57 protein-coding genes, 1 other RNA gene, 1 riboswitch and 1 other annotated feature (2 of these 60 only partly in view) are annotated in these 56,635 nt (G+C 48.6%); of the genes, 5 read left to right on the plus strand and 53 right to left on the minus strand.

Going from position 1 to position 56,635, the window contains the following annotated elements; translation table 11 throughout:
- The 4 genes from cbiQ to HDCHBGLK_RS00540 form a co-directional block, all read right to left on the minus strand.
- Window positions 1–485, minus strand: the 5' portion of a protein-coding gene (cbiQ, locus tag HDCHBGLK_RS00525) for a cobalt ECF transporter T component CbiQ (protein WP_004608265.1). 418 nt of this gene lie to the left of the window's left edge; only the first 485 of its 903 coding nucleotides appear in the window; the start codon lies at window positions 483–485; its stop codon lies beyond the left edge, outside the window.
- Window positions 486–488: 3 nt separating this feature from the next.
- Window positions 489–815: an energy-coupling factor ABC transporter substrate-binding protein gene (locus HDCHBGLK_RS00530; protein ID WP_004608264.1), complete on the minus strand. Its 327-nt coding sequence runs from the start codon at window positions 813–815 to the stop codon at window positions 489–491.
- Entirely contained in the window at window positions 805–1,575 is a 771-nt protein-coding gene (locus tag HDCHBGLK_RS00535) for an energy-coupling factor ABC transporter permease (protein ID WP_004608263.1), read from the minus strand. Before HDCHBGLK_RS00535 ends, HDCHBGLK_RS00530 begins: the two co-directional genes overlap by 11 nt.
- A gap of 163 nt (window positions 1,576–1,738) precedes the next feature.
- A riboswitch (cobalamin riboswitch) is annotated at window positions 1,739–1,958 on the minus strand.
- 43 nt (window positions 1,959–2,001) lie between these two features.
- Complete coding sequence (locus HDCHBGLK_RS00540) at window positions 2,002–2,241, minus strand: HPr family phosphocarrier protein (RefSeq protein WP_004608262.1); 240 nt, start codon at window positions 2,239–2,241, stop codon at window positions 2,002–2,004.
- Between the two features lie 112 nt (window positions 2,242–2,353).
- Between HDCHBGLK_RS00540 and HDCHBGLK_RS00545 the strand changes: the two genes are divergently transcribed.
- Window positions 2,354–3,277, plus strand: coding sequence for a LysR family transcriptional regulator (locus HDCHBGLK_RS00545; protein ID WP_009249142.1), 924 nt, complete (start codon window positions 2,354–2,356; stop codon window positions 3,275–3,277).
- On the opposite strand, the gene HDCHBGLK_RS00550 is transcribed toward HDCHBGLK_RS00545, so the two are convergent.
- The 20 genes from HDCHBGLK_RS00550 to HDCHBGLK_RS00650 all read right to left on the minus strand — a co-directional run bounded on the left by HDCHBGLK_RS00550 (window position 3,256) and on the right by HDCHBGLK_RS00650 (window position 20,055).
- Entirely contained in the window at window positions 3,256–3,900 is a 645-nt protein-coding gene (locus HDCHBGLK_RS00550; RefSeq protein WP_009249143.1) for a precorrin-8X methylmutase, read from the minus strand. The genes HDCHBGLK_RS00545 and HDCHBGLK_RS00550 overlap by 22 nt on opposite strands.
- A 4-nt stretch (window positions 3,901–3,904) precedes the next feature.
- Window positions 3,905–5,428, minus strand: a complete 1,524-nt coding sequence (locus HDCHBGLK_RS00555; protein WP_009249144.1) for a cobyric acid synthase — start codon at window positions 5,426–5,428, stop codon at window positions 3,905–3,907.
- The gene (locus HDCHBGLK_RS00560) at window positions 5,410–6,462 is read right to left on the minus strand and encodes a pyridoxal phosphate-dependent aminotransferase (RefSeq protein WP_009249145.1); all 1,053 of its coding nucleotides are present in this window, start codon (window positions 6,460–6,462) and stop codon (window positions 5,410–5,412) included. The genes HDCHBGLK_RS00555 and HDCHBGLK_RS00560 overlap by 19 nt, the downstream gene beginning before the upstream one ends.
- A 40-nt stretch (window positions 6,463–6,502) precedes the next feature.
- The gene (cbiB, locus tag HDCHBGLK_RS00565; protein WP_233440753.1) at window positions 6,503–7,444 is read right to left on the minus strand and encodes an adenosylcobinamide-phosphate synthase CbiB; all 942 of its coding nucleotides are present in this window, start codon (window positions 7,442–7,444) and stop codon (window positions 6,503–6,505) included.
- Window positions 7,332–8,009 carry a histidine phosphatase family protein gene (locus HDCHBGLK_RS00570; RefSeq protein ID WP_004608256.1) on the minus strand — a complete coding sequence of 226 codons (678 nt, stop codon included), beginning with the start codon at window positions 8,007–8,009 and terminating at the stop codon, window positions 7,332–7,334. Before HDCHBGLK_RS00570 ends, cbiB begins: the two co-directional genes overlap by 113 nt.
- Window positions 8,006–8,383 (minus strand): bifunctional adenosylcobinamide kinase/adenosylcobinamide-phosphate guanylyltransferase, encoded by a 378-nt coding sequence (locus HDCHBGLK_RS00575; RefSeq protein ID WP_004608255.1) that lies wholly within the window; start codon window positions 8,381–8,383, stop codon window positions 8,006–8,008. The genes HDCHBGLK_RS00570 and HDCHBGLK_RS00575 overlap by 4 nt, the downstream gene beginning before the upstream one ends.
- The gene (locus HDCHBGLK_RS00580) at window positions 8,380–9,162 is read right to left on the minus strand and encodes an adenosylcobinamide-GDP ribazoletransferase (protein WP_004608254.1); all 783 of its coding nucleotides are present in this window, start codon (window positions 9,160–9,162) and stop codon (window positions 8,380–8,382) included. Before HDCHBGLK_RS00580 ends, HDCHBGLK_RS00575 begins: the two co-directional genes overlap by 4 nt.
- Entirely contained in the window at window positions 9,159–9,698 is a 540-nt protein-coding gene (locus tag HDCHBGLK_RS00585; RefSeq protein WP_004608253.1) for a bifunctional adenosylcobinamide kinase/adenosylcobinamide-phosphate guanylyltransferase, read from the minus strand. Before HDCHBGLK_RS00585 ends, HDCHBGLK_RS00580 begins: the two co-directional genes overlap by 4 nt.
- A complete protein-coding gene (gene cobT / locus HDCHBGLK_RS00590; RefSeq protein WP_009249149.1) occupies window positions 9,695–10,753 on the minus strand; it encodes a nicotinate-nucleotide--dimethylbenzimidazole phosphoribosyltransferase in 1,059 nt (352 codons plus the stop codon). The genes HDCHBGLK_RS00585 and cobT overlap by 4 nt, the downstream gene beginning before the upstream one ends.
- Window positions 10,728–12,140 carry a cobyrinate a,c-diamide synthase gene (locus HDCHBGLK_RS00595; protein ID WP_004608251.1) on the minus strand — a complete coding sequence of 471 codons (1,413 nt, stop codon included), beginning with the start codon at window positions 12,138–12,140 and terminating at the stop codon, window positions 10,728–10,730. The genes cobT and HDCHBGLK_RS00595 overlap by 26 nt, the downstream gene beginning before the upstream one ends.
- Entirely contained in the window at window positions 12,137–14,131 is a 1,995-nt protein-coding gene (locus HDCHBGLK_RS00600; RefSeq protein ID WP_004608250.1) for a bifunctional cobalt-precorrin-7 (C(5))-methyltransferase/cobalt-precorrin-6B (C(15))-methyltransferase, read from the minus strand. The genes HDCHBGLK_RS00595 and HDCHBGLK_RS00600 overlap by 4 nt, the downstream gene beginning before the upstream one ends.
- A complete protein-coding gene (gene cobJ, locus HDCHBGLK_RS00605) occupies window positions 14,118–14,855 on the minus strand; it encodes a precorrin-3B C(17)-methyltransferase (RefSeq protein ID WP_004608249.1) in 738 nt (245 codons plus the stop codon). Before cobJ ends, HDCHBGLK_RS00600 begins: the two co-directional genes overlap by 14 nt.
- Complete coding sequence (locus tag HDCHBGLK_RS00610) at window positions 14,848–15,894, minus strand: cobalt-precorrin 5A hydrolase (RefSeq protein WP_004608248.1); 1,047 nt, start codon at window positions 15,892–15,894, stop codon at window positions 14,848–14,850. The genes cobJ and HDCHBGLK_RS00610 overlap by 8 nt, the downstream gene beginning before the upstream one ends.
- 27 nt (window positions 15,895–15,921) lie before the next feature.
- Complete coding sequence (gene cobM, locus HDCHBGLK_RS00615) at window positions 15,922–16,716, minus strand: precorrin-4 C(11)-methyltransferase (RefSeq protein WP_004608247.1); 795 nt, start codon at window positions 16,714–16,716, stop codon at window positions 15,922–15,924.
- Window positions 16,713–17,408: a precorrin-2 C(20)-methyltransferase gene (gene cobI, locus HDCHBGLK_RS00620; protein WP_004608246.1), complete on the minus strand. Its 696-nt coding sequence runs from the start codon at window positions 17,406–17,408 to the stop codon at window positions 16,713–16,715. Before cobI ends, cobM begins: the two co-directional genes overlap by 4 nt.
- A gap of 32 nt (window positions 17,409–17,440) precedes the next feature.
- On the minus strand, window positions 17,441–18,595 hold the full coding sequence (gene cbiD / locus HDCHBGLK_RS00625; RefSeq protein WP_004608245.1) for a cobalt-precorrin-5B (C(1))-methyltransferase CbiD: 1,155 nt from the start codon (window positions 18,593–18,595) through the stop codon (window positions 17,441–17,443).
- A gap of 47 nt (window positions 18,596–18,642) precedes the next feature.
- On the minus strand, window positions 18,643–19,116 hold the full coding sequence (locus HDCHBGLK_RS00630) for a superoxide dismutase family protein (protein ID WP_004608244.1): 474 nt from the start codon (window positions 19,114–19,116) through the stop codon (window positions 18,643–18,645).
- Window positions 19,104–19,337 (minus strand): hypothetical protein, encoded by a 234-nt coding sequence (locus HDCHBGLK_RS00635; RefSeq protein ID WP_154322909.1) that lies wholly within the window; start codon window positions 19,335–19,337, stop codon window positions 19,104–19,106. Before HDCHBGLK_RS00635 ends, HDCHBGLK_RS00630 begins: the two co-directional genes overlap by 13 nt.
- Before the next feature lie 297 nt (window positions 19,338–19,634).
- A complete protein-coding gene (locus tag HDCHBGLK_RS00645; protein WP_004608241.1) occupies window positions 19,635–19,847 on the minus strand; it encodes a hypothetical protein in 213 nt (70 codons plus the stop codon).
- Window positions 19,828–20,055 (minus strand): MerR family transcriptional regulator, encoded by a 228-nt coding sequence (locus tag HDCHBGLK_RS00650; protein WP_004608240.1) that lies wholly within the window; start codon window positions 20,053–20,055, stop codon window positions 19,828–19,830. Before HDCHBGLK_RS00650 ends, HDCHBGLK_RS00645 begins: the two co-directional genes overlap by 20 nt.
- A 163-nt stretch (window positions 20,056–20,218) precedes the next feature.
- Between HDCHBGLK_RS00650 and HDCHBGLK_RS00655 the strand changes: the two genes are divergently transcribed.
- Window positions 20,219–20,884 (plus strand): response regulator transcription factor, encoded by a 666-nt coding sequence (locus HDCHBGLK_RS00655; RefSeq protein WP_334290413.1) that lies wholly within the window; start codon window positions 20,219–20,221, stop codon window positions 20,882–20,884.
- Window positions 20,885–20,889: 5 nt separating this feature from the next.
- A complete protein-coding gene (locus HDCHBGLK_RS00660) occupies window positions 20,890–22,089 on the plus strand; it encodes a sensor histidine kinase (RefSeq protein WP_004608238.1) in 1,200 nt (399 codons plus the stop codon).
- A gap of 5 nt (window positions 22,090–22,094) precedes the next feature.
- On the opposite strand, the gene HDCHBGLK_RS00665 is transcribed toward HDCHBGLK_RS00660, so the two are convergent.
- The 25 genes from HDCHBGLK_RS00665 to HDCHBGLK_RS00785 form a co-directional block, all read right to left on the minus strand.
- On the minus strand, window positions 22,095–24,773 hold the full coding sequence (locus tag HDCHBGLK_RS00665; RefSeq protein ID WP_004608237.1) for an ABC transporter permease: 2,679 nt from the start codon (window positions 24,771–24,773) through the stop codon (window positions 22,095–22,097).
- Window positions 24,773–25,453 (minus strand): ABC transporter ATP-binding protein, encoded by a 681-nt coding sequence (locus HDCHBGLK_RS00670; RefSeq protein WP_004608236.1) that lies wholly within the window; start codon window positions 25,451–25,453, stop codon window positions 24,773–24,775. Before HDCHBGLK_RS00670 ends, HDCHBGLK_RS00665 begins: the two co-directional genes overlap by 1 nt.
- A 259-nt stretch (window positions 25,454–25,712) precedes the next feature.
- A complete protein-coding gene (locus HDCHBGLK_RS19900) occupies window positions 25,713–25,940 on the minus strand; it encodes a DUF6597 domain-containing transcriptional factor (protein ID WP_004608234.1) in 228 nt (75 codons plus the stop codon).
- A gap of 33 nt (window positions 25,941–25,973) precedes the next feature.
- Complete coding sequence (locus tag HDCHBGLK_RS00680) at window positions 25,974–26,735, minus strand: N-acetyltransferase (protein ID WP_004608233.1); 762 nt, start codon at window positions 26,733–26,735, stop codon at window positions 25,974–25,976.
- Between the two features lie 106 nt (window positions 26,736–26,841).
- Window positions 26,842–29,055 carry an ABC transporter permease gene (locus tag HDCHBGLK_RS00685; RefSeq protein WP_004608232.1) on the minus strand — a complete coding sequence of 738 codons (2,214 nt, stop codon included), beginning with the start codon at window positions 29,053–29,055 and terminating at the stop codon, window positions 26,842–26,844.
- Window positions 29,056–29,061: 6 nt separating this feature from the next.
- Window positions 29,062–29,742: an ABC transporter ATP-binding protein gene (locus HDCHBGLK_RS00690; protein ID WP_004608231.1), complete on the minus strand. Its 681-nt coding sequence runs from the start codon at window positions 29,740–29,742 to the stop codon at window positions 29,062–29,064.
- A gap of 69 nt (window positions 29,743–29,811) precedes the next feature.
- Complete coding sequence (locus HDCHBGLK_RS00695) at window positions 29,812–30,999, minus strand: sensor histidine kinase (RefSeq protein WP_004608230.1); 1,188 nt, start codon at window positions 30,997–30,999, stop codon at window positions 29,812–29,814.
- Window positions 30,996–31,667, minus strand: a complete 672-nt coding sequence (locus HDCHBGLK_RS00700; RefSeq protein ID WP_004608229.1) for a response regulator transcription factor — start codon at window positions 31,665–31,667, stop codon at window positions 30,996–30,998. Before HDCHBGLK_RS00700 ends, HDCHBGLK_RS00695 begins: the two co-directional genes overlap by 4 nt.
- Window positions 31,668–31,684: 17 nt before the next feature.
- Entirely contained in the window at window positions 31,685–31,900 is a 216-nt protein-coding gene (locus tag HDCHBGLK_RS00705) for a hypothetical protein (protein ID WP_004608228.1), read from the minus strand.
- 173 nt (window positions 31,901–32,073) lie between these two features.
- Window positions 32,074–33,105 carry a tRNA preQ1(34) S-adenosylmethionine ribosyltransferase-isomerase QueA gene (gene queA, locus HDCHBGLK_RS00710; protein WP_004608227.1) on the minus strand — a complete coding sequence of 344 codons (1,032 nt, stop codon included), beginning with the start codon at window positions 33,103–33,105 and terminating at the stop codon, window positions 32,074–32,076.
- A gap of 20 nt (window positions 33,106–33,125) precedes the next feature.
- Window positions 33,126–33,731 carry an RDD family protein gene (locus HDCHBGLK_RS00715; RefSeq protein WP_004608226.1) on the minus strand — a complete coding sequence of 202 codons (606 nt, stop codon included), beginning with the start codon at window positions 33,729–33,731 and terminating at the stop codon, window positions 33,126–33,128.
- A complete protein-coding gene (gene sppA / locus HDCHBGLK_RS00720) occupies window positions 33,712–34,689 on the minus strand; it encodes a signal peptide peptidase SppA (protein WP_004608225.1) in 978 nt (325 codons plus the stop codon). The genes HDCHBGLK_RS00715 and sppA overlap by 20 nt, the downstream gene beginning before the upstream one ends.
- 17 nt (window positions 34,690–34,706) lie before the next feature.
- Window positions 34,707–37,127 (minus strand): phenylalanine--tRNA ligase subunit beta, encoded by a 2,421-nt coding sequence (pheT, locus tag HDCHBGLK_RS00725; RefSeq protein ID WP_004608224.1) that lies wholly within the window; start codon window positions 37,125–37,127, stop codon window positions 34,707–34,709.
- 17 nt (window positions 37,128–37,144) lie between these two features.
- Window positions 37,145–38,164: a phenylalanine--tRNA ligase subunit alpha gene (pheS, locus tag HDCHBGLK_RS00730; protein WP_039910006.1), complete on the minus strand. Its 1,020-nt coding sequence runs from the start codon at window positions 38,162–38,164 to the stop codon at window positions 37,145–37,147.
- Window positions 38,165–38,264: 100 nt separating this feature from the next.
- Window positions 38,265–38,492 (minus strand) — a binding site (T-box leader).
- 53 nt (window positions 38,493–38,545) lie between these two features.
- Entirely contained in the window at window positions 38,546–39,391 is an 846-nt protein-coding gene (locus HDCHBGLK_RS00735) for a YihY/virulence factor BrkB family protein (protein WP_004608222.1), read from the minus strand.
- An 89-nt stretch (window positions 39,392–39,480) separates the two neighbouring features.
- Window positions 39,481–40,797, minus strand: a complete 1,317-nt coding sequence (locus tag HDCHBGLK_RS00740; protein WP_004608221.1) for a SpoIID/LytB domain-containing protein — start codon at window positions 40,795–40,797, stop codon at window positions 39,481–39,483.
- 293 nt (window positions 40,798–41,090) lie between these two features.
- A non-coding RNA gene (ssrS, locus tag HDCHBGLK_RS00745) (6S RNA) lies at window positions 41,091–41,272 on the minus strand.
- Between the two features lie 70 nt (window positions 41,273–41,342).
- Window positions 41,343–43,040, minus strand: coding sequence for a phosphoenolpyruvate carboxykinase (ATP) (locus tag HDCHBGLK_RS00750; RefSeq protein WP_004608219.1), 1,698 nt, complete (start codon window positions 43,038–43,040; stop codon window positions 41,343–41,345).
- A gap of 191 nt (window positions 43,041–43,231) precedes the next feature.
- Complete coding sequence (locus tag HDCHBGLK_RS00755; protein ID WP_004608218.1) at window positions 43,232–43,576, minus strand: hypothetical protein; 345 nt, start codon at window positions 43,574–43,576, stop codon at window positions 43,232–43,234.
- Between the two features lie 17 nt (window positions 43,577–43,593).
- Window positions 43,594–45,081, minus strand: a complete 1,488-nt coding sequence (gene thrC / locus HDCHBGLK_RS00760; protein ID WP_004608217.1) for a threonine synthase — start codon at window positions 45,079–45,081, stop codon at window positions 43,594–43,596.
- Window positions 45,082–45,105: 24 nt separating this feature from the next.
- A complete protein-coding gene (locus HDCHBGLK_RS00765; RefSeq protein ID WP_004608216.1) occupies window positions 45,106–46,383 on the minus strand; it encodes a Na+/H+ antiporter NhaC family protein in 1,278 nt (425 codons plus the stop codon).
- Window positions 46,384–46,397: 14 nt separating this feature from the next.
- Window positions 46,398–46,892 carry a 3-isopropylmalate dehydratase small subunit gene (locus tag HDCHBGLK_RS00770; RefSeq protein ID WP_004608215.1) on the minus strand — a complete coding sequence of 165 codons (495 nt, stop codon included), beginning with the start codon at window positions 46,890–46,892 and terminating at the stop codon, window positions 46,398–46,400.
- Window positions 46,892–48,166: a 3-isopropylmalate dehydratase large subunit gene (gene leuC / locus HDCHBGLK_RS00775; RefSeq protein WP_004608214.1), complete on the minus strand. Its 1,275-nt coding sequence runs from the start codon at window positions 48,164–48,166 to the stop codon at window positions 46,892–46,894. The genes HDCHBGLK_RS00770 and leuC overlap by 1 nt, the downstream gene beginning before the upstream one ends.
- Before the next feature lie 23 nt (window positions 48,167–48,189).
- Window positions 48,190–49,695: a thioester domain-containing protein gene (locus HDCHBGLK_RS00780; RefSeq protein ID WP_004608213.1), complete on the minus strand. Its 1,506-nt coding sequence runs from the start codon at window positions 49,693–49,695 to the stop codon at window positions 48,190–48,192.
- A 198-nt stretch (window positions 49,696–49,893) separates the two neighbouring features.
- Entirely contained in the window at window positions 49,894–50,772 is an 879-nt protein-coding gene (locus tag HDCHBGLK_RS00785) for a putative ABC transporter permease (protein WP_004608212.1), read from the minus strand.
- A gap of 130 nt (window positions 50,773–50,902) precedes the next feature.
- Between HDCHBGLK_RS00785 and HDCHBGLK_RS00790 the strand changes: the two genes are divergently transcribed.
- Entirely contained in the window at window positions 50,903–51,130 is a 228-nt protein-coding gene (locus HDCHBGLK_RS00790) for a FeoA family protein (RefSeq protein ID WP_004608211.1), read from the plus strand.
- Window positions 51,130–53,172: a ferrous iron transport protein B gene (gene feoB, locus HDCHBGLK_RS00795; RefSeq protein WP_004608210.1), complete on the plus strand. Its 2,043-nt coding sequence runs from the start codon at window positions 51,130–51,132 to the stop codon at window positions 53,170–53,172. The genes HDCHBGLK_RS00790 and feoB overlap by 1 nt, the downstream gene beginning before the upstream one ends.
- 98 nt (window positions 53,173–53,270) lie before the next feature.
- Here feoB and HDCHBGLK_RS00800 read toward each other — a convergent pair whose 3' ends face one another.
- The 4 genes from HDCHBGLK_RS00800 to HDCHBGLK_RS00810 all read right to left on the minus strand — a co-directional run.
- Window positions 53,271–54,089 carry a PHP domain-containing protein gene (locus HDCHBGLK_RS00800; protein ID WP_004608209.1) on the minus strand — a complete coding sequence of 273 codons (819 nt, stop codon included), beginning with the start codon at window positions 54,087–54,089 and terminating at the stop codon, window positions 53,271–53,273.
- 80 nt (window positions 54,090–54,169) lie between these two features.
- The gene (locus HDCHBGLK_RS18860; protein WP_004608208.1) at window positions 54,170–54,343 is read right to left on the minus strand and encodes a hypothetical protein; all 174 of its coding nucleotides are present in this window, start codon (window positions 54,341–54,343) and stop codon (window positions 54,170–54,172) included.
- A gap of 65 nt (window positions 54,344–54,408) precedes the next feature.
- On the minus strand, window positions 54,409–55,179 hold the full coding sequence (locus HDCHBGLK_RS00805) for an ABC-2 transporter permease (RefSeq protein ID WP_004608207.1): 771 nt from the start codon (window positions 55,177–55,179) through the stop codon (window positions 54,409–54,411).
- Window positions 55,180–55,956: 777 nt separating this feature from the next.
- Window positions 55,957–56,635: the 3' portion of a M24 family metallopeptidase gene (locus tag HDCHBGLK_RS00810; protein ID WP_039910110.1), read on the minus strand. 419 nt of this gene lie beyond the right edge of the window; 679 of the gene's 1,098 nt are visible here — the last part of the coding sequence; the start codon falls outside the window, past its right edge — the gene reads right to left on this strand; the stop codon is at window positions 55,957–55,959.

Here is a 56,635-nt window from a genome sequence, read left to right on the forward strand (position 1 = left end):
GCCATTACAAGCATAGTCCTAACTTGCGCCGCCTTTGTCACGCACAGATATCCGATGCCGATAGAAATGCTAAGATTCCCTTTATCTGCGGGATTATATTCCCACAAAAGCGCAAGGCCGCTGATCATCAGAAAGGATAGGGGCACAGCGACCATATGGAGATATGTCTTTACGCGTACCCCTCCCGCTATGATGCTAATCAGCATGAGCAGAATCGCGATCTGTACTCCTATCACCGGTCTCCCGGCACAGATACTGCATGCCATAAGACTAATAGCAAGCAGGAACTTAAGAAGAGGCGGCACCTCGGACAGCCGGGAACTTCCTGCCAGCAGGTCAATCTCGACCCTTTGTTCTTTCACATGCCCTGCCCACAGAAACAATCCTGCGGCGCAGATGCTTAACAGCAGCAATGCCGCGTTTGATATGTAATTGTAAAACAGGCACCAGACTACGCCGGCTGCCAGGATTCCCGTAAAAATCATTCTTTATTCTTCCTGTTTCATATATTTCTTACGCGCTGCCAGATATCCAAAGCAATATGAGATAATGCCGACTCCAATCCCCGTCTGCACGCAGAATATCAGGCTCTCGATCTCCCCTGGAATCTCTCCCCCGATAAAGTTCTCAAGAATCGGGGTGAACCATGGCGTGTATTCCTTGCCCGTCACCTCATTGACCATCTGGCTTCCGGCATCATCGCTTCCGCCAAACTCGGCGCCCTTCAATGCGATAAAGGGAACAACGATCAGTAAAAGGCTCACGATAATTAGAATGGTTACAAGTTTCTTGTTTGATTTCCTGCTATCTGACATCAGCGTTCTCCTTTCCTATAAAACCGATTGCACGGAGTTCCGGCGCAGCAAAACTTTCCATACCCATCACGATCAATACGGTAAGAATTCCTTCCAAGATTGCAAGCGGCAGCTGCGTGGGAGCAAAAACCCCAAGGAATTTGACTGCGCTTAAAGCCACGCCTCCGCTGGCGCTTGGATATGCCACTGCCAGCTGGATGCTCGTCACGCAATAGGTCAGCAGATCTCCCAGACATGCTGCTAAAAATATGGTCGCCTTCCTGTTCCAGTTTAATTTCTTACCAATTGCATAAATGCCAAAACTTAAAAACGGCCCCGCAATTGCCATGCTGAATGTATTGGCGCCCAGAGTAGTCAGTCCGCCGTGCGCCAGCAGGATTGCCTGGAATAACAGCACAATAATGCCAAGCACGCTGACCGCCGTCGGTCCAAACAGAATAGCCCCCAGCCCTGTTCCTGTCATATGGCTGCAGCTTCCCGTTACTGAGGGAATCTTAAGAGATGATATAACAAAGATAAACGCTCCTGACATAGCAAGCAGAATGAGTGCCTTTCTTTGTTTCTGAACGGTATGGCGGATGCTGATCACGCCTGCAGCCAGAAACGGGATGCTGACGGCCCCCCATGCGATGCAGTGTCCCGCCGGCAGATACCCTTCCATAATGTGCATAGCCTGCGAATCAAAGCCACAGACATACAAAGCAGCGGCAAATACGGAAAAGAGCCATAGTCTCTTTTCGACTTTTGTCCATTTTTTCATGTTGTTTCATTCCTCCTAGTTTGTATTTTTATTAGGGATTTCTTTCCTCACGTTGGAATCTATATTTTTACATATGAAAAGGCTATGGCAATTATTTCATTTATCGCCATAGCCGTATTTCTATGCAAATAAAACCAATTGCTCCATCCATTCCATGAAACAATCAGCAATCCCTCTTCTTGTAGGTCTTCTGACTCGCGCTTACGACACTTGCTTGAAGTCTCAGCGCCTGCATTCTGCCTTCTCGGTTTCCCAATGACTGGCTTTCGCCAACGAATTACAGGCTCGGCGCATACAGCGGCGGTACCGTCCAGGATTCGCACCTGGTTCCCTTGTCCATTCATATTGCTGTTACCACAATATGACCACAATAAGTTCTTATTCTATTTCGTCCGTTTTAAAGTGTACACCATCTTCCATTTAATGTCAATGCAATTCAAAACGCCCGAAATACCTGTCCGTCAGGCCTTCATCTTCCCCATTTACCACCAGATGCATCGGCATCCCCATCTGGATCGTCATCATTCCCATTAAAGATTTTCCGTTAATGACGACTCTCTTATCCGAAACATCTTTTACATCTATATCTGACTTCATTTTCTGGCACGCCTTGCAGAAGCTTAGTATCTGTCCTGGCGTGACAAACTTTACTGTCTTTTTTACCATCCTTATAACCTCCTCTTTTCCTTATACCTTTTGTAGTATATAATGAGATTCAGAAATTGTATAATACATATATGAAATAGTTGATATATCATATATGCATAATGGAGGTATTATGGAAATCACCTATGATTACTACAGGATATTTTACTATGTGGCCAAATACAAAAGTTTCTCAAAAGCGGCCACCATACTGATGAGCAGCCAGCCCAACATCTCCCGCTTTATGAGCAATCTGGAGAGCCAGCTTGGCTGCAAGCTCTTCATACGTTCCAACCGCGGGGTGACCTTGACCCTGGAAGGGCAGAAACTGTACCACCATGTCTCCATCGCTTTCCAGCACCTTCAGGCTGCCGAGATGGAACTGGCTCAGGACCGAAGCCTGGAACATGGCATCCTGACCCTAAGCGCCAGCGAGATCGCGCTCCACTTACTGCTTCTGCCTGTCCTAAGCAAATTTCACCAGACCTATCCCGGCATACGGCTGCGGATCTCCAACCATTCCACGCCAGAGGCGATACAGGCCGTCAAATCCGGGACCGCGGATCTGGCCGTGGTATCCACACCCACGGATATCCATGACCCGTTAAGGGCACAGTTACTTATGAAGGCCTCGGATATCCTGGTCGGCAACCGGCAGTATGATTTTCTGACAAAAGAGCCGGTACATCTGGCAGAAATTGCCAGATATCCTCTCATATGCCTGGGCAGGCACACTACCACCTATGAATTCTACTACAAATTCTATCTGGAGCATGGCCTGATTCTGTCTCCGGACACAGAGGTTGCCACTATCGATCAGATACCGCCGATGATCCTGCATAATCTGGGAATCGGATTTCTTCCGGAGAAACTGGCCAGAGATGCGATCTCCCAGGGGAAAGTGGTCAAGATCCCTTTAATCGAACAGATCCCCCAGCGTGACATCTGCCTGATTGAAGACAGAAGCGCGCCTTTAAGCATTGCCGCCAATGCTCTAAAGCAGATGCTCCTGTCCTGCGTAGGCCAGAGCCAGAGTCAGGATCTGTCCAGCATATAAATCAATGCATTGCAGATACAGGCGGCAATATTGCTTCCGCCTTTTCTGCCCCTCGCTACAATATAGGGCGTATCTTCAAGGCTTCTGATCAGTTCTTTCGACTGCACCACGTTCACAAATCCCACCGGAACTGCAATTACCAGTTCCGGGCGAATCTTTCCTTCTCGAATCAGTTCATAGAGTCGGATCAGCGCCGTAGGCGCATTCCCGATAGCAAAGATCAGTCTCTCCTCTAAGGCACAGGCCTTTTCCATGCTTGCCACAGCCCTGGTGGTTCCTTTCTCTTTTGCTGCCAGCGCCACGTCTTCATCGGACATAAAGCAATATACCTTCCCGCCATACCCTTCCAGGCGTGTTTTGTTGATGCCGGAGCGGCCCATCTGTGTATCCGTGACAATGGACGCTCCATTTCGAATCGCATGCAGGGCTTTTTCGATCACGCCTTCTGAGAATAACAGATTCCTTGCATAGTCAAAATCCGCGCTGGTATGAATGCATCGCTTTATGACCGGCGCCTGCTCCGCCGGAAGGCAGATTCCTTCCTGCTCTAGTTCTTTCGTGATGATAGCAAAACTTCTGGCCTCTATGTCTTGTGGAAGAACGTTTTCAATTTCGATCTTCATCCCGTCAGATTCCCCCTTCCAATATCTCATATATTTTCTTCATATCCAGATGGCTCCGAAGGCCGTCTGCAAGCAGATCATACTGTCTCTCTTTGAAGTCCTTAAGATCCACAGCCTTCAGATCATCAAGGATCATTCCTTTTCTTGCCGCCAGCGCGCGGACAACGGCTGTCACCACGTCTTCCCGGTCAAAGATTCCATGGATATAGGTTCCATATACATTCCCCATGGAAACTCCGTCCATGCTTTGGCGCGTCCTTTGGCTGGCTGTCTGCTTTCCGGCGCAGTCCTTGATCTCGCACATGGCTGGCAGGCCTGATCTCGTATCGCCCATGTGGATCTCGTATCCTTCCAAAGCTATGCCCTCCAACCCTGCCAGAATGCCTTCCACCTTCAGGAATCTTCCGTCCACCCGGGTTCTGGTCTTTTCCTTCGTAAATATGGTCTCCAACGGAAGCAGCCCCATCCCTTTCATCGTGCCGCCGGCCTCGATTCCCTCCGGATCGCGTAAAATGTCGCCAAGCATCTGGTATCCTCCGCAGATTCCCCAGATTACCGTTCCATGGGATGCTGCCCGCACCACTCTGGCTTCCAGTCCGTTCTGGCGCATCCAGCGCAGATCTTCCATAGTGTTCTTAGTCCCGGGCAGGATAATCATGTCCGGAGAGCCAAGTTTTGATGGACGATCCACATATCTTAGGGACACCCCATTCAGATTCTCAAGAAGCATAAAATCCGTAAAATTAGAAATCCTGGGCGTGCGTATGACTGCGATATCAATGCACGCGCATTCTTTTTGTCCATGGAACCGCTCCGTCAGGCTGTCCTCATCTTCAATCTCCACATCAAGGTACGGCGCGACTCCCACCACCGGGATCCCCCCGCGCTCCGTAAGCATGTCTATACCCGGATCCAGGATCGTCTTATCCCCGCGGAACTTGTTGATAAGCAGCCCTTTGACCATCTCTTTCTCATCCTCGTCAAGCAGCATCAAGGTTCCCAGCAGTTGGGCGAAAACGCCGCCTCTGTCAATGTCCCCTACCAGCAATACCGGGGCCTTAGCCATCTTTGCCATCCCCATATTGACGATATCGTCTTCCTTCAGATTGATCTCTGCAGGGCTTCCCGCCCCCTCGATCACGATAATATCATACATTTCATCCAGTTGGCGAAAAGCCTTCCTAATATCCGGTATCAGCTGCTTCTTATAGGCAAAATACTCTCTTGCGCTCATGTTTTTTTGAACCTCGCCATTCACGATCACCTGGGAGCCCATGTCATTGGTTGGCTTTAAGAGTATCGGGTTCATCTGCACCTGAGGCGCAATGCCTGCCGCCTCTGCCTGCACCACCTGGGCCCTTCCCATTTCCAGTCCCTCTTCCGTGATAAACGAGTTCAGCGCCATATTCTGCGACTTAAAAGGCGCCACCTTGTATCCATCCTGTCTGAATATCCGGCACAATCCTGTGCAGATCAGACTTTTGCCTGCATTGGACATGGTCCCTTGTATCATAATCGTCTTAGCCATGCTGCCATCCTTTCGTTCTCCTCTTTTGTGCGGACCGCAATCCGGTAGTATCCCGGCGCAAGCCCTTCATAATTTCCACAGTCCCTGATCAGGAAGCCTTCCTTGAGCGCCTCCTCATAAAGCCCTTCTTTTGCCTGAAAGAAGATGTAGTTGGCCTTGGATCCGAACACGGGGTATCCCTTGCCAGACAGCACTTCGATCAGATCTTTCTTCTCGTTTTCCACATAGTCCCTGGTCTCTTCCAGATACTCTCCACAATCCTTTAGGGCCGCGACTCCGCAGGCCTGGGCCAGTACCGACACGTTCCATGGCTGTATGGCATCCGCCATCCTAGAAAGCAGCCCCTCATCAGAACTGATCCCATAACCAAGCCGCAGGCCCGGCATGCAGAATATTTTGGTAAATGCCTTGATCAGAAGCAGGTTGGGATAGGTTCCCCTTGCGCCGGCCATCTCATACTTATGGGGCTTTGGCAGAAAGTCCAGGAAGCATTCGTCCAGCACCAGAAGCACGCCGCAGGCCCGGCATTTATCAAGAATCCTGAAAAGCAAGGGCTTATCCGTCAGTTCTCCCGTCGGGTTATTGGGATTGCACAGGAACATCATGTCAATGTCCTTTGTAATCTCCCCCAGGATATCCTCCTTTACCCTGTATCCGTCAGACTGGGTCAGCCTATAGTACCGGATGTCCGAGCCTGACGCCACAAGCGCCCGGGCGTATTCCGCAAAGGAAGGCGCTAGGAGCAGCGCCTTTTTCGGACGTACGGCCAGTACCGCCGCAAAAAATAGTTCTGCTGCCCCGTTGCCGCAGATGATCTCGCCGGACGATACCCCCTCAAAGCGCCCTATCGCTTCTTTTAGTTCCTGGCAGCATATATCCGGATAATGCACAATATCCCCCGCATGCTCATGAAGCGCTTCCAGCACCGCGTCCGGAGGTCCCAGAGGATTGCTGTTGACGGAATAATCCGTTGCATTCCTGTTCCTGTATATGTCTCCTCCATGGATCTGTACCTGCCTGGCCTGGCCATTCATTCTTTCCTTCTCCACCTTGTCTCTTCCCTTCTCTTACTCTTTAAACGGTCATCAGCAGTGCCAATATGGCAATCTTTACCGTCAGAAATGCTCCCGCCGCCAGCACTGCCGTCCCATATAGCAGTTTGTGGGATCTTCTGATATCTTCCGGCTCCACCGCCCTTATCGCGTCGCCGATGCTGGGCTTCTCATACAATTTTCCAAAATACCACGCATTTCCCGCAAGTTTGATATCCAGGGCTCCCGCCATCACAGACTCTGTCTGCGCCGCATTAGGGCTTTTGTGATTATGGCGGTCCCTCTGGTAGATGCGGATGGCATTGCGCCAATCCAGGCCCCAAATGCAGGCCGCGCCGATCATCATCCAGGCGGAAAGCCTGGCTGGTATATAATTGGCCGCATCGTCCAGCCTGGCTGCCGCCGTGCCAAAGTACTGGTATTTCTCATTCTTATATCCGATCATGGAATCCATCGTGTTGATGGCCTTATAGGCAAAGCCAGGCACGGCGCCTCCGATCATCATGTAAAACAAGGGGGCGATCACGCCATCGGAAGTATTCTCCGCCACCGTCTCTACAGCGGCTTTTGTCACTCCTGCTTCGTCAAGGCTGTCCGTGTCCCTTCCCACGATCATGGAAACTGCTTTCCTTCCCGCTTCAAGCCCTTCTTCCTTTAATGCCCGGAATACCTTGTCACTCTCTGTCTTTAAGGACTTTACCGCCAGAATCTGGTAGCACATGAAGCCTTCCGCCAATATTCCAAGCCACCATTGTATCCGATATGCGGCGGCGAGAATCAGGATGGGCGCTGCCACGCTAATGCCTACGCAGGCAGCCGCCAGTATGGCTCCTCCGATCCTCTCGCCCCATTTAGATTTGGGCAGGCAGTTTCTTATAATTCTTTCTAATATTGTAATCAGCTGTCCGATCATCCGCACCGGATGATAGAGCCACCTGGGATCGCCCAGGATCAGATCCAGCACAAATCCCATCAGTACCGGGCAAATCATTCGTAATAACAAGTTCATATCCTTCTCCATTTCCCACCTGAAACTCAAAATAGCTGCCTTTCGGGCAGGCATAAGCATCCATAATGCTCATGATCGTGCCTCCATGCACGATAAGAGCCGCCTTCTCTTCCTGTGTCTCTCTCATATCTTCCAGCACTTTATCAAATCCCTTCAGACTCCTCTTCGTGAATGCTTCCTTGCTCTCCCCTTGCGGAAAAGGCAGCGTCCCGTTGCTGTCAACCCACTGCTGGTAATACGGGTATCCAGAAAGTTCCTGATAATTCTTATTCTCGAACAAGCCAAAATCGCACTCTGCCAGTTCCTCAATAACCATGGGCCGCATATCCGGATAGATGATGCCAGCCGTCTGAAGACATCGCTTCATAGGACTTGCATAGACCTTGTCCACCCGGGGATATGTCCTGCCTTCCAGCAGTTTTACTCCCTGCCTGCATAAGGGCTCATCTGTCCGTCCGATATACCGCTTCCATCGGTTGCCCTCGGTGATGGAATGGCGGATCAAATAGATTGTCATCATCCCTTAATCCTCGTTCCAATTCCGCAGGATACCCGCCAGACCTCTTTTGCGTTCGCGGCCAACTTCGTGCATACTCTACCGGCTGCCTCCCGGTATTCCCGCAAAAAGGCGTCTGCCGGCACGATTCCATAGCCGATCTCGTCGGTTATGACCACCGCCCCGGGGTTCCTTCGCATCAGCTTCTCCGCAAGATCATCCACATCCTGCCCTTTTTCCAGCATACGCCGGATATAAGCATGAAATCGTAAAATGCCCTGGCACTCATAGAGATCCTCAAGATCGCACGACTCCCCGTCTGCCCACCTGATCTTTGGAAAAAGGCTCTCTGCAAATGCCGCCTTCCCCTGATATGCTCCGCCAATAATCAGTATCATCTTAACACTCCTTCCACAAGAACCACGCAGGCCGCCATAATCAATTCACACATCTGCAGGAAGTATCCCGCCAGATCCCCGGTAATCCCGCCGAATTTCTTAAGGGACATGCGATAATAATACAGATACATTCCTCCTGCCCCCAGAAGCGCGCCTGCACCTGCAAGTCCTCCTGCCGCCAGCATCGCTGCGATCAGCCCTGCAAGATATAAGAGCAGAACGCTTCTGGTGGCTTTCCTCGCCGCATTCTGGGAAAATGTGGCGGCAAGCCCCTTTTGACGCGCCTGCGGAAATGTGATGACCGACAGTCCGCTTAAGGTCCTGGATAACACGAATCCGAATCCAATCACCACGACAGCATGGGAAGTCAGGGCAGAATAGACTGCCACATACATCATCAGATAGACTGCGCAGGATATAATCGCAAAGGCTCCTGCATGGGAATCCTTCAAAATCTCCAGCCTGCGCTCCCTCGGCTGGTAAGAGCCTAGGGCGTCCTGGGTATCTAAAAAACCGTCCATGTGGATTCCGCCGGTGATGATGATTGGAGCCACCACCATCAGTATGGTGAAAAACAGGCTTCCATAATCAATCCCATAACTTGCGAGCCATCGTTCCAGATGATAAATCCCCCATGTTACGATCCCTATAACGCCGCCTATCCACGGAAAAAAACACATAGCATAGGATGTATTTTCCTCTGTCCATTCGCTGTGCGGCATGGGAATCCTGCTATACATGGAAAATGCTATTTTAAAACTGTTCCATAATCGTTTCATGATCTCTTTATCTCCACCGGTATTCCATAGACGACCTCCGTTACCATATCCGCCATGTCAGCGATCTTCTGGTTCACCTGGCCCATAAGAGTACGGTATTCTTCTGTCTCCTTGCTATAGTCATTCACATCGGAATTCACTTCATTCGTCACGATAGCCAGACGATCTGTATACTCCGCCAGATGCCGGATGCCTTCCATGATTGCATCCCGGGTTTCCTTTACATCCTTTATCCTTCCATGCTGTCCATAGAGTTCGTTTGCCGCAAGATTGGAGACGCACTCCAGCAGGACTCCCCGGTTCCCGGGGATAGCGGTGCCTGCCAGGTTCCTTGGACACTCCATTGTGACGAATCCCTTTCCTTCCCGCAGGCGTCTATGGCGCAGGATCTTTGCCATTGTCTCCCTGCCATAAGGGAGCATGGTCGCCACATAGATATATGCGCCTTTTTGGGCTTCATCTGCTGCTTCAAGAAGCCAGTCTTCTGCATAGGCGGACTTGCCGCTTGCGCTCCCTCCTGTGATCAGATGTATCATGACTCTTCTCCTAGTTCCTTATAGTCTTCAATCTTGTTTTCACTGAATGTACTCATCTTCCGGTACACTTCCGCTGCCATCTCAAGAATCGGCAGATACGCCACCGCGCCGGTTCCTTCCCCAAGACTCATGCCGCAGCACAAGGGCGCGGACATGTCAAGTTCCTTAAGAAGCGCCTGCATCCCCGGCTCCTTCGATGCATGGGAAGCAAGGATGTATCCGCTTGCGGCCGGGCACATCCTGACTGCTGCCAAGGCTGCCGCAGCAGATATGAATCCGTCCATCACCACCGGAATTTTGTAGTATGCGCCACCCAAAAATATCCCTGCCATGCCGCAGATGTCAAATCCGCCTACTTTTGAAAGGACATCCAGTGCATCCGCCTTATCTGGCCGGTTCACAGCGATTGCTTTCTTGATTGCTTCAACCTTTCGCCTAAGTCCATCTGTACTAAGTCCGGCTCCCCGCCCGGTCATCTGCTCTGGCGAACATCCGGTAAACACACTGGCTATCGCGCTGCTGGTAGTGGTGTTGCCAATCCCCATTTCACCGGTAGCCAGAATCTGGTAGCCTTCATCTTTTGCCTTCCCGGCCAGCTTGACGCCTGTCATCACTGCCTGTACGGCTGCTTCCCTGGACATGGCCGGTTCCAAGGCAATGTTCCTGGTTCCATAGGCAACTTTATAATCCGGAACCTTCGTAACTACCGCCATTCCAATGTCAATCGGAAACAGATCCACTCCTGCCTTCTTGCACATGATCGCCGCGCTGGTATTGCCGGTAAGGAAATTCTCTGCTACGATCGCCGTCACTTCCTGGCCAGTCTGCGTCACGCCTTCCTCTACCACGCCGTTGTCTGCGCACATCACGATCAGCGCCTTTTTATCCAGACATACGTCTGCATTGCTCGTCATGCCGGCAATCTTTATAATATCTTCTTCCAGCCTTCCCAAACTGTGGAGGGGCTTGGCAATGGAATTCCAGCGTTTTCCTGCTTCTTCCATCGCCTTCCTGTCAATGGGCTCTATACTATCTATTATCTTCTCTATGGTCATCATTCTTCCTCTTTCTGCATGCTTCCAGAAATGCTCTGGCAACTTCCTGGTTTCCATCGTAATGGATATGGGGATATCCTGCAAGCATAGTGTCCGTGCTGACCATGCATTTCCAGGAACGCTCAGACAGCGGCTTCCTGGCCGTGTATCCTTCCCCGCATCTGTCAGCGTCATAATAATGGAATTCATGAGCCGGTATATCGCCGACATCTTTTCCAAATGCCTGCCCGCCCGTCAATGTAATATATCCGAACCGCTTAAGCCTTGGAGTGGGATAGCATTTCCCTTCCAGGACTCCAGCCATGGGATAGCGTTTCCCTTCCGCGTCCTCCATCTCTTCCATCAGATACATGAAGCCTCCGCACTCTGCCATGCAGGGCATCCCTCCTGTGACTGCCCGGCGAATGCTCTCACGCATTCCGGTGTTCCTGCTAAGGGCCCGGGCATAAAGTTCCGGGTAGCCGCCGTATAGCAGTAGGCCGTGCAGATCTGCCGGCAAGGCCGCATCATAGAGAGGGGAAAAGGGAACCAGGCTGATTCCCCTCTCCTGAAGCAGGCGGAGATTCTCCTGGTACATAAAGCAGAAAGCCTCATCCCTGGCAAGTCCGACCCGAACTTCTTCAGATCTGCCTGTCTTCCTATTCCTGCCGCTTGCCTGCTCTTCCTGCACCTCCTGCACCTCTATCTCTGGCGCGGTCTCTGCAAGGCTAAGCATCCTGTCGATCTCTAGAGTCTCTTCCAGCGTCCGGCTGATCCGAAGCAGACGCTCTTCAAGTCCATCTACTTCATGCGGCATCTTCAATCCCAGATGCCTGCTCTCAAGCTCGCAGTCCTCAAGTACAGGCACATACCCCAGAACTTCCGCCCTCGTTTCTTTTTCTATCATCTCTTTCATCCGCCCATACATCATCGGGGACAGGCGGTTTAAGATAATTCCTTTGATATGGCTGTCTTCCTGGTAGTTAAGAATCCCCTGGATCACAGGTATGACAGACTTGCTTGCCCCCTTGCAGTCCACGATCAATACCGCCGGCGTATCCGTGGCATCCGCCACGTCATAGGCGCTGGCCTCGCAGGATATTCCTCCCAGGCCGTCATAATACCCCATCACCCCTTCGATCAGGGCAATCTCCATTCCCCTTCCTCTTCTTGCCAGGATGGAGCGCACCTTGTCCCTGCCGCACAGGAACGTATCCAGATTCTCACTGTCCATCCCCAGCACAGTTTTATGGAACATCGGATCTATGTAATCGGGGCCGCACTTAAAGGGAGCGCATTTTACGCCTCGATTCTTCAATACCTGAAGAATCCCGCAGGTGATCATCGTCTTTCCCGTTCCGCTGCCGCACGCTGTCATCATCAGTCTTGGCACTCGAATTATGCTCATGCTTCTTCATCCTTCTTCCCATGCAATGTAAAACTAATCACCGTGACCGGGTTTAGCCCCTGCATCATATGGTACCTGCCGGCCTTCTTCGATCTGGACACGGCGATCTGGACGATCTCTTCTTCCGTGACTGGCAGTTCCTCCATACAGCGCTTTACTTCCGCTAACGTTTCCAGCGTGATCGTATTAATGACTACTCGTGCCTTTTTATTCTTGCGATAGACCGTATCCAGGATTCCTTCCAGATTCCCCGCGCTGCCGCCGATGAATACGCAGTCCGGCACCGGAAGGCCTAACAGCGCATCCGGGGCCTCTCCCTCTACGATCACCAGATTATCTGCCTTCATCTTCTTCTGGTTCTTTTCAATCAATGCGACGGCCTCTTCCTTTTTCTCAACGGCATATACGGTTCCATCCGTCACCCTAAGCGCTGCCTCCACCGCTACGGAACCGGTGCCCGCGCCTACATCGTAGACCACGGAATCCTTCGCAAGACGCAGTTTTGAGAGAGAGACGCTTCTTACTTCCTCTTTCGTCATAGGGACATCTCCCCGCAGGAATTCGCCATCCGGCAATCCATGCACTGCCATTCCTTTGCACATATCAGGATTCTCCACATAGATTACGGCCAGATCTGCCCCCTGATATACCTGAAGGGATTCTGCCGTTCCTTCTATGATCTTCTCCGTGTCATAGGAAAGATCTGCGCCTACGCAGACTTTCAGACCCCCATATCCGTATTCTGTCAGTTTCCTGCAAAGGCTTCGAACACTCTGGGCCGATCCTGCCAGGATCACCGTCTTTTCATGCTCCCTGACTGCTGCAAGGATATTTCCCTGCCTTCCATGCAGGCTTCTTAGTGCCGCATCCTCCCAGGATACGCCGAGTCTCGCGCAAAAATACGCCACGGAGGAAATGCCCGGAATGACCCTGGCCTCTATCTGAGGCTCGGCTTCCAGCCTCTTAAGAAGCCTGGAAGCCCCGCTGTAGAATCCCGCATCCCCGGACAAAAGCACGGCAACGTTCTCATATTCGGGATGTTCTTTGATATAGCTGACGATTTCCTCCGGCTGATATGAAGCATACGTATGCTGCCGCTGATCGGCTGCTTCCAGCATCCTTTTTGCCCCGATCAGCAGACGGGCCTTCTTGCACGCCTCTTTCCCCTCTGCCGTCAAGGTCTCCGCCGTTCCCATTCCGATTCCCACCAGAGAAACTTTCCACTTATCCTGTAAATTCATTTCGTATTTAAGAAACTTAATAACTTCTTCCAGACTCATTCCCGCTTCCTGTCTGGGCCTTCCGATCACCACCAGGCCAACGCCGGCCATGGCTGCTGCCTCGCATTTTTCCGGATATCCGCCGGCAATGCCGGATTCCTTCGTTACCAGATAGGAAATCTTATATTCCCTTAACATTGCCAGGTTCATTTCCACAGAAAACGGTCCCTGCATACAGATGAGGTGGCGGCCCCGGATTCCCAGTTCCTCGCACTTAACTGCCACATCCCCTACAGACAGGACCCTGGCAAAGATACGTTTCTGGTAATCGGTCAGCCTGGTATAGTTCTCCAGTTCTTTGCTGCCTGTCGTAACCAGAATATTTCCGCTGGTACCCTCCAGGTATTCCACGGCTGCCTCCACATCCTCTACGCGCACAGACTCCCCTGCCTGCCCTGCCTCCCTGAGAAGCCTTATATATGGGGCCTTCACTTCTATGCAGGCATGCTTGATGTTCTCTGTCACTTCCTTTGCAAAAGGATGCGTCGCATCTACCACATAGCGGGGTTCAAATTCCTTTATGAGTTCCTTCATCTGGCATTCGTCCAGCCTTTGGTGGGATATGCTCAAAAGCCTGTTTTTAGGAAGCAGGCTCTCCCCATAGGGCGTTGCCACGCATGCATGGACTTTGACTTTACGCTCCACCAGATATTCTGCTAATTCTCTTCCCTCTGTTGTCCCCGCGAACAACAAAATTTTATTCTCTTTCATACTGGTATCCTCTTGGCGTTATCATCTTGCCGTCAATAACCCTTGTCTTGCAGTTGCCTATGAACACGGTAGAAAACATATCTGCCTTTGCGTCTTTGAGTTCCTGCAGGCTCAATATCTCCATGCTCTCGCCTTCTCTTGCTATATTCTTTACAATGCCGCAGACCGTATCCTCTCCTTTATAGGAAAGCATCAGATGGCAGGCTTTCTGCAGATAGTCGCTCCGCTTCTTGCTGGACGGGTTATACAGGCAGATTACAAAGTCTGCCAAAGCGGCAGCCACAATTCTTTTTTCAATCTGCTCCCAGGGGGTCAACAGATCGCTCAGGCTGATCATGCAGCAGTCATGTCCCAAAGGAGCGCCCAATACAGCTGCCCCTCCCAGCGCAGCTGTGACGCCGGGAATAATCTCCAGTTCCACCTGGGGATACTCCGTCCCAACCTCATACATCAAGCCTGCCATCCCATAGATGCCGGCATCTCCGCTGCATACCATAGCCACCTTCTTTCCTGCCGCCGCTTCCTCATAAGCCATGCGGCAGCGTTCTACCTCCTGCCGCATAGGCGTGTTCCGATAGTCCTTGTCCGGAAATTCCTTTTTCAGCAAGTCCGTATACACGGTATACCCGACGATTACCTGGCTCATTTCTATGGCCCGCACGGCCTTCACCGTCATCTGCTCATAGGCTCCAGGGCCTATTCCAACTACATAGATCTTATTCAAATATAATCCTCCAATCCCTCTGCGCAACCGCTACCGTAACTCCGTCATCCACTTGCTTCTCTACCACCAGCCTGCCATTGCCGCTGGCATATACGGCGCTTCTTTCACACACGTTATCAATTCCGGTGATCTTTTCTACAAACGCAGAAGCATGAAATTCCCCCTCTGCCTTTAGAAGTTCTCCGGCGCTGTAAGTTTCCAATTCCAGGGAATGGTTTCTGCAATACCTCAGAATCCCCTCTTCCCCTGCTTTTATATCAATACTTGCCAGTTTGCAAAGGCTGCTTTGAAAAATGCCTTCTCTATTTAAAGTACGCTCAATTGCCTTCTCTATCTTTCCCGCGTCCGTCCCTTTTCTGCATCCGATTCCAACAACCGCTGCCCGGGGCACCAGATACAGCGTATGCCTCCAGCTGGGATTTTTGTGGATGCCGATGCATATGTCCGGCTCTTTCTCCTGGCTTTGTGAATCCACCATTCGAATTCCCTCCGGAGGTTCACCCTTTATCCGGTTCTCTTCACAGGTACAATCCACGATGATTTCCTCGCCCGCCAATAATCTGGCCGATATCCGCTTAGCCTTCGCCATGTCCGCAATCCACAGATGATTCTCCTGGGCAAACTTATCCACTGCCCACAGATGATGGATGTCCGTAGCCGTAGTGATCACAGGCGTTCCGCCTATTCCGGCGGCAAGCGAAACAGCCAATTCATTGGCGCCGCCTATGTGGCCGGACAGAACCGGGATAATGTAGCTGCCTTTTTCGTCTGCCACCAGCACAGCCGGATCGCTCGTCTTGGATTCCACATAAGGGGCTATCGCGCGCACGGCGATTCCAGCTGCGCCAACATAGATCAGGGCGTAGCACTTTCGAAACATCCGTCCTGTCCATTCACCCAGGGATTCTGTTATGGAGCCCCGCGCTCCATTGCATTTGATATCTGCCGTTACTTCATATCCTTCTTCAGATAAACATCCGGCAATCTTGTCCGCAAGTTCTTTCCCATTTTTGGTAAAACTGATCACTGCTATCTGCATCCTGCCTGTCCTTCCTCGTTCCCTGATTCAATCCTTCCCGTCGCCTGCTTCCTGCTGCTTCCATGGATGTTCGGCTGTTCGGTACTCTGTCGTAAATGAAGGGTCGTAAAGTTTAGACCTTTCATAGTTCTGATGAAGCACCACTTCTCCTACGATGATCAGCGCAGTCTTCGTAATCCCATATGCTTTTGCAGTCTCCTCTAACGTTCCAACCGTACAGATATGCGTCTCTTCCTCTGGCCAGGTGGCCTTGTATACGATTGCCGCCGGCGTATCCTGGCGATATCCTCCCGCAATCAGCTGGTCCGTCAGTTTCTTAAGCAGTCCTGTACTTAAGAATAATACCATAGTCGCGCCATGGGATGCAAAGGATGCGATCCGTTCTTTCTCCGGAACCGGCGTCCTTCCCTCCATCCTGGTGATCACCACGCTCTGGGATACTTCAGGCAATGTATATTCCAGATTCAATGCAGCCGCTGCCGCGCAGAATGAACTGACGCCCGGACAGGATTCATAAGGTATTCCCAGCCGATCCAAAATGTCCATCTGCTCCCGGATCGCGCCATACAGGCAAGGATCCCCGGTGTGAAGCCGGACAGTCTTAAGCCCTTCTGCCTCCGCCTGCTTCATCACCGCTATCACTTCCTCCAGCGTCATTACCGCGCTATTATAGATTCTGCACGCTTCCCCCGCTTCTTTTAGCAGTCCCGGATTCACAAGGGACCCGGCATATATGATTACGTCCGCCTCTCTAAGCAGCCGCCGACCCCGGACGGTAATCAGATCTTCCGCCCCCGGGCCTGCTCCAACAAAATGTATCATAATGGCTCTCCTTCTTCTTTTACAAACAGCAGCGTGTAATACCCGGCATCTTCCGGTATCTGCTCTGCCCCATAATAAATTCTTTCCTGCTCCATCCCGCAGTTTTCAACCATCGTCACCTCGGCCGGATGATGCTTTAATACCTCTTTTACTTCCGGAAGTTTTCCTCCAGCCTTCATCAGCACCTTGGTGCCCGGAAGAAGCAGCGCCTCCTCGATCTGATAGGAAGCCGGTATGATATGGATCTGCTGCGCCTTGCTGGCAATATCCATCTCAAGCCGCGCGGCAGCGGCGCAAAAAGAGGTGACTCCGCTCACAATCTCCGTCTCATATCCCGCTTCCTTCACAATATTGTGCAGATAGATGTAGGTAGAGTAAACCGTAGGATCGCCAAGGGTCAGAAATGCTACCGTCCTTCCCTGATCCAGATACTCTTCCAGTATTCGGGCTCCATCTGCATGACTCTTTTTTAACCTCTCTTTATCCTTCGTCATAGGCATATGGATTCCCAGTATCCCCTTTTTTTGAATTGCCGGGCAGGCGCTGGACGCGATCTGGTATGCCACCGTATTTTCCGGCTCTTTTCCCGGCGCCGCGATGACGTCGCATGCCTCCATCACCTGAATTGCCTTTAACGTAAGAAGTCCCGGATCCCCGGGTCCAACTCCTACTCCGTATAATTTTCCTGCCATCTGTATTCCTCTCTTGCTTCAACTGTCTCTCTTTATTTTTTCCCGTCTTGGTCCATGTCTGCCACCGCTCTTTTAAGCAGGACATCCGCCAGATTGGTCTTGCCCAATATTCCGTATACATTGGAGTATACGACCGCTCCCGTCTCCATTTCTCCTCCTGCGCGGTATTGGAGGTATCTTTGTATCTTGCCCATGACTTGCTCCATTACCAGGCAGCGTTCCCCGCCACTTAGCATGGCAAGGGCATCGTCCGTGGTCAGGGCTTCCAGCAGCCTCCTGGATTGCTCCCCCGAAAGGCCTGCCCGAAGAGCCGCAGATGCCAGAATCTCCATCCTGCAGTCTGCCCATCTGGAATGGGTATTCATGATCCCGCCCGCCACCTTGATCATTTTTCCGATATGGCCCGCCAGCACAATTCCCCTGCATCCTTGTTCCGCTGCCATATCCAGGGTCTGTCCAATATAATTGCTGCATTTAATAACAGCCTTTTCTTCGATGCCGTAGGCATCCCTCAAAAACGTAAGGCCATAATTGCCCGGCGCAATGACCAGATACCTGCTCCCCCCGGCCAGCCTTACCTGAATCTCCAGCCGGATCGTATCAATCAGCGCCTGCTCGCTCATCGGCTCTACCCGGCCGCTTGTCCCCAGTATGGACAGTCCTCCATTAATGCCAAGCCTTGGGTTAAAGGTCTTTCGTGCCAGCCTCTCTCCATCCGGAATGGATATCTCTACATCAATTCCCCCGATATATCCTGCTTCTTCGCAGGCTTCCCACACCTCCTGCAGGATCATCTTCCTCGGCACCTGATTGATGGCCGGGCTTCCTACCGGCTGCTCCAGCCCTGGCTTCGTCACTGTCCCAATACCCTGGCCGCCCCGAAGGGTTCTTTCGCTCCCTTTCGTACGCTTTACCTGGCTATATACCAGCACGCCGTCGGTGATATCCGGGTCATCCCCGCTATCTTTTTTAACCGCGCAGGATACGCTGGAAGGCGCCCTGTCTTCCTGCGCGGCATACGCTATTTTTATGTCATAGATCTCAAGGGTGAGCATCTCCCCGTTGGGAAGCCCTACTTGTATTTGATCTGCCTGTGCCCCGGAAAACAACATCTGCATTGCTGCCTTGGTTGCTGCCTGGGCGCATGTTCCTGTTGTATATCCCCATGCAAGCCTCTTCTGTGCCATGGCCTTCCCCTCCTTGTGTATCCTCTGCCTGTTATATGACGCTTATCCTATCCTTCCCATTCCATGATCTCTCCGCACGCAATCTTTTCTCCCGAGTTCCCGGATGGCTGGCTTCTAAAATCATCCGGCATCCCATGAATAATGATCGTCCTTCCAATCACTTCTTCCGGATAAAATCTTCCGGTATATACCTCCATCCAGGCAATACCGTTGTGACTCATTAACGGCGGAAGATCACCCGCATGCCTGGGATGGGGTACCCCTTCGGGATTGTAATGGCTCTTAGCATCCGCAAATTCATCCTGAGAACTTCCCGTACAGCTGCCTCCTTCATGAATATGGAAGCCGTAGAAGCCGCCGCTCTCTCTTTCCAGTTCCGGGGGGATTCCATAGATTTCACCCATAAGAACCGTCCCTCCGTATACTTCATACAGATAGACATTTCCCTGGATGGATTCATATGCCTCGCTGCCTTTGATGGTTGCATGAGCCGATGGTATTTCTTGAATCACCTTAAACATTTCATCACACTCCTTGCAACATCATATGCATCAGCCCAGGAAATGTTCCTCAATGACGCATACAGATAGTCCGTCGTAAATTCTGCGTATTCCTTTGCCAGATTCCATTCCGGCATGCAAAATCCGCCTTGCCGCCTGGCAGTTTCGCTGTCCTGGCAGCTGGCAGCCATGTCAGAGAGTTTCTGGAATTCCGGCTCTGAATTGAATTCTAACAACCCCATTTTCATCCCGTTCATTTTTCATATTATCTTTGCTAAAATTGCTTCGCCAGTTCCAATATCATCAATCAAATACTATTATAGCAAATTCCGGGACAAAAATATACAGTTTTGATTTGCCGGCCTTTTCATGCGTCAAAAGGCGGCTCACATCCGCCAGCCGCCTTTATATTATCCTTTATAGAATGCTTTCAGCGCCCTTCCGATAAATACCGACGCTCCCTCCCCATATTTTTGATCCGTGTTCTCCTGCAATGTTGCATTTTCCAGGTACATATCGGCCATTTTAATCAGTTGTTGCTAAAATATGACATGAATGCAGACACATCTTTCATCTGATATAATTGATCCGCTCCCATTCTGACTGCCAGTTTTTCCGTCGCCGCATCCAGCCTCCCTTTTTATGCTTCCATATTCCTTGATAAATATATCCTTCTGCTCATCCGTCATATTTTTTAACATATCACGGTACAGCTGCTCGATATCCGCCTTATTAAAAACCTCGATATTCATCTTGTTCTTTTTGCTGGCTCTTCAGCAGTTCGTTCTTATCAAGATCAGGATTTTTAAGGACCGCCTTAATCTCCTTAAGGGGCATGTCGAATTCCCGAAAGAACAGTATCTGCTGTAAGATCTCCAATGCCTTATCGTCATAAAGCCGGTATCCCGCCTCGCTGACAAGAGTCGGCTTAAATAGTCCGATCTCTTTTACTGTCATCATATACCGTGTTCCTCCTGTTCTTGATGATCTTATCATATCCTATGACGCAGCGTGAGGGTCAACCAGAAAATTCTGCGTATTTTATATCCATTCTGGCAATTCCCATCATATGCGTTATAATATACAGTATGGCGACTTTGTCGTACTTTTCATTTCACAGGTGGTGGAACTTTTGATTAAAATATTATTATTGGAAGACGATGACACGATTTCCTTTGGCATTGAAGCAGCCTTAAGGCGAAAAGGGTATGAATGCATCACATGCCCTTCTATAGAGCAAGGGTGGGAATGCTTTTCCTCCGATATTCATCTGATCCTGCTGGACTTAAATCTCCCCGATGGAAGCGGGTATGATTTCTGCAGATGGGTAAAGGAACAGGCAGATACCCCGATTATCTTCCTGACCGTGCGCGACGGTGTAACGGATATTACAAGAGGACTTGATATGGGGGCGGATGACTATATCATCAAGCCCTTTCATATCGCCGTTCTGGAATCCAGGATTGCCGCCGTTCTTCGCAGGCTTCCGGAGGACAAGCAGCCGGTACTCGTCTGCGGAGATATTTCCCTTAACAAGGATAAAATGCAGGGATATCTTAACGGAGAGCCGGTCACTCTGACTGCCCTTGAATACCGCCTTCTCCATATACTTCTGGAGAACAAGGGCCGGACGCTGCCCCGGAATCTGATTCTGGAACGGCTCTGGGATGCAGACGGGAACTTTGTTAACGATAATACGCTGACGGTAACGATGAGGCGCCTGCGGAAAAAGTTGAATGATACGCGGCATATCGTGACAATCCGCGGCATCGGCTACCGGATGGAGTAAATTGTATGAAGAAACAAGGGATGAAAGCATTTCTCGCTTCCTGCCTGCTCTGGCTGCTTCCTGGCCTGGCAGCAGGCTTTCTTTGCGCCGCCATTTTAAGTTCCCATGATTACAACTTCACCGCCCGCTTAACGGGGGCAATTCTGGAAGGGCAATCTCTCCCGGCGGCAATGAAGGACAGGCTTCAAACGGAGAACAAAGAGGACTTTAAGGAAGGAATGCACTATCTGGAACAGTACGGTCATCACCAGTGGGAAACGATGCCACTGATTCTGCCTTACACCATCGTTCTTTGCCTGATACTTTTTGAAGCGGCAGGATGCGCCGTATTCTATATGCGCAGACGGGATTGGAACTATCAGGAGGAAAGGATCCGCGAACTAACTGCTTACTTGCGGGCTGCAGACAGCGGAAAGGCCGCGCTGCTTCCCCGCAGGGAGGATGCCTTCTCCCATCTGGAGGATGCCATATACAAGACGGTCGTCTCCCTTGCCTCAGCAAAAGAAGATGCGGTAAAAGACCATGAAATCCTTGCCGCAAGGATAGCGGATATTGCCCACCAGTTAAAGACCCCTCTTACTTCCATGTCGCTGATGGCAGAACTTCTGGAGCCTTCCCGCAAGGAGGAGGAAGAATATCTGGAGAGGCTGAGACGCCAGATTGAGCGCCTGAAAGGACTTGCAGACGGACTTCTCGTTCTGGCCAGACTGGATTCCCACACTCTGGAATTCTGCCGGCAGGATTTGGGCGTGGAGGAACTGCTCTATGAAGCTGCCGGCCCCCTCAAAGAAATGATGGATCAGAGACAGATCCGGCTTAAGATTCAAAGGGAAGTCTGGGAAGGCCAGGAGACTCCGGCAGACATCCGGATAAACGCAGACATGCAATGGACCTCGGAGGCGCTCATCAATATCCTGAAAGACTGCGTAGAACATACGCCGGATCAAGGCACTATCCAGATTGAATACGGACAGAACCCGATCTATACCCAGATTCTTATAGAAGATGGCGGCAGCGGCTTCTCCAAAAAGGATCTTCCCCATCTGTTTGACAGATTCTACCGCGGGGAACAGGCGGCAAAAGACAGCGCCGGTATCGGGCTTGCTCTTTCCCGGCTGATCTTGGAAGCGCAGAACGGACATGTCCACGCCGAAAACTCTCCGGCCGGACATGCCCGCTTCATTGTAAGGCTCTACAAGGACTGACCCTGTCAGATCGTCTCATCCTTGATCGCGTCAATAATATTCTGTCTCTGGATTCTCCTGTCCCCTACGGCGTATGCCCCAATGATGCAGACAAGGACGAGGCCTGTATAACCAAGCACGGCCGCGTAAGGCGCATAGGGCAGGTATTCCGCAAGACTTACTTCATTGAGATACAGGAAGCCTGCCAGAACGGCCACCTGGAATGGAAGGCTGTAGAGCAAGGGCTTCAGGCCCAGATTCAATCCCTCCAGGAGCAGCATGCAGCGCAGTTTTAGCGGGGAGAGCCCCACCGACTTAAGCATGGCAAACTCCCTGCTCCTCTGGCGAAGGTTTCCTGATATGCTGGCCCATACATTGGACAGTCCGATCAGCGTCAGCAGCCCCGTCAGGAAAGCGACGACCGTCGACATGACCCCATTTTCATGATCCATCATTTCCTTTTTCTGCGTCAAGTCTGAGACCATATAGTCCCCGCTGCCATAATAGCGTCCCACAATCTCCTCGATACTTTTGGATACCTCCTGGATTCTGGAATAAGACACGCCTGTGGAACTATCCGTCATAAAGTTTCCATAGACCGCCGTTGCAGTGAAGCGCCTTTTTTCGCTGCAATTTGCCGCGATTTCTCTGACATGTTCCATTGGCATGATTGCTGTCAGCGTAAACCTGGGCAGTCCCAGCCTTTCTGTCGGCAGTTTCTCTACAATCTCCCCTGCCGTTAACTGGAACTGATAATCACCTTTATCTTCATCATATGCCTTCTCCGTAAATGGAATCTTCTGTCCTATCTGAATTTTTAACATTTCTCTATAAACTTTTTTCTTTCTCGTACTGGCATGAGGATCTGCAGTCTGGTTATAAATCAGCGCTCTGCTCCCATCTTCCAGATATGGTTCGGGATCTATCCCAAGTTTCAGGCAGTATTCCCGAAAACTCTCTTCTTCAAGCCCAATCAACTGGGAATAGATTCGGTACTTTCCATCCCGCTTAATCGGCGTGTACTTTTTCTCCGAAACGATCTCATCAAAGCCTCCTAGATAAGTGTCTATATCATCCGCAGCCTGCTCTTTGGTCACCCAGGTAGCGCAGGGCATCTTGCTGTAAAGAACGGACTGGCTGATGCCGGAGACTTCTTTTATCTCATCCAGCGCCTTTTGCTCCGGCACTCTTCCATCGCTGATCGTAAGAAAAATATGTCCTTCTTTTTCCTCCTGCGTCTGATAGATCTCTCTGGCAGCGTTCTGGGTTGTAACAATATACAGGAACCCGGTCAGCAGAAGGTAGGACATACACAGTGAGATCGTAGCCGTTCGGTAGGATCTGCGGCGCGCCGCCAACGCATTGGCGGCCAGTTCCCCACTGATTCCAAACCGGCTGGAAATCCGGCTTCTGCGTATCTTCTTTCCCTTCAGCGTCTCCACCTGCTTAAGCGCCTCCACAGGCGTTAATCTAGCCACCTTGCGCGCCGGTATCCTGGCAGACAGCCAAGCCGTGACGACAGACAGGAGGATAGCCGGGACTATGGCTGGCAGCCCGAAAGTCAGTACAATATCCGGCGCGCTCCTTCCAATATCATTCGCCTGATTAATCAGGCACATCAGCTCCGCGTCCAGAAGCCATCCGCATAAGATGCCCAGAGGAAGCGGCACCACAAGCAGCACCAAGGCTTCCGATGAAACTGCCGCCTTAATCTGCTTCGGCGAAGCCCCGATTCCCGCAAGCGTGCCCAGCTGGGCAAGTTTTTCATTGGCGGACAGGGCAAATGCGTTGTGGATCACCAGCACGAATACGCCGATCAAAAGCACAGCCAGGACAAGAAAAAGCAGGGGAACCGTCAGCATCTTCAAACTGTCTATACTGTGAATCTGCTCCGGCGCAAGAATTCCATATTTGGACAGCAGCCCTGCATTGTACCTGAGATTATACGTCTCATATTCATCCGTCTCATATCCGATGGATGCCGCAAGTGCAGGAAGTTCCTTGTAAGTGCTTCTCATAGGGTCAAAACGCAGATAGACCGTCAGACTATCCTCCGGCTTGATCGATTCTTCCTTCAGAAAACTCATGGCGGTATATGCAGGAACCGATGAAGATGTGGCAACATCCATTATCCCTACAATCTTGTATGCCTTCGTCCCTGTCTGTCGAAAGGTTTCCCCATCATGGAAGCCATCCGTCTCCATGCACACGTTTCCTTCATAGATCCGCTGTCCCACCGGCAGGGTAAGCGTATCTCCCACAGCCGCTTCCGGGTGGTCATCAAAATACTGCTTTGAAAGAGCGATCTCATCTTCCGCAGCCGGAATGCGCCCTTGGGTTATCAGGCCTTTCTCCGGCATTGAATCCCAATACTCCTTATTGGCGCCCCTGGATATAAGGTAAGTCCTCTTCCCTGTATCCTCAAGTTTTGCCACTTCCCAAGGACCTTTTAACATCACGGCCTGTACAGACGCATAATTCTCTATCTGCTTCAGGCTCTCGCCTTTGGTATTATCAAACAATTCTCCATGCCAGTTACCATCCTCATTGATGGAAAGCGCAATCGAATCCGTCCACATCGTATAGACAAACCCGCAGAAGCAGGACATCATGGTAGTCATTAAAAATAAGGCTGTCATTATGGCAAGGCTTGTTCTTTTATTCTTCCGTATGGCATCCCACACATATTCCCTAAGAATCTTCATCAGCCCACCACCTCGTCATGCAGAATCTTCCCGTCTTCCAGCGTTATGATTCTGTCTGCCATAAGCGCGGTCTTCTCATCATGAGTGATCAGCAGAATCGTCTGCCCATAACGGCGATTAGACAATTTTAACAATTCGATAGTCTCTTCCGAGTTCTTCCGGTCCAGATTGCCAGTCGGCTCATCTGCCAGCAGAATCGCCGGATGGTAAATCAGGCTTCTGGCAATCGCGACCCTCTGCTGCTGACCTCCCGAGAGTTCGCTTGGAAGATGGCTTAAACGGTCGGCAATTCCAAGTGTCGAGACAAGATGCTCGAACCGCTCCTCATCCGGCTTCTGGTTATCCAGCAATACCGGAAGCAGAATATTCTTCCGCACATTCAGCGTGGGGATCAGGTTATAGAACTGGTACACCAGCCCTACTTTCCGCCTCCGAAAAGCGGCAAGCTGCTCCGGTCCAAGGCTTGAGATGTCTGTATCCTCAATATAAATGCTTCCGCTGGTAGGGCGGTCTACCCCTCCCAGCATGTGAAGCAGCGTTGATTTGCCGGAGCCGGACGCCCCGATGATCGAGGTGAAGCTTCCCCGTTCCAGAGAAAAACTGACATCATTAAGCGCAGCTACGGTATTCGAACCGCTGCCATATATTTTTGTAAGATGACTGCAGCGAAGTATTTCCATAGTCGTATATCTCCTTTCCTGTTCGATACCAACATAATAGTAAGGCAATGTGACAGGAAAGTGACAACTCTATTCAAACTTTAGAATGAGGAATCCCTTCTTCATGATATCTGCTATAGGCTCAAACAATCCAGGCAATTCATCCGCTCCTTTTGCGAAGACATGCGCCGCTTGACTTTATCAAAACCTCCGCAAAACTCCACCTCGTCAGGCTGTTCAATTCCTCTCAGCGCGTTTGGAACCGTCGGCACAGTTAAGATCATTCTTTAATATTGATAATTATTCCTTCCACAATAATATCTGCACAGGTATCTGGAACTACCCGTACCGCCTGATCCGTCTCATCTCCAATCCCGCTCTGAGATTCCCAGAAGCAGACGACATAGGGCAGAAGTTGTTTACAAGGGGCATATTCGGAATATGCCCTGCCGCTTAAAAATGGCCTTGAGGTCAATGGCCTGTATTTAGTATAGAAATCAGGTTCCATAAGTTTATCCACACCTTTTCATAAGCCTGAAGTTTATAGCCCTTTTACAGCAAGTATTTTTTCAAATTTCTGCTCCGACTGTATCTCATGAGTAAGAAACTGGCCATTATAAAACAGACTAAATGTTGTAAATGGAACAGGGGCATTCTGAGCCTGTTCCCGCGTGGTAATATGGACTGCTTGAAATTTAACATTTCTCTTTTTGGCCATATCTTCAATAAGTGGAACACATTTTGCTGTAAAAGGACATTGGCTGGTATAATACAGTGTAAAACCATTCTGCGTGCCACTGTGTTCGGTCTCTTTTACCGAAGAACTGAAGCAGGGCCTATCGGCGTCTTTATCAAAGGGCAGATACATGAGTTCAAAATAGGGGCTTGCAGTGTCTGCTGTTTCAAATCCTTTGTATTTCATATATTTGGGGTCCGAAAGGAATCCCATCTTCTTTTTTGACGATAGTATAACAAGTCCTTTTTTCCCTTTCTCCTTACTGTCTCTGACGCATTCGTCCAGAAGAAGAGTCGAATACCCATGTCCTTTGAATTGCCCGGATACCCAAAGGCAGTCAATATACATATAGCCGTCGGCTGAAATCGGCGCCCAGGCGTATTCAGCGGGAATATACTCGATAAAACATTTTCCACGTACATTGCCTTTCAAAAAAACGAGTCCTTCGTCTATCCTTTCTTTCAGCCATGCTTTTTTTGAAAGCACCTGACAGTCTTTATTATTTGCGATGGCACAGCAGATGTGCTCTGTTTCAAGATTATCGTGTGTGATTCTTATAAGTTCCATAATATTACCTCCTCCTGCATACACTATAACATTTTAATCACGACATATGTCTGTCATATTTAAAATTTAATTAAAAGAAGATATAATTTTATAATGGATGCGTCTGTCAGATCATGGTGTCGTCCAGCAAGGCATCTGCCAACTGATGACGCAGAATTTTTCTGCCGCCAAGATAATAGGCGAGCGCCACAAAGCCAATGATAGCAAGAAGGAATACAATGACCGGCATAAAAGGAGCCTCTTTTATAAAAATCATCGGTTCAAGATAACTTGCTTTTAACATGGCTGCAACCAGAACCACTGTCAGAGGCAGTGTCACCAGCACCGGACGTCCGGCAATTACCAGCGCTTCTATACAGAACATCTTCTTAATACCCCCCGGCGTCAGGCCTACGGACATATAGCGCGCAAATTCCCGCCTCCGCTGCCGGACGAACCCCAGCGTATTAGAAAACACATTTCCGATTCCAATGATGGCAAACAGAACGCAAAAACCGCCTAAGACTAGCATCATGCCATCAACCATTTTATCATTGGCAATTTTATCCTGAATACGGTTCTCACTTTCAATTTCATATGCATTTCCTATAAGCCCGGTAACCTCTTTCTCCAGATCCTTTAGTTCCTCCAATGTGACGCCTTCCCTGGCAAGAACCCGGATATAGGAATCTTCCTCTGCTCCTTTTATGGTGTCTTTCAACTGTTCCCACAGGGACGCCGGAAGGAAATGTACCAGTTCATAATAATCTGTCGTGCCATACTCTTCCCTTAAAGCCGGAACCTCCTGGGTATAGGAAATCACAGGGATTTCCGCCGACATCTTTTCTTCTTCTGACTGCTGAAGTACTGTCGTATTTATCGTTTCTTCCAGATATGGATAATAATCAGGATCACGGAAATTGGGATTACTGGTATCCCGGATCTGATTCAGAATAACCGCGCCGTCCAGCCTGGGCTCTGCTTTGATCTGCCTGCAATACGCAAGAAAGCTGGCATCATCCAATATAACCAGTGGAGCATTGACCAGCCACCCTCCATCTACCGTTGACACGCTATCCGCGTCCGCATTCTGAAAGCCGCCTAAGCCGCTGAACTCCTCGCTGACTTCTTCCTCTGTTATCATTCGTTTTGCTTCTGCTTTCTGATATACGGTTAAGTTTCGGACACCGGAAATTTCCTGAAGCTTCTCCGTCTCATGAAATGCCTCTATTCCAGTATCCTTTACCGTCACCATCACATCCCAGACATCCTGGTATCTTTCAAAATATGTCATTCTTGTACTGATGCCCGAAAGGGTAAAGAAACATTGCATCAAGGTAAACGCCAGAAAAGAAAACGTCAGGGATAATGTAGCGGTACGCCAGGCCTTTTTCTGCGCCTTCAGCGAATTTCCGGCCAGTTCTCCTTCCAGCCCGAAGAAAAAAGCCAGAACGCGGGAATTTTTTCTTTTCTTCAACTGGATTTCTCCAGTATTCCTGATGGCTTCAAGAGGCGTCAGACGGCTTAATTTCCTGGCCGGATACCAGGCTGATATCCATACTGTTAATATGGTGATCGCGAAAGTAAACACGAATACCAACGGATGATATCCCCCGACCGCCTCATGCCGTCCTGATATATCGCTTCCAGCTATAATATTCGTCATTTCCATTACTCCCAGCCCTATCAGAACGCCCAGAACATTTCCAAGCAGAAGGGGGACTGCGCACAGCGCCGCGGCTTCCTGCAAAAGGCAGGCCCTGATCTGCCTCGGCGTGGCTCCGATGCTGGAAAAAATGCCGAACTGATGTATTCTGGCATTCATAGAAACCGCAAAGGAGTTATGAATGATCATGATCAGGGAAAAGCAGGCCAGCCCTGTAATTGCCAGAAAAAAAGGAAAAACCAGCCGTGGGGCCGGATCCTTCGGATCCCGTATCAGATACATGGACAGCAGGGAATGATGACAGGTAATGGCCTCCTGATCTATTCCAGTTAATTCGGCGATCTGGGGCAGATCTTCGAGAATCCTTCTCATATCATTGAAATAAAGATCTGCTACAATATTCTGGCCATCTGATAATTCCTTGTTTATTATGACCTTATCTATGTTGGGGTATTTTTCTACCACGTCCAGAACGCTGTTATCCAGTTCTCCCTCAATCCTTGCCTGCCAGCTGCCCTCTTCTATTTCAATCCTCTCAATGTCATACTTCCAGAAGTTATAAAACAAGGTGCACAGAAGCGACAGAAACAAGGCTGAGATGAAGGCTGCCACCATGACAGAGATGCTGGATGCCCGGTTATTCTTTATATAGCTCCACGAATAATCCTTCCACATAGCAGATCACCTCCGTTTCCGGTCACTGATGATGCGGCCGTCCTCAATCGTGACTATGCGGTCCGCCTCCAGCGCGACTTTTTCATCATGTGTGATCAGCAGAATGGTCTGATGAAGATTTCTGTTGGATAATTTCAGCAAATCTACGATTTCCTTCGAGTTCTTCCGGTCCAGGTTGCCGGTGGGCTCGTCTGCCAGAAGAATGGCCGGACGGTAAATAAGCGCTCTCGCGATAGCCGTTCTCTGCTGCTGCCCTCCGGACATCTGATTCGGCAGGGCATCCAATTTGTCATGAAGTCCCAGTGATGTCACTACCTGTTCAAAGTATTCCTGATTCACCTTCCTTTTGTCCAGCAGAAGCGGCATTAAAATATTCTTTTTAACGGTGAGCGTAGGAATCAGGTTATAAAACTGATAGACCAGCCCTACCTTTCTGCGGCGGAAAATAGCTGACTGGGTGGCATTCATAGACGATACATCTGTTCCATCCACCAGGATCTTTCCTTCTGTTGGCTGATCTACACTTCCAAGTATATGGAGCAGGGTGGATTTCCCGGATCCTGAAGCCCCGACGATAGCAATAAATTCTCCTTTTTCTACGGTCAGATCAATACCGTCCAGCGCAACTGTCTGATTACTGCCTGTGCCATATAGTTTTCTGACCCCAATACATTTTAAGACATCCAATCTTATCTCTCCTCTCTAATAATCCACGTTATTTCATGCAGTCTTATTATAGCAAAGATAAATGACATCTCAGTGACTGTAGAGCCTGATTTCAAAACAGGCGCCCCCTGACGGCAGATTGCGGGCCTCAAGGCTTCCACCCTGCATTTCAAATAAGGACTGGGAAAGTGCCAGCCCTATTCCGCTTCCGTCTTTTGCGGCGCTCTGCCCCCGGTAAAATCTCTCAAAAAGATGGGGAATATCTTCCGGGGCAAAGCCCGCTCCCTCATCCCAGATCCGTATATCCGTATACAGGGGATTCTGGAAGTATTCGCAGTGAATGGTTCCTCCCCGGGGGGAATGTTCCATGGCGTTTTTTATCAGATTCATCAAAGCCTCCATCGTCCACTCCATATCCCCCATAAATTCAGCACAGCCATTATACGGAATATCAGCCAGGATATTTTTTTCGGACATGAGTCCTTCCAGATTATCAACAGCCAGATTCAGCACTGTATAGACATCCACAGGGGAATGCTCCAGCTTAAGCGCCCCTGAATCGATCTTCGAGAGTGTCAGCAGCGACTCTTCCAGCCTGTTCAGGCGTGCCAGCTGATTCCGAATCGGCTTTGTATACTTTTGAGGCGCTTCTTTCTCCATAAGCTGCAAGGAGAGGAAGGCGGCGGTAATCGGCGTCTTAAGCTGGTGGGCGATATTGGCCAGATTTTCCGCAAAACGCTCTTTTGCTTTTATGGCCGTTTCCTTTGTCACGTAAAGGCTTGTAACCGTTTTATAGATCTCATCCTGCAGATGGGAAAATTCATCTTCCCTGGTCTGCACAATGGTCCCGGCCGTGCCGGTATTGACCTGTTCCAGGTATCTCGTCAAGCCGGATATCCTTGTGTGGCTGCGCCTTGTATCTGACCATGATGACGCAAGAAACGCTGTAGATATCAGAACCGCGACCATAATCGTCAAAAGAGATGATCTCTCACCGGTCTTGCCGGAGAAGTCACCCTTTGTATACCCGTATTGTTTCAAAAATTCATTTCCTTCTGGCCGCGATTCCGTCTGGGTCTGGTACTCTTTCAGGGCGGAAAGCAGCATTTCCTCTCCTTCCGGGTCGTTCTCCAGAATGATCTGGGACAGAGATGATATGCCGCTGAAAGTAGCCTGCTCATGCCAGCGCTGCCACATGCTGTTCAGAAACAGGACTCCTGCCAGACAAATCACCACTGGAAGCCAGACCGTCAACATCTGCTTCTTTCGTTCTATCATAGCGAATCCTCCATGCGGTATCCAAAGCTCCTGATGGTTTTCAGGCATGCGGGGTGACGCAGTTTCTCCCGCAGCCGCTTTATGGTAACGGTCAAAGTATTATCGTTCACATAACTTCCATTGCTGTCCCATACCTGCTCAAGAAGCTGCCTTCGCGTTACCGTTTTCCCTTTGTTTTCCATCAATAGCAGAAGGATCTGGTATTCCGGCTGACTTAAGGCGATCTCCGCATTGTCGCGGAAAACAGCCTTTTTCTCAGTATCAAGAATCAGGGAGTCGCAATAAAAGCAGGCATCCTTTCTCTGCCCGGCACGCCGCAGCAAAGCAAGGATACGCGAATGCAGGACTTCCAGTTCAAAAGGCTTGACAACATAATCATCAGCGCCATTTTGAAATCCATCGACTATATCGCAGGAATCCCCGCGGACAGTCAGGAAGATCACAGGCAGCTGGAGCCATCTTAACCGCAGCCAGCGGCACAAGTCATTTCCCTGGCCATCCGGCATGTTCCAGTCTAGCAGGATTATATCCGGCTGCCTCTTTCGAAGCGCCTGCTTCATATCCTCAATCATATGGAAAACAGTTACCTGGCATTCTGCCTGTTCCAGATATTCTTTTACCAGCTGCGCAATCGTCTCATCGTCCTCAGCATAATACAGATCAATCATTTTCCCATTCTCTCTTTCTATACCTTTTTCCGTCTTTGCAGATATCTCTTCTGGTATTTCAGGCCTGCATACTCTGTTATACGCTTCATATATACGGCATCACTGACACCGCCAGCCACACCGGCGATCGGAACGCCCGCAGGAATTTCATATAGAGAAGTCCTGTAGACAGCGAACCTGCCACTTCCTGAATCTGCTCCTTCTATGACCAGCTTTTTCTCAAAAAGTGTCATTTATACCTCCTAACTCTACAAATTCACACTATGGCTTATTATCAAGATATTATATCCCAATCCTCTGCCTTGGGCAAGTGCCAGTCTCGGGCAATCCGCAGTCTTAATACACAAAATAAACCGTAACTTGTATCTCCTTTACAAGTTACGGTTTCCCAATAAAATCCTTACTATTAAATTTCCCCGATCAGCATCGCGTCCCCGAAACTAAAGAACCGATACCGCTCTTTCACCGCCTCTTCATAGGCAGCCAGAACATGCTCCCTGCCCGCCAGCGCGGACACCAGCATGATCAGTGTGGACTCCGGCAGATGGAAGTTGGTGATCAGGCAGTCCAGGATCTTGAACTGGTAGCCCGGATATATGAATATCTCCGTCCATCCGCTGCAGGCTTTCAAATGCCCGGTCTCATCCGCCGCGGACTCTATGGTCCGGCAGCTGGTGGTTCCCACGCAGATGACCCTTTTCCCGGAATCTTTGGCACGGTTGATCTTCATCGCTGCCTCTTCGTCGATCTGGAAGAACTCGGAATGCATGTGATGCTCCGTGATCTCATCCACCTTTACCGGACGGAACGTGCCAAGTCCTACATGCAGCGTAATTCTTGCAATGTCTATGCCTTTTCGCTCAATCTCTTCGAGCAGTTCCGGCGTAAAATGCAGGCCGGCCGTAGGCGCGGCCGCGGAGCCGGTGTGGGTCGCATAGACCGTCTGATAGCGGTTCTTATCCTCCAGCTGATGGGTAATGTATGGCGGAAGCGGCATCTGGCCCAGCTTATCCAGAATCTCTTCAAAGATTCCCTCATAAGTAAACTGGATCAGGCGGTTTCCCTCGTCCACGATATCCACGACCTCGCCAACCAGAAGCCCTTCCCCAAAACTAATCTTCGTTCCTATCTTAGCCTTTTTTCCGGGCTTAACGAGCGTCTCCCATATATTATTTTCTTTACGTTTCAACAGTAATATCTCTATCTTGGCCTCTGTCCCGACTTTTGAGCCGATCAGCCTTGCCGGAATTACCTTCGTATCATTAATCACCAGGCAGTCTCCCTCATGCAGATAGTCTGTAATCTCTTTAAATACATGATGGGAAACAGCCCCAGATTCCTTGTCAAGTACAAGAAGCCTGGAGCTGGAACGATCTTCAAGCGGATCCTGGGCGATCAATTCTTCCGGCAATTCATAATAAAAATCCTGACGTTTCATAATATGAATCCCTTCTTTTCTTATTTATCTTCAGGCAGATCATCCTTGAATTTATCCTGCGCTGGCTTTGATCCGCCCGTCGGCGGCGTCTGCCCCGGCACTGGTCCATATCCCTGAGGCCCCGGATATCCTTGGGGCATCTGATATACAGGGAATACCTTGATCTTCTTAGCATAGATGACCCGGGTATCGCACAGCATATCATGGATGCCCCGCTTCTCCCTGTCAAATCCTACGATAATATAGCCGATTCCAATGGAAAGGCTGCAAAGGAACCTTCCCACAGTCTCCCGGTACACGACATCCAGAAGGCTCAGCCTCTGCCCCTCATCCACGCTCACTACCCGCAGGTTCATGGCTCTTTTCCCAAGCGTTGTTCCCGTAAGATAGGTGCACAGAATAAAGTACAGGACGTGGAATACATACAGCAGGATATCTTTTAACGTATACTGGAACAGCACATTTCCTCCAAGGGCCGTGCCTTCCAGTGCCGCAGTGATTCCGGATATGAACAGCCTTACAAACAGCAGCCCCGCAAACACGATCACGCTGTCGATACAATAAGCGGCCAGACGTGCCCAGAAGCCCGCATAGGATACTTCGGGCCTATTGCAATTGTTCTGCATAATACATCGGCACCCCGCTTTCCATGTCTGCTGCGGTTTCTTTCAGTATCTGGGCTTCTGACTTCGGTATCAGGTCTTTTACCTGGGCAAATAAGGAGGCAAAAACGCCGGATGGCCCCTCCAGCTCGTAGTAATTATTGACTCCCAATTCTTCACTCATGGCTGCCTGCATATCTTCAAATGAACTGATGGAATCAATCAATCCATTGTCAATCGCCTGTTCAGCGGTATAAGTGCGGCCGTCTGCCAGCCCTCTCACCGCCTCTTCGGACATGCCCCTGCCTTCTGCGACAATACTGACAAATTTATTATAGTACTCATCGACCTGCTCCTGATAGATTGCCATCTGCTCATCCGTCATCTGGGAACTGTCTTTATACTCGCCACTGGTTATGCTGAAGTATCGGATTCCCAGTTTCTCATAGAGCCCGGTCATATCAAACCCGGACATGATCACGCCGATGGAGCCTGTAACGGTATTGGAATTTGCATAGATCTTGTCGCTTGCCATAGATACCATGTATCCTCCGGACGCTGCATAGTGTGCCATATAATCCCAGACCGGGCGTCCTGTGGCTTCTTTGTAATCTTTCAACTTCAGATACAGTTCCTCGCTCTCGTAGACGGTTCCTCCCGGGGAATCCACATACAGAAGGATGCCCTTATTATTGGAGTCTTCCATCAGGTCATCAATGTACTCCATCGTCGTCTGGTGCTGATAGCCTTCCGGTATGTCGAATATGCCGGTACTGGCCTGCTCCTGAATGGTTCCTTCTACTCTTACGATCGCAATATAATCACTCAGCGGCGCGTTGAATCGGTAATCTCCTGTGAGTATCTGCCCTACGCTGTCATTTAGCATCTTCTGGGAAAATGTATTCGTCAGCACGCTGGATACTCCTACGGCAATAAACAAAACTGCTGCAATCACCAGGCCGATTATCTGTTTTTTCTTCATATTTTATCCCTCATCTTCTATTTGCGAAGTTCGATTCCCATGCCTTCCAGCTCTTTCAGGATTCTTTCCATTGCCTCAGTTACTTCTGCGTCTTCCAGAGTCTTATTCTTTGCGCGGAATACGATGGAATATGCCACGGACTTATATCCTTCTTTAATCTGCGCGCCTTCATAAAGATCGAACAGCGCATAGCTTTCCAAGTAGGCTCCGCCCTTTTTCTCAATCACTTCTTCTACCTGGCCGGCCAGGATCTCTTTCGGCATTACCATGCTGATGTCACGGTTTACTGCCGGGAACTTGGCAATTCCGGTATATTTCCTGTCAAATGTGGCTCTCTTTACGATCTCAGGCATATCGATCACTGCAATATACGCCTTGGTTCCGATTCCATAAGTATCGGCTACATCCGGATGTACTTCTCCGAGATATCCCACGACTGTTCCGTCATAGATGACATTTGCCTGGCGTCCCGGATGCAGATATGGCTTGCCCGCCTGTGGATCATAAGTCTCTTTTCCATGCATTCCCACTTTGTCAAAGAATTCCTCAATCACGCCTTTCATGCTGAAGAAGTCGCCATCTCCGTACATGCCCAGCGTAAACTGCATTCTTTCTTCTGGAAGTTCTGTAAGCGGCAGCGCCTTTGGAATGTATACATTTCCCAGTTCGTACAGCCTTACATCCTTGTTTCTTCTATTATAATTGGTAGCCAGCGACATCAGCATTCCATTCAGGGATGTGGTACGCATGATGCTGTAATCCTCTCCAAGAGGATTGATGATCTCTACGGTCTGGCGAAGCAGCGAATCCTCCGGTATCATCAGTTTATCGAACACTTTCGGACTCTCGAAAGAATAGGTCATACCCTGGCTGAATCCGCAGAATTCCGCGATATCGCGGGCTACCTCTTCTACTCTGAGCTTAAAGGAGAGTTTTCCTGTCGTAGCCTCCCCCCTTGGAAGGGTAGTAGGAATGTTGTCATAACCATAGAATCTGGCAACCTCTTCCGCCAGGTCAGCCACACGGAACAGATCATGGCGGAAGGTTGGCGCGATCACTTCATTGCTTCCCTCATCATAAGCCAGGCCAATCTTCTCAAAGTATCCGATCATTTCTTCTTTGGAGATATCCGTGCCAAGAAGATTGTTGATCGCGTCCGCGTCAAACAGAACTCTTACCGGCTCCTTCTTCTTGCCGTAAACATCTACCATTCCCCCGACAACTTCACCGGCTCCCAGTTCTTCTACCAGCTGGCAGGCGCGGTCGATTGCCGCCTGGGCGTTATTGGGATCCAGCCCTTTCTCAAACTTGCCGGAAGCATCCGTACGAAGTCCCACCTTTTTGCTGGACTTACGGATATTGGTTCCGTCAAAGCAGGCTGCCTCGAAAAGCATTGTCTTAACATCGTCTGTGATCATGGAGTTCTCTCCGCCCATGATTCCTGCAATACCGATGGACTTCTTGCCATCGCTGATCATCAGCACGGTGTCATCCATCTCCCTTTCCTGTCCGTCTAGAGTCGTAAATTTCTCGCCTTTGGCTGCCGTGCGGACAATAATCTCGCGGTCAGCGATCGTATCCAGATCATAGGCATGCATCGGCTGTCCGTATTCTTCCATCACATAGTTGGTAATATCCACCAGATTGTTGATTGGACGGATGCCTACGGATGCAAGGCGTCTCTGCATCCATTTCGGAGATGGCCCGATTTTGATATTCTTTACGACTCTTGCACAGTATCTCGGACACAACTCGCTGTCCTTTACAGACACCTTGATATAGTCGTTCACATCCTCATTATTGCCGGTTGCCGTAACTACCGGAGGATGGAATTCCTTTCCAAACGTAGCGGCTGCTTCCCTTGCAATTCCGATGACGCTGAAGCAGTCCACTCTGTTGGATGTGACTTCATATTCAAATACTACGTCATTAAGCCCCAGTGCTTCGATCGCGCTGCTTCCGACTTCTACATCATCCTTGAAGATATAGATTCCCTCTTCCGGCGCTTCCGGGTACATATCCCGGTCAGAGCCCAGTTCTTCAATCGAGCACATCATGCCGCAGCTTTCTATGCCTCTTAACTTTCCTTTTTTGATCTTAATTCCGCCCGCCACGCGGCTTCCAGGCTCATGTCCGCCTGCCACGCGTCCTCCGTCCAATACCACCGGCACTTTGTCGCCTTCATGCACGTTGTTGGCGCCAGTCACGATCTGTACGGACTCGCTTCCTATATTCACCTGGCAGATTATCAGTTTATCTGCATCCGGGTGCTTTTCTATCTTGTCAATCTGGCCCACCACGATCTTAGAAAGATCCGCGTCCAGTTCTTCATATCCTTCTACCTTTGTTCCGGATAAGGTCATTGCATCCGTATATTCCCGGGCCGTCACATCCAGGTCCGGAACATACGCTTTTATCCATGATAATGATGTATTCATCTTACTTCTCCCTCCAATTAGAATTGCTTCAAGAATCTGATATCGTTTTCGTATAGCAATCGCATATCGTCGATCTCATATTTTAGAAGGGCAATACGCTCCAATCCTACGCCGAAAGCGAAGCCGGTATACTCTTCCGGATCAATGCCGCACATTTCCAATACATGCGGATGCACCATGCCGCATCCGAGAATCTCGATCCATCCGGAGCCTTTACAGAAGCGGCAGCCTTTTCCGCCGCATTTGAAACAGGTTACGTCCACTTCGGCGCTTGGCTCAGTGAACGGGAAATGATGCGGACGGAACTTGGTCTTGGTCTCAGGGCCGAATAATTCTTTTGCGAATACTTCCAGCGTTCCCTTTAAGTCCGCAAAGGAAATATTCTTGTCAATGACCAGTCCTTCAATCTGGTGGAAGGACGGGGAGTGGGTCGCGTCCACTTCGTCAGAACGGAATACGCGTCCCGGGGCAATCATACGGATCGGAAGCTTTCCCTGCTCCATGACACGTGCCTGTACCGGCGATGTCTGGGTACGCAGCACGATATCTTTATTAATATAGAAGGTATCCTGCTCGTCCTTTGCCGGATGCCCGTCAGGAATATTCAGTTTCTCAAAGTTGTACAGATCATACTCCACTTCCGGGCCTTCCACTACTTCATACCCCATGCCAACGAAGATTCTCTCTACTTCTTCCAGCGCAATCGTATTCGGATGGCGGTGCCCCACCATATTCTTCTTCGCCGGAAGCGTCACGTCGATGACTTCCTGCTTCATCTTTTCTTCGCGGATAGCCCGCTCCATCTTTTTCTTGCTCTCTTCCAAGACCTTCTCGATAGACGCTCTTGTCTCATTCACAAGCTGGCCAACCTTAGGCCGCTCTTGCGGGGCAACATCCTTCATGCTTTTGAGGACCGCGGTAAGTTCTCCCTTCTTTCCAAGGAACTTCACGCGTACATCGTTCAGTTTTTCAGGCGCATCAGCTGCTTCAATGGCCTTAAGAGCCTCATCCTTGATGCTTTGTAATTTCTCTTTCATCATTTTTCTCCCTTTCTTATATATTCTCTTCTCTAGAACAACTCTCATCCTATGGCGGTGGGAGCCTTATCTCATTTCTAGATAAAAAAAACCTCATCCCAAAAGGGACGAGGCATAACCCGTGGTACCACCCTGCTTCCTGCGTGCTATCCTCACACAGGCACTCTCCGCATGCGTAACGTGCACCTACGGCATTTCCTACTGATCTTTCAAAAATGCAGCTCGCGCGGGAAATTCGATTGCCATCCGAACCAAAGGAAACTTTCAGCCGGGGGTCTCCTCTCTCTAATGGGAAATGGGTCTCTACTTACGCGGTCATTGCTTTTTATCTATGAATACTTAATTATTGTATCATAACAATTGGGGATGTCAAGAAATAAATTACAACTTTTCCCTGCCTTCCCCGGTAAACACCTTATCATACATCATCATATTCAGTTCCCCGCCAAGCAATATGCAGTACATGCAGAAATACATCCACAGCATGATGAGCACGATAGTGGTAAGGCTTCCATACATATCGGAAAACCCTTTGAATATATCTACGTATACAGAAAATATCCAGGATACGATCATCCATCCAATGGCCGCAAATACCGCCCCTGGCAGCTGCTTGCGCAGCTTGTCCTTCCTGTTTGGCAGGAATTTATAAATCAGGAGGCAGAAGACCATCAATACAATGGGGGTGATGATGGTACGCATAGCAATCAGTCTGTCCGCCAGATTCTTAAGAATAGGTACATGCGCCGCAATGAATATATTCAGCGTATTGCCAAATACGGATAGTACCAGCAGAAATATGATTACAAGTATGAACATCACCGTATAGATGGTTGCCCGGATTCTCAAGAATATATAATTACGTGTCTCATTACATTTATACACGCAGTTCAGCCCGGAGGTCATCGCAAGAACGCCTTTTCCGGCGGACCACAATGCCACTACCACTGTAATCGGAATGATTCCGGAAGATTGGTTGTACACCTGGTTCACAATCGAAGTAATCATAGAATCCACGGATGTAGGAAACACCTGAATCACGGCGGTCATGACATCCGCCTTGGTTACCGGGGTATACTGCACCATGGTAATCAAAAGCAGAATGATCGGAATCATGCACAGCATAAAGAAGTATGCGGACTGTGCCGCATACGCCCCTACGTGATCTTCCGTAACATCAGCAGTCATATTTAGGATCTTCTGATATATCTCTTTTAATCTTTTCATTGTACTCTCCCATATACTTGCCCTATATTCTACCTGATTTTTAATGGTTTGTCTATGGAAAGTAACTTAGAGCCTGTATTTAGGCTATATCATTCTACGGTAATGCCCGGGAAGAAAAGGGTAAGTATATCTATGTAAGTCTTGCCTTTCCTGGCCATCTCATTGGCGCCATTCTGGCTCATGCCTATACCATGCCCATATCCGCCGCCTTTTATAACAAATGTATCCCCCTCTTTCCCTATGGTAAAGAATGCGCTTGGCAGAAGCGCGGAACTCGCCACAGTGTTTCCATCCTGCTTCTGAATCTCATATCCGCTGCCTCCTAATGCCCTGCGGATCTTATTCTCCGTGTCCACCGTTACGCTACCCTTATCTCCTGTGGCGCATATCTGAAGCGCAACGCCTCCCGGCCCTGTCCTGGTCACCTCTACGTTTTGCAGCATGCCTACATCGGTTGCCGTATTAAGGCCTACCAGGTTGGAGAGAGTCTGTACCTGAATTCTGGCCTCCCACCGGTACCATGGCAGTTCTCTTTCATAGTCCCCCTCTTCGTCCTTTACCTCAACGGTCTGAAGATACTGGTTCTGCTCATTCGGTTCCGTCCCCCAGGCTTCCAGGCTTGTCGTTTTTCCACAGGAAGTGGAATAATAGTATGTAGTCACAATCTGACCGTTGAATCTTGCCACCTGCCCCTGCGTCTCATTCACAGCCTGGCTTGACGCCTCCTGAGCTTGGGAATTGCCATATACCTGGTAATCCGTGCTGTCGTTTACGTGCGCTTCGTATTCCGGGTACCCATACTCTGCCATCTGCTGATAGGCATAGCTTCTGGCGCAGACTGCCTGCGCTTTCAGCGCTTCCAGTTCATAGGATGCCGGCATCTCGCTGGGCACGACCTTGCACAGGTACGTTTCAACCGGAAGCTCATTGATGATGACAATACCTTCCGCCGTAGTCCGAAGTTCCAGCGTCCCGGCATAGGAAGGCACGCCGTATCCTCTCTGAATGCTATCCAGCGTAACCTCTCCCCCATCTTTCGCCTGAATGCGAATATTGCCCTTGGCAAACCGCTCGTCATCCGGCGCAAATGCCGCCTTCTGGCCTGGCTCGATCTCCTGCTGCTCCTCCCCGAAAGACAGAACCAAGCCTGCTGCCGATGACACTTCCACGCCCGGATGCACTATTCCTGCATGTCCGGTAGTCATAATAAGCACGCGAATGTTGGGATTATCCGTCAATTGCGGTTCTTGTCCCTCTTCTGCATGCCGCCCGGATGTATCCGGCTGCTTTTTCACCTTTTCTTCTTCCCGCAAGGTCAAGGAAGAGAGCAGGCCGCTGATAATCAGCAGGCTGGCTGCTATAGCCAGTCCATAGTATAAGTTTCTTCCCTTTGTCCATTTGTTCACGCTGCATAGCAGCCTGTTCCATCTATACTTATTCCGTCTGCTCTTATTCCAATTATATCGGTTCCGTCTATTTCGGCTCCACTTGTTTTGATTCAATCTATCTGTGCCCTCTTGTCCATGTCTTCTTCTAAATGTATGCTTAGCAGCTGTGGATTATGCACCGTCTCTGCCTCCCGAATGTCCGTCATTTTTCCTTGATAAACTTCCCGGCATCAGAAGAAAATACCAGCGCCAGTTTTTCCAATGCATAGCAACAAAAAGACAGCCGCAAAACGACTGTCCTTTATCTTTTGTATTTCCCCAAAATGCCGGTTTCTGTATTTTGACTCCTAGCCACAGCTAGGTGGGTGTCCGCATCTGTTTTTCTGTCTTCCCCTGCGATATCGGAGGCCTGACATATTACAGAGATATAAGAGTCCCGTTTAAAGTTTTGTAGGTTCAAAATTACAGAAGTTGTCGTACATCCCAGGTTTCTACTGGAATTATTATAACCCATTTCCATGGATTTTACAAGTCATTCTGATAAGCAGAATGTTCCAGTTCAATTAGTTTAATTCATCAACAACCTTCTGGATAGCTGCAAGCGCATCATCAGGAAGTTTGTCATAGCCTTCTTTTGCCGTCTCCAATGCCTTGATCTCATTGACACGGTCATTCATGCGGGCTTTCAGCTGCGTAACATATTCAGGATCATTCATGTCCGGAATGAATCCTTCCCAATCCAGTATCTCGATATCTGAAAATGGTCCCCACTTATGGAAATCTGCTTTTTTCTCTACAATTGTTTCGAGAATCCCTAGCGTATCCTTTGGCTGAACCTTTTTGCCCATGAAGTCTCCTGTATTAACGATATAGCAGTCTACATTCTTCTCTTCTACAAGTTTTTTGAACTTTTCATAATCGTTTGCCAGAGGATAGGTTCTGAATGGGTTCGCATATGGCACAACGACCAGTTTGTTAGGATCTACGCCAGGAGCAAGTCTCTCTGCGGAGGATCTCTTCGTTGCAAGGGTCGCTCCCATTACGGATGCCAGAGAAGCGCCTTTGAGTTTTACTACCGGTGGAATGGTCGGGTCTTTCATAATCCAGAAGATTGCGTTAACCGGAGCATCAATCTTATCAACGCGGTTTGGAGACCACAATTTGGACTTGATCGCCCGTCCGTTGCCATTTCTGATATCTTCCGTTACCAGCTGGATCTTTCCATCCTCATCCAATGTAGCAGAGCAGTTCTGAGCGGTCAGAAGATATTTATTGTCCTCGCATCCTGTCGGATAGTCTGCTGTCTTATCAAAATAGGTAGGCTCGATCGCGATAGATGCGCATGTATCCGTATTGATAATGAAAGCATCGTCGTGAAGTACCTTAATCTCATATTTTCCGCCATGCTTTGCATGTGTAAGCGTTGATTTTCCGGATCCTGACAGTCCGTATACGGATGCAACATAACTGCTTCCGTCCGGAAGTAAGTATTCTTTCTGTCCGCCATGGCAGGAAGCATATCCGTTACGGTTTGCAATTGCCCAAACCATGGTAAGGGTTCCTTTCTTATGCTCTCCGAAGTATCTCATGCCAAGGATGCATGCACAGTTAGTCTCCGTGTTGAAGTAGCACAGAGTCTTCTTTGCAGGATCGCTTAAGCAGTCGAAGCTGACGCCAGGCGCTTCCTTTGGTATCCACTGAGGATCAGAGAAGATATAGATGTCAGGCTCTTTGCCATCGCCGACCGGCTTTGACTCCTTATACATCTTTACATATTCATCTGACATATACTGGAAGTTCAGCATCCAGTTATACATGATGTTCTCTTCGCCTTCTGGAATCAGGAGGTGCGCTTTTACCATGAATTCCGGATCCAGTCCCGCATATACGGTTGCATGATACATCTTCTTAAAGCGGGATGTATAGATTGCATCCATAGCAACTTTATCCAGCGCGTCACAGTCTACTCCCGGCTCGCCTGCGATACGGCGGGCGGTAGCGTAACGGCCCGTAATTGCTCCGTCATTGAATAAAAGAACCTTTGCATCAGCATCAAGGCCAAATTCTTCTCCTCTATATACAGGCATGTCTGTAACTACGGTTCCTGGTGAATTCTTTGCCAGATTATATGCCTCTTTTAATGTGTTAACCGGTACAACATTATTTCCATAAAATGCTGCTTCGATAATAGATCTTGTCTTTGAGAATCCCGGCTTGCCTTTTCCTATTTCTTCAATTGGATAATACGCTTTTGTTGCCATATCTTCTTTTCCTCCTTAAAATTCGAAATTTGATTCATTATCTCATTTTTTCGCGCAAAAGTCAAGACTTTAACAATGTTTTAACGAAAGTTTATACTTTTTAGAATTCATTTACCAAATATCCGCGCTGAATAATTGTATAAAAAAATTGAAAAAATGCAGGATCTCGCAAATAATCCTGCATTTTTTCATCAAATGCCAAAATATTTTTTATTACACTTTCGTATCGCGGCGGCAAATCCGAAGAGGGCCAGGATTACGACTGTGATCATTACTATAAAGACCTTTGGAATCCTTTCTACATATATATTATACAAATCTACCGCTCCATAAACCGTAACTATGAATCCCAAAAGGAGCAGCGGCAGCGAGGCTTCCCTGCTATATCCTTCAAGATCCTTGCATTTTCCTGCATCCACGCCTTTCGGCAGAAGTATCGTCCGGTTGATAATTTTTTTATATTTCAGCATGAAAAATCCATACAGACAATAAATCCCACAGGCAAGCCCTATGAATCCAAATATTCCTTCAAACATCTAATGCACTCCTTTTACTATATCTTCAGTATGCCTTTCACCGTATCCTTCATCATGTCCACATCACATTCCAACGTATGAAGCACCTTTGCATCCAGTATCTCCTGAATTGCCTGCGGCATATCTACACGGGAAATTTCCTGAAGTTCTTTGAGCAGGCTGAATTCATCGGCTCCCTCGTATTTATCATCTATGGCTGTCATCACGCTTTTTACGAACTTATACGGGCTGGCAGTGGAGGCGATCACGCACTTCTTATCATCCTTGCTTTCTTCCCTGTAACTGCGGCATACATAGGATGCCACAGACGTATGAGTATCCATGACATAGCCCGTCTCCTCATAGACCGCCTTGATGTTCGCGGCTGTCTCTTTTTCATCCGCGTATCCTGCTGCAAAATCCGCAAGACGTTCCTTCATATCCTCTGTGATCGTATAACTTCCATCTGCTTTCAGTTCTTCCATCAATGCCTTCGTCTTTTCCGAATCCTGGCCAGCCACCAGATATATCAATCGCTCCAGATTACTGGAGATCAGGATGTCCATGGATGGAGATGTGGTCAGCACGAATTCCCGATTCTTATCATAGGTTCCGGACTCAAAGAAATCAAAGAGCACCTTATTTTCATTGGAGGCACAGATCAGCTTCTCTATCGGAATCCCCATATTCTTTGCATAATATGCTGCCAGAATATTTCCAAAATTACCGGTAGGCACTACCACATTGATCTTCTCGCCGTCCTGTACCTCATCGTTGGCAAGAAGTTTGGCATAGGCATAGACATAATAGACGATCTGGGGAACCAGCCGTCCGATATTGATGGAATTAGCGGAGGAGAACTGATATCCCTTGCCGGCCAATTCCTTTGCCAGCTCCACGTCTTCAAACATGGCCTTGACGCCACTCTGCGCATTGTCAAAATTACCGTGAATCGCGACTACATCTACATTCTTTCCTTTTTGAGTGACCATCTGCAGTTCCTGCACTTTGCTGACGCCGTTCTTTGGATAGAATACGATAATCCTTGTCCCTTCCACATCCGCAAACCCAGCCATCGCTGCCTTTCCGGTATCTCCTGAGGTTGCCGCGAGAATTACGATCTCCTTGTCAGCCTGATTCTTCCTGGCCGATGTGGTCATAAGATGCGGCAGAATAGACAGGGCCATATCCTTAAAGGCGATGGTCGCCCCATGGAACAGTTCCAGATAGTATGTATCCTTAATCTTTACTAAGGGCGCAATCTCTTCCGTATCAAACTTGCTGTCATACGCCTTATTGATACAGTCTTTCAACTCTTCTTCTGTAAAGTCCGTCAGGAATAACTTCATGACCTCATAGGCGGTCTGCTGATAGGTCATATCTTTAAGTTCATCCAAAGAAATATCCAGTTTTGGTATTTCCTCCGGCACGAACAGTCCTCCGTCCGGCGCAAGTCCCTTAAGAATTGCTTCAGAAGCCGTCACTTTTCTATCTGAATTTCTAGTACTTTTGTAATGTAGATTCATCTCTTTTCACCCTTCTATTATACTTTAATTTGCTTTCCTGAACAGAATAAAAAGTACAGCGCTGATCGCCATCAATATCGGATAGAACAGATATGGCATGATATTAAACGGCGTCAGCCCAGTAAGACTGGCTGCCGACAACAGCTGAGCGCCATATGGGATCAGTCCCTGCCCCACGGAAGTAAAAATATCCAGCAAAGACGCAGACCTTCTTGGAGATATCTCAAACTCATCGCTGATTTCCTTTGCGATAGGTCCTGCCATTACGATGGCAACCGTATTATTAGCCGTACACATATCAACCAGAAGCGACAATCCCGCAATGCCGACCTCGCCGCCGCGCTGCCCTTTGATACTCTTCTTGATCAGATTCAATATAAACTGTATTCCCCCAAATTCCTTAACCAGCGACACAATACATGCCACCACGATCGAGATTACGGTGATATCATACATCCCCGTAACTCCCTCGCCCACAGAAGAGAACATCTCCCCGACCGCCAGGCTGCCCGTTGCGACTCCCACGATCAAGGATATCACCGTTCCTCCGATGAGGACCACGAATACATTGATTCCAATCAGCGCGCCAACCAGTACCAGTATATATGGCAGCACCCGGAATATATTGTATGTCAGTTCTTCTGTCAGTTTAAAATTCGCATTCCTGGTAATCACCAGGAATATTATGATTGTGATAATAGCAGCCGGAAGCACGATAAAGAAGTTCTCCTTGAACTTATCCTTCATCTCGCATCCCTGCGTCTTTACCGCGGCAATCGTCGTATCCGATATCATGGACAGGTTATCGCCGAACATTGCCCCGCATACAACCGCTCCGATACAGATAGCCAGGGAGAACCCTGTCTTCTCGCTGATGCCTACTGCTATTGGGGCCAATGCCGCGATCGTCCCCATGCTTGTCCCCATTGATACGGAGATGAAGCAGCCAATCACGAACAATCCCACTACCGCCACTTTTGCCGGAAGTATGGAAAGGCCCAGATTAACTGTACTTTCCACGCCCCCTGCAGCCGTGACCGCGCCGGAAAATGCTCCGGCGCTAAGGAAGATTAGGCTCATGGTAATAATGTTCTCATCTCCCACACCTCTTGATATAATGCTGATCTTTTCTTGAAAACTTAAGCCTCTGTTCTGGATAAAGGCCACCAGAAGCGCAATCAAAAAGGCTACGATTGCAGGCATTGCATAAAAATCCCCCGTGATAATTCCTGACCCAAGGAATATTACAAGAAATACTCCTATAGGCAGGAGTGCTGCTCCATTTCCTCTCTCATTTCCCATACCTATGTACTCTCCTATCCTTTTTTCTTACTGTTAGTGTAATTCACCAGACCGCCGGCCGCAATCAGATTCTGCATGAATTCCGGAAATGGCTGTCCTTTATACTGCGCGTCCTTTGTCTTGTTATAGATGATTCCGCTGTCAAAATCCACTTCCACTTCGTCGCCGGCTTCAATCCCTTCTGCCGCCTCCGGACACTCGATGATCGGCAGGCCTATATTAATGGCATTCCTGAAAAAGATGCGCGCGAATGTCTCAGCGATCACACAACTAACCCCTGCCTCTCTCAGGCAGAGAGGCGCATGTTCTCTGGATGAGCCGCAGCCAAAGTTCTTTCTCGCCACGATCATGTCTCCCGGCTGTACCTTCCCGGCAAACTCCGGATCAATATCAACCATAGCATGGGTAGCAAGTTCTTTTCCGTCAAAAGAATTCAGATACCTGGCTGGAATAATTACGTCAGTGTCTACATTGTCTCCATATTTAAATACTTTTCCTGATGCTTTCATTATCTGTCACCTACTTTCTCTGGATTCGCAATACATCCCGCGATCGCGCTGGCCGCTGCCACTTCCGGGGATGCAAGATAGATCAGGGAATCTACGTGCCCCATTCTTCCGACAAAGTTCCTGTTTGTTGTAGAGACGCACTTCTCTCCTGCTGCCAGGACGCCCATATGGCCTCCCATGCAAGGTCCGCAGCTTGGCGTATTGAACGCGCATCCTGCATCAATAAAGATGTCTACCAGCCCTTCTTTGATACACTGCTTATAGATCTTCTGTGTCGCAGGAATGACCATGACACGAACATCTGGATGTACCTTCCGCCCTTTAAGCACGGCCGCCGCTCTTCTCATATCCTCCATTCTTCCGTTGGTACAAGAGCCGATGACTACCTGATCAATCTTAATTGGCTCCATTGCCTCTATTTCATCGATCGTCTTTGCATTTCCCGGAAGATGCGGGAATGCTACCGTAGGGCGGACCTTCGCCAGATCTACTTCCACTACCGCGTCATAGTCGGCATCTGCATCTGCCTCGTAGATCTTGTATTCTTTATCGGAATGTTCCTTCATATATTCCTCGGCCTTTTCATCGACCAGAAAGATTCCATTCTTTGCACCTGCCTCAATCGCCATATTTGCCATGGTAAATCGATCATCCATGGTTAGACTTGCAATGCCGTCTCCTACAAATTCCATTGATTTGTACAGTGCGCCGTCCACGCCGATCCTTCCTATAATATGGATGATGATATCCTTGCCGCTTACATATGGCCCCGGCTTACCTGTAAGCACGAACTTGATCGCGCTTGGCACCTTGAACCACAGTTCCCCGGTAGCCATTCCTGTCGCGATATCCGTCGTCCCTACTCCGGTAGAAAATGCCCCCAATGCTCCATATGTACAAGTGTGGGAATCTGCGCCTATAATGCATTCTCCTGCCACTGTAATTCCTTTTTCCGGCAGGATCGCATGCTCGATTCCCATCTGTCCCACTTCATAATAATGCGTCAGACCCTGTTCTTTCGCGAACTCGCGGATGGATTTGGAGTTCTCGGCGGATTTGATGTCCTTGTTCGGCGTAAAATGATCTGGTACCAGAATCACCTTATCCTTGTCGAACACTTTATCTGCCATCTGCCTGAATACAGGAACCGCCATAGGCCCTGTAATATCGTTTGCCATAACCACATCCAACTTCGCCTCGATCAACTGTCCGGCTTCAACGCTGTCAAGTCCCGCATGGGCTGCAAGAATCTTCTGTGTCATTGTCATTCCCATAACTACTATGCCTCCTTATTTCACTAAGTCTTACAGGATATTCTAACACAGATAAATATGGCGGCGCAAGAAAGAATCAGCAAGAGGATAAGAACGCTTAGGTTTTCCTTATCTCCTGTCTTGACGGATGGGGTTTTTACGATTGAGGCTTCTGTCATTTTCGGCTGTTCTTTCGGTTCTATTTCCGGCTCCTTTTTGGGAACTTCAGGCTTTTCCTCTTCTGGCTTGTCAACGACCACGATTTCCTTGTCTTTCTTCTCCTCCGTGTTATCCGAGCGCACTACCACTTCATTCTCGATTTCTTTCCCTATCAGCGCTTCATCCGTGATGGCTACCTGGTATTCTACAATATATCTTTCTTTGGATTCTATCCCTTGCAGGAATTCTCCAGCGTGTATGGTATAGGAATTACCTGAAACAGCAATGACTGCGTCAGATATGACGCTGTGATTCTCATCAAGCAGCGTAATAGAATGCTTCTGGAGTTTGACTCCTTCCGTCAGAATGGTATCGGTTATGACTACGTTTTTGGCCACCGCATCCTTCACCTGCTGGGTGACATCTATCGAATACGTGATAATATCTCCCACCTTATACTTCTTCTCCCCCTTGTCTGCTTTCTTATCTACCACGATTTCCGGACGTGGAATCCATCTTACGTTCATCTGCACCGTCCCTGCCTCCACGGTTGCCAGATGGCCTGTACCTACATCCTGGCTTCCGCTGCCTGTCTTTACCACCAGAGTACGCCACGCCTGGTCAAGGGTTCCTTTTACCTGACCGCTTGACCAAGTCTTTCCATTGTCATATGTTACATCTGCTGCAAGATAGAACCGCTCGCCTCCATGGACGGCCGCACGAATGGTTTCCCTGACATTCCTGGACTCATTTACCAGGGTCATTCCTTCGGGCAGGGAAAAGACCAGCGAATTCGTCCCATCTCCATTGCAGATGACAGATGATGTCCTCTGCCAGCCTTCTTCTTTGCTGAAATACGCCGTCAGTTCCGTATCCGACAGAGAGATGTCCGTACTGGGAATCTGCGGCCATCCCCTGATCGCATCCGTAAATTGAATGACTGCGTTACGGATATCCTCGTTCAGTCCGATAAATCCTGCGCTTTGCGGATTACATCCGTCGTAAATGTAGGACAGTATGCAATGGGACAGGCAATATGCCCGTTCCGGCTGATCCCAGCCTCCATTCAGCGATGGCTTCATATAAGCCTCGTAACCCGGTCCCCCATAGACATAATACATAGCCTTCCCCAGCAATTGCGTCGGGTCTATCTCTTCAGACGGGTAATTCCCATTCCCCGGCGATGCCATATCCGGCTCGAGGCAATATGCCAAATTGCCGTTAACGTAGTAGTAATGGGTCGAGTATCCCATATATTGGACTGCTTCCCCTTGCACAAGCTTTGCCTCGCTCGCGTATACCGTCATCTTGCTGCTCTTTCCTGCGATTATAAGTATCAGGCACGACAATAAGGCCCCAAAAAGCAGGACTTTGCTACTTCTTCCTTTCATAATTAACTCCTTTCACGTACGAAAAATAAACAAAAAGTTACAAACTTTCCGCCCCTCCTTTCCTTATTGTTCTTTGCTCGTTTTGGAATACGGGAATGACTCTTCCCTACGGGGATACCCCATTGAATAGAAATCTTAGACGAGTGCAATTATCATATACATATTTGCGTCATTTGTCAATACGAAAAAAGAAACCGGTTATTTCCGGTCTCTTTTCAGTCGATGTTTCATCGCATCCAGTAGTTCCCTGTGATTTCTGGATTCCATCTTTGGGAACGCCTTCATAAGACGGACGGAGACCTTGGTGCTGCGGCCTGCCAGTTCTGTATACTTTTTCTTCAATTCTTCTATGCGGGCCTTCTGCTCTTCGGTGGCTGCTTCAATCCTTTCCCGAAGTTCAGACGCAGCCTCCAGCTTCTCCTTAAATTCGCTGGACGCTGCAGCCAGCATCTTTTTCTTTTCCTCCTGGAACTCCAGCGTATCCATAACGCTTTCGTATATATTCTCCCCTACCTTGTCGGATACTTCCCGAAGTTCGGCAGCAATCTTTTCCATTGCATCAAGCCGCTTGTTCAGTTTCAATATGCCGGATGCAGTTACATACAGATCCACAAACAGCACGACCGCAAGTATTATCGCGATCACAATCCCCAGGGTTACGGGAATAAAAGAAAGCGCCTTGTATATCAGCGGATGGATCACTTTGACAATCGCCACGCAAGCCACACCCCAGATCAGAGAAAACAAAAGGCAGACGTAGCCTCCGATATTCAACGGCTGGTTGGAATAGTCCCACCATTTATGATGAAATATCTTATCCATGAGATATCCGGTCAGCCATTCAATAAACGTTACCAATATGGTTGACGCAGCATACAGCAGGATCAGGCTTTCCTCCAAAGGGGTAAGAAATGATACGACTACGCTGACCCCCACTCCATATATGGGACAGATCGGACCATTAAGAAATCCTCTATTTACGAACTTCCCTTGCTTGAAGGCCGCAAACGCCACCTCTGTGCACCATCCAAAAAACCCATATGTAAAAAAGTATAGAATGAAATAGTATATTTCCATAAGTAAGACTCCATCTTCATTATTTTCTAAATTACAGTATACTTCACATTGCCATCAGCGTCAAATAGTGATATTATGTAAAAGGATAATAGAGAATAATTATCAATAACATTACGAAGGAGCACATGCTATGACGCTGAAACAAGGGAAAAACAACCACACTTACCGAGTCCGGTCTATCGACATAGAAATGCAGTTGGAGCGGCGCCTGGAGGCTCTGGGGCTGACGGAAGGATCCCTGATTACCATATTGAATAATGATAAAAAAGGATCCCTTACCGCAAAATTCCGGGGCACCCGCTTCGCTTTCGGCAGACGGATCGCTGATCATATTGAAGTGATGGAGGTGCAGGCATAATGGGTAATATCATTAATGTAGGGTTCATCGGCAATCCCAACTGCGGCAAGACTACTCTCTTTAATGCATTTACAGGAGCCAACTTAAAGGTTGCCAACTGGCCCGGCGTCACAGTCGAAAAAAAGGAAGGCAAGGCCATGTATAAAAACCAGGAGTTCAAGCTCATCGATCTCCCAGGCATCTACAGCCTGACCTCCTATACAATGGAAGAGACCGTCTCCCGCGAATGCATCATGAGCGATGAGGTGGACGTCATCGTGGATGTCATCGATGCCTCCTCACTGGAGCGCAACCTCTATCTGACCCTGCAGTTAATCGAACTGGGCAAGCCAGTCGTTCTGGCCCTTAATATGATGGATATTGTGGAAGAACGTGGAATGGAGATCGACCTTCACCGTCTCCCCGAGATGCTTGGGGTTCCTGCCATTCCAGTCTCTGCCCGCAAGAAGACCGGACTGTCCATACTCATGCACGCAGTCGCACACCATAAGGAATATGCAAAGCAAGGGCCCTTCATCCATCATCATGATGGCCGTCATTCTACCCATAAGCATAACCATCATGACGAGTATGCCATGGTCTATAAAGACTACATAGAAGACAAGATTGATATTATCATGAATGAACTTGAGGAAAACTATCCTGACATCCAGAATGCCCGCTGGCATGCCATCAAGCTTCTGGAAAAGGACAAGAATGTTGCGGCCCGCCATCCATTAGATCTTGGAGATGTCATTGACCGCAGTTATGAAAAGGACATTATCAATCAAAAATATGATTTTATAGAAGAAATTATCAGCGAGGTTCTGGTAAATAAATCCCAAAAAGAAGCATCCACCGACAAGATTGATCATTATCTGACCCACCGATGGCTGGGGCTTCCCATCTTCCTTGGCATCATGGCGCTGGTATTCTTTCTTACATTTACCATTGGAGACTGGCTAAAAGGCTTTTTCGAGATTGGGCTTGACCAAATCTCTTCCATGGCCTCCAGCGGCCTTGAAGCGCTTCATGTCAATGCCATGCTGCAGTCTCTTATTATAGATGGAATTATTTCGGGCGTAGGCGGGATCCTGACATTTCTTCCCAATATATTTATCCTCTTCCTCGCACTTGCAATTCTGGAAGACAGTGGATATATGGCCAGGGTTGCATTTGTCATGGATGATATCATGAGCAGGCTGGGGCTGTCCGGCCGTGCTTTTCTTCCGCTGCTTCTTGGATTTGGCTGTACTGTGCCCGCAGTAATGGCTTCCAGGGCGCTGGAGCATAAGAGAGACCGCTTTAAGACGATCCTGGTAACGCCCTTTATGTCGTGCAGCGCAAGGCTTCCCATATACGTGCTGTTTTCCTCCATGTTCTTTGGAAAGTACGCCATGCTGGTATGCTATTCCATGTATCTGCTGGGAATCCTGATCGCCATCGGCATTGCCTATATCCTTTCAAAAATTGATGGCAGCAAGGCCGAGCATGCGTTGATGATCGAACTTCCGGAATACAAATCTCCTAACGCGCGTACAATAGCAATCTACGTATGGCAGAAAATCAAAGATTACCTTACCAAAGCCGGAACCGTAATCTTCATTGCCTCTGTCATCATGTGGGGCATCTTAAACTTTGGCCCGAATGGATATGTAACGGATATCTCCCAGAGTTTCGGCTCCCTTGTCGGAAAAGCAATCGTTCCTCTTTTCGTGCCTGCCGGCCTTGGCTATTGGCAGATCATCGTGGCGCTGATCGCAGGAATTGCAGCAAAAGAGGTTGTGGTATCCAGCTGCAGCGTACTATTCGGCATTCAGAACATCACCACCGCCCACGGCATGAATGCCATGGTGGCCACTTTAGGTTCCATAGGCTTCGGCGCTGCCAACGCTTATGCCTTGATGGTTTTCTGCCTGCTCTATGTTCCTTGCACTGCTACGATCGCCACCATACACAGAGAACTAAAGAGTTGGAAATCCACATTTGGCATCATTCTCTTCCAGCTGGCGGTCGCATGGATAATGAGTACCATCGTTTACCATATCGGGCTCTTATTCTAAATCAAGACCATTCAAACTAAAAAGATAAAAATCAAGAAGAACGGTTATGCCGCCTGCACGCTGGCTATGCCTGTTCTTCTTATTTCTTCTTGCTTATCTTATTTCTGTAGATACTGTATCTCTATAGGATCAATGGGGTCTACCGGATTCTCGACTTGTCCCTTTAATTTTCTCTTGTGACGTTTTAGCAATTCTCCGCCTTTGTTATAAAACCAGAACGAATATACCAGCAATTTATTCGCTTTCCCCATCTTGTCCTTGGTCGTCTTTCCGTAGAGGACGCCTCCTGCCTCTACCGGGGCCTTACGGCGGATCAAAGAAATCAGTTCCGTCTCGCATGTGACATACTCTGGAATCTCCGTATACGCCTTTCCCACGCAATCCAGCTTATGGGCATCGCTTCCCCCAATTCCTGGCTTCTTATACTTGCGTGCCAGTTTCATGGCTCCTTCGTTTGATTCTTCGGACTCGCAGGCATTAAATGCCTCGATAAAATCAAACCGCTTGATAACTTCCGGCGATTTATAAAACTTCTTTGTATTTGTAAAACTCAGATATTTTTCCCCGCATGGATGGGCCGGTCCAAGAATCCCTCCATGGCGGTGTACGAAATCTATCAGCACTGACACAGGCATGCCTCTTAATTCCAGCAGCCTCATCTTAACGCCCTCAGGCATGATACAGATAATATGGCCCGCGTCACAGGTATCATACTCGATCCCTTTGAGCACCACAAAATCTTCGTGAGCCTTGCCTTTCATATTGTACTTCCAATGCCGATATCCTTTATAAGTATCATGGTCTGTAATCAGCATTCCGTCAAAGCCATTCTCTTTTAATTTCGTAATATATTCATCCAAGCTTACCTTGCTGTCAATAGAGCCTTCTTTTACATGACAATGCATATCTAATTTCATAAGTAAGCCTCCTTTATGCTATTCTTAGGATTATTATATCACATTTGGCTCAAAATACAACCAAGGCGGCCGCTCTTGGGTTATATTACCTTCATAGTATTGATAGAGTATCTCACCAGCGCCGCGCATAGAATCCATACGGCCATATAGAGAAATCCCGGTGCATCCGTCTCTGCGAAACTGTATAGGATCATTGCCAATACCTGAAGAATAATCCCCGCAAGCATCAAAAAAATTCTTGTTTTTTTATACATAATAAAGCACCTCTCCTTCTATAGACTTTACTATATCAGGGGAGGTGTGTCATAAACAGGACTCCTTAAATGTCCTCTTCAATTATTTCAATATCATCATCGCTTTCTTCTTGCGCAGAAACTTCATCTTCCTCATCTTCTTCCAGGATCATCCTTGCTTTTTCAACTTCCGACTCCCTGGAAACCTCTTCTTTCACCTTTTTGGAATACACTTCTTCCTTCTTACCAATTTTTCTGGAATGCATCATAAACTGAACAATAATTCCTGCTACTGCCAGAACGATGCTGATTCCATATCCTACCAGATTATTCTTCTCCATGCCTATCAATGATGCTGCCGCCATGCCCGCGCAAAAGCCTCCGGATATTCCGGTAACGACAACAACGATGGGCTCTATGTAAAGAACAGACAGCACTGCCAATACAACTGCAATCCCAATGCATATAATATACATTATCATAGATGATGGATTGATCACTACCGCGCACACGCCGAATCCATAGCACAATACCAGCAAAAATATACCAATCTTGCGCAAGAATATGGATAACAGCCCGATGATTACCGCGCCCGCCAGTAACGCGATCAAAAATGTGGTTCCTGTAAGCCCCATAGCTACAGCCGCGGCAACTCCCGCCACTGCTCCCAGCACGAACCCCACGATCGCCGCCAGCAGCCTCATTAACTTCAACCCGAACAGGCAAATCAAAAGCCCTACCACAAACGTTACGATCAAGACGGCCATACTTGGCCGATAGGTACCTGCCAAAAATATGCTGCTGTTGTCTCCAACCTTGCCTATCAGTTCATTTCCCATACTCATTACTTCATCCATATCTTCTGTCTCCTTTGTCCCTTGTCAATTATTAGTTAGAATCCATAATTCTCCCGGGAAGGCCTGCTACTCCCTTGCATTCCTCCCGAGCGATACCATTATAGCATCTTTTTTAGTTCCTGTAACCACAAAAATTATCCCTATGATAGCGTTCCATAATACAACAGTAAAGATGGGCATCAATTATATGAAATAAATGACACCCATCTTTACTTTGATTCTTCAATCATTCTTTTACCTCTTTCTTTTGGTAAAGTTTTTTACTGATTATTAATCAGTTTGGATAGTTTAATTTTTTGGTGGTCCGTACCTTCCTTTCTTAAACTATATCTTATTGAACTTTAAATACTGTTTTGTATTCTCCCTTCAATAAGTTGTGATCTGATAGATATGTACAATATCTTCAAATCTGTAATAATAAACTCATCTCCAACAAATGTTTTATCTGTTTTCTTATCTTGTTTATTATTTATGTCATTATAATATCACCTAATTCTATATTTGTCAATATGTTCTTATATTATTTTTTAATTTTCTGTTAATTTACTTACTATAAAGAAAGCGCGGATTCAATGCAGCCGGTGGTTTCTTGTAGTAAGCATAGGTCAGGATCTTGAACGTGGTCTTAGGATCCACTGCCGGATTTCCGCCTGCTCGCCGAAATGGATTTCGGGCTCTTCGGGGTCCGTTTTCTGTTTTTAGACATAAAAGGGGAGCCGTTGCTCCAGTAGATTATTCATCTACTTTTGCAACCGCCCCTACTCTTTTAACGTAAATTTACCGCAAATCCTGCTCCTCCGGAACGATAATCAAGTCTTTGGTAAAGTGGTTCAACACCTCGCAGCCATCTTCTGTAATGATCACGAGGTCTTCGATACGGACGCCGATCTCTTCATCCGGAAGATAAATGCCCGGTTCCACAGAAAAGCACTGGCCAACCTGAATAATATCCTCATTGATAGAAGATACATCGCCAAATTCGTGATCCTCCATACCGATAGAATGACCCGTTCTGTGTGTAAAATACTTGCCAAATCCTTTTTCTTCAATATAATCTCTGCACGCAGCGTCCACATCACACATTCTGTTGCCTGGCCTGGCCGCTTCCAGCCCTCTCCTCTGCGCTTCTTTCACTATTTCGTATACTTCTCTTGCCCTGTCAGATACTTCGCCAATAAAAACGGTTCTTGTCATATCCGAGCAATAGTTATCAAGAACGCCGCCGATATCCAGCACTACAGAATCCCCGCGTTTGCCCTTGGTGTCATTCGTCACATGATGCGGATCCGCCCCGGATTTGCCATAACAGGTAATCGGATCAAAAGACACGTCCGAATGGCCCGACTTCTTATACATATCACGAACGATGGCGTTCAGCTCCAATTCCGTATAGCCCTTTACAACCAATGGAATCAACTGCTCCATAATCTTATCATTTTCCAGGGAAGCTTTTCTC

The sequence above is a fragment of the [Clostridium] scindens ATCC 35704 genome, from assembly GCF_004295125.1.
In the GTDB taxonomy this organism is placed as follows: Bacteria; Bacillota; Clostridia; order Lachnospirales; family Lachnospiraceae; genus Clostridium_AP; species Clostridium_AP scindens.

What these genes read in the sequence shown, in the direction of transcription:
- HDCHBGLK_RS00555 (WP_009249144.1), bottom strand. Translation starts at nt 5,428, where the DNA reads ATGGCTAAGACGATTATGATACAAGGGACCATGTCCAATGCAGGCAAA.
- HDCHBGLK_RS00790 (WP_004608211.1), top strand. Translation starts at nt 50,903, where the DNA reads ATGACGCTGAAACAAGGGAAAAACAACCACACTTACCGAGTCCGGTCT.
- cobI (WP_004608246.1), bottom strand. Translation starts at nt 17,408, where the DNA reads ATGGCAGGAAAATTATACGGAGTAGGAGTTGGACCCGGGGATCCGGGA.
- HDCHBGLK_RS00800 (WP_004608209.1), bottom strand. Translation starts at nt 54,089, where the DNA reads ATGAAATTAGATATGCATTGTCATGTAAAAGAAGGCTCTATTGACAGC.
- HDCHBGLK_RS00695 (WP_004608230.1), bottom strand. Translation starts at nt 30,999, where the DNA reads ATGATAGAACGAAAGAAGCAGATGTTGACGGTCTGGCTTCCAGTGGTG.
- HDCHBGLK_RS00570 (WP_004608256.1), bottom strand. Translation starts at nt 8,009, where the DNA reads ATGATGACAATCTATTTGATCCGCCATTCCATCACCGAGGGCAACCGA.
- leuC (WP_004608214.1), bottom strand. Translation starts at nt 48,166, where the DNA reads ATGGGAATGACAATGACACAGAAGATTCTTGCAGCCCATGCGGGACTT.
- HDCHBGLK_RS00610 (WP_004608248.1), bottom strand. Translation starts at nt 15,894, where the DNA reads ATGCAGATAGCAGTGATCAGTTTTACCAAAAATGGGAAAGAACTTGCG.
- HDCHBGLK_RS00650 (WP_004608240.1), bottom strand. Translation starts at nt 20,055, where the DNA reads ATGATGACAGTAAAAGAGATCGGACTATTTAAGCCGACTCTTGTCAGC.
- queA (WP_004608227.1), bottom strand. Translation starts at nt 33,105, where the DNA reads ATGAAACGTCAGGATTTTTATTATGAATTGCCGGAAGAATTGATCGCC.
- HDCHBGLK_RS00535 (WP_004608263.1), bottom strand. Translation starts at nt 1,575, where the DNA reads ATGAAAAAATGGACAAAAGTCGAAAAGAGACTATGGCTCTTTTCCGTA.
- HDCHBGLK_RS00780 (WP_004608213.1), bottom strand. Translation starts at nt 49,695, where the DNA reads ATGAAAGGAAGAAGTAGCAAAGTCCTGCTTTTTGGGGCCTTATTGTCG.
- HDCHBGLK_RS00750 (WP_004608219.1), bottom strand. Translation starts at nt 43,040, where the DNA reads ATGGCAACAAAAGCGTATTATCCAATTGAAGAAATAGGAAAAGGCAAG.
- HDCHBGLK_RS00645 (WP_004608241.1), bottom strand. Translation starts at nt 19,847, where the DNA reads ATGAATATCGAGGTTTTTAATAAGGCGGATATCGAGCAGCTGTACCGT.
- HDCHBGLK_RS00580 (WP_004608254.1), bottom strand. Translation starts at nt 9,162, where the DNA reads ATGAAACGATTATGGAACAGTTTTAAAATAGCATTTTCCATGTATAGC.
- HDCHBGLK_RS00735 (WP_004608222.1), bottom strand. Translation starts at nt 39,391, where the DNA reads ATGAAAAGATTAAAAGAGATATATCAGAAGATCCTAAATATGACTGCT.
- HDCHBGLK_RS00540 (WP_004608262.1), bottom strand. Translation starts at nt 2,241, where the DNA reads ATGGTAAAAAAGACAGTAAAGTTTGTCACGCCAGGACAGATACTAAGC.
- HDCHBGLK_RS00595 (WP_004608251.1), bottom strand. Translation starts at nt 12,140, where the DNA reads ATGAGCATAATTCGAGTGCCAAGACTGATGATGACAGCGTGCGGCAGC.
- HDCHBGLK_RS00530 (WP_004608264.1), bottom strand. Translation starts at nt 815, where the DNA reads ATGTCAGATAGCAGGAAATCAAACAAGAAACTTGTAACCATTCTAATT.
- HDCHBGLK_RS19900 (WP_004608234.1), bottom strand. Translation starts at nt 25,940, where the DNA reads ATGGAACCTGATTTCTATACTAAATACAGGCCATTGACCTCAAGGCCA.
- HDCHBGLK_RS00545 (WP_009249142.1), top strand. Translation starts at nt 2,354, where the DNA reads ATGGAAATCACCTATGATTACTACAGGATATTTTACTATGTGGCCAAA.
- HDCHBGLK_RS00680 (WP_004608233.1), bottom strand. Translation starts at nt 26,735, where the DNA reads ATGGAACTTATAAGAATCACACACGATAATCTTGAAACAGAGCACATC.
- HDCHBGLK_RS00585 (WP_004608253.1), bottom strand. Translation starts at nt 9,698, where the DNA reads ATGATACATCTGATCACAGGAGGGAGCGCAAGCGGCAAGTCCGCCTAT.
- HDCHBGLK_RS00575 (WP_004608255.1), bottom strand. Translation starts at nt 8,383, where the DNA reads ATGATACTGATTATTGGCGGAGCATATCAGGGGAAGGCGGCATTTGCA.
- HDCHBGLK_RS00770 (WP_004608215.1), bottom strand. Translation starts at nt 46,892, where the DNA reads ATGAAAGCATCAGGAAAAGTATTTAAATATGGAGACAATGTAGACACT.
- cobM (WP_004608247.1), bottom strand. Translation starts at nt 16,716, where the DNA reads ATGATACATTTTGTTGGAGCAGGCCCGGGGGCGGAAGATCTGATTACC.
- sppA (WP_004608225.1), bottom strand. Translation starts at nt 34,689, where the DNA reads ATGAAGAAAAAACAGATAATCGGCCTGGTGATTGCAGCAGTTTTGTTT.
- HDCHBGLK_RS00665 (WP_004608237.1), bottom strand. Translation starts at nt 24,773, where the DNA reads ATGAAGATTCTTAGGGAATATGTGTGGGATGCCATACGGAAGAATAAA.
- cbiD (WP_004608245.1), bottom strand. Translation starts at nt 18,595, where the DNA reads ATGGCACAGAAGAGGCTTGCATGGGGATATACAACAGGAACATGCGCC.
- HDCHBGLK_RS00600 (WP_004608250.1), bottom strand. Translation starts at nt 14,131, where the DNA reads ATGAAAGAGAATAAAATTTTGTTGTTCGCGGGGACAACAGAGGGAAGA.
- HDCHBGLK_RS00550 (WP_009249143.1), bottom strand. Translation starts at nt 3,900, where the DNA reads ATGAAGATCGAAATTGAAAACGTTCTTCCACAAGACATAGAGGCCAGA.
- HDCHBGLK_RS00785 (WP_004608212.1), bottom strand. Translation starts at nt 50,772, where the DNA reads ATGGAAATATACTATTTCATTCTATACTTTTTTACATATGGGTTTTTT.
- HDCHBGLK_RS00630 (WP_004608244.1), bottom strand. Translation starts at nt 19,116, where the DNA reads ATGTTTAAGGTGATTCAAGAAATACCATCGGCTCATGCAACCATCAAA.
- HDCHBGLK_RS18860 (WP_004608208.1), bottom strand. Translation starts at nt 54,343, where the DNA reads ATGTATAAAAAAACAAGAATTTTTTTGATGCTTGCGGGGATTATTCTT.
- HDCHBGLK_RS00700 (WP_004608229.1), bottom strand. Translation starts at nt 31,667, where the DNA reads ATGATTGATCTGTATTATGCTGAGGACGATGAGACGATTGCGCAGCTG.
- HDCHBGLK_RS00635 (WP_154322909.1), bottom strand. Translation starts at nt 19,337, where the DNA reads ATGGGGTTGTTAGAATTCAATTCAGAGCCGGAATTCCAGAAACTCTCT.
- HDCHBGLK_RS00805 (WP_004608207.1), bottom strand. Translation starts at nt 55,179, where the DNA reads ATGGATGAAGTAATGAGTATGGGAAATGAACTGATAGGCAAGGTTGGA.
- feoB (WP_004608210.1), top strand. Translation starts at nt 51,130, where the DNA reads ATGGGTAATATCATTAATGTAGGGTTCATCGGCAATCCCAACTGCGGC.
- HDCHBGLK_RS00765 (WP_004608216.1), bottom strand. Translation starts at nt 46,383, where the DNA reads ATGGGAAATGAGAGAGGAAATGGAGCAGCACTCCTGCCTATAGGAGTA.
- thrC (WP_004608217.1), bottom strand. Translation starts at nt 45,081, where the DNA reads ATGAATCTACATTACAAAAGTACTAGAAATTCAGATAGAAAAGTGACG.
- cobT (WP_009249149.1), bottom strand. Translation starts at nt 10,753, where the DNA reads ATGACCATAGAGAAGATAATAGATAGTATAGAGCCCATTGACAGGAAG.
- HDCHBGLK_RS00715 (WP_004608226.1), bottom strand. Translation starts at nt 33,731, where the DNA reads ATGCAGAACAATTGCAATAGGCCCGAAGTATCCTATGCGGGCTTCTGG.
- HDCHBGLK_RS00705 (WP_004608228.1), bottom strand. Translation starts at nt 31,900, where the DNA reads ATGACACTTTTTGAGAAAAAGCTGGTCATAGAAGGAGCAGATTCAGGA.
- HDCHBGLK_RS00660 (WP_004608238.1), top strand. Translation starts at nt 20,890, where the DNA reads ATGAAGAAACAAGGGATGAAAGCATTTCTCGCTTCCTGCCTGCTCTGG.
- HDCHBGLK_RS00670 (WP_004608236.1), bottom strand. Translation starts at nt 25,453, where the DNA reads ATGGAAATACTTCGCTGCAGTCATCTTACAAAAATATATGGCAGCGGT.
- HDCHBGLK_RS00755 (WP_004608218.1), bottom strand. Translation starts at nt 43,576, where the DNA reads ATGTTTGAAGGAATATTTGGATTCATAGGGCTTGCCTGTGGGATTTAT.
- pheT (WP_004608224.1), bottom strand. Translation starts at nt 37,127, where the DNA reads ATGAATACATCATTATCATGGATAAAAGCGTATGTTCCGGACCTGGAT.
- HDCHBGLK_RS00560 (WP_009249145.1), bottom strand. Translation starts at nt 6,462, where the DNA reads ATGAATGGCCAGGCCAGGCAGGTACAGATCCATGGAGGAGACATATAC.
- pheS (WP_039910006.1), bottom strand. Translation starts at nt 38,164, where the DNA reads ATGAAAGAGAAATTACAAAGCATCAAGGATGAGGCTCTTAAGGCCATT.
- HDCHBGLK_RS00685 (WP_004608232.1), bottom strand. Translation starts at nt 29,055, where the DNA reads ATGTGGAAGGATTATTCGTGGAGCTATATAAAGAATAACCGGGCATCC.